We start from the raw sequence: 57671 nt of genomic DNA on the forward strand, positions 1-57671 counted from the left end.
ATTTGAACCCACGAGACGGTTCGACACCGCCTACACGATTTCCAATCGTGCTCCTTCGGCCGCTCGGACATCCATCCCTATATTTGAAGTGGATCAAAGTGACCCGCTTTGTTTGCCTTCCAGAATTCATATGTTACCATGCGTTTGTTATAAACGCAAGAACTTTTTTAAAGAAACTTAAAAAGTTCACTGTGACATAACTTTTCTGCTAGGCACAATAGCCATTGTAGCGTGTGGAACATGTACTGTCAACGAAAACTATTGAAAATCTCAACGCTTTTTTCTCAGTCCCTATCCATTGATGTGAAATACGTATTTATCATTACCTGCAAGAAGCAATGTTACTCACGAAATGTCGCGTTTCTTGTCCATAAGGATTTACAAGATATCTCTTCACTATAAGGGGAAAGTCAGATGGTATAATTTTACTGAGAAAATCCTAGCGGTGATACTACATATTCCATGATTCCCAAATAGAAAGGATGAGACAATGATGACCTTGATCCGCCAAGCTACTCTTCAAGACATCCCGGTTGTCTGCAAGATTGATGCAGTGGTGCTCGGTTCAACCAGCCGTTCAACTGAACTACAACTCGCAATCGAGCAAGGGCAATGTTATGTCGCGTTATTCGATCTGGACATCATCGGTTTTGCTATCATCAATCAATCATTTTTTAAGAATAGCTTTATCCACCTACTCATTGTTCACCCTCACTATCAAAAAAGAGGCATCGGTGAGGATATGATGCGCTATCTGGAAACCATCTCTCCAACAGAGAAGCTGTTCACTTCCACTAATCTTTCCAACAAGAGAATGCAGCGTCTCTGTCAAAAGCTCGGATACGCTCACTGCGGAACACTGACTCATCTAGATCCAGCTGATCCTGAAGTGTTTTTCTGCAAGATTATCTGAAGCCCCTATTAAAAAAACAGCCACAGTGGCTGTTTTTTTGTGTCTTCCGCTTTCCTTATGATTGATTGCGCTCATAGATCAAACGAAGACCTTTTAGCGTGAGATTCTGATCCACGATATGAATACAAGAGGTTTCATTCGCAAAGAGAGAGGCCATCCCTCCTGTAGCTACTACTGTAGGTCGCGTACCGTATTCCTCCATGATTCTTCGTACGATGCCCTCGACCTGACCGACAAACCCGTAAAATATGCCTGACTGCATGGCTGCTATCGTATTGCGGCCGACTACGCTGGCAGGCTTTGCTATCTCGATCCGAGGCAGCTTGGCTGCACGAGTAAAGAGTGCCTCCGTCGATATCCCGATACCTGGGGCAATCGCACCGCCCCAATACTGCGCCCGCTCGTCCACATAGCAAAAGGTGGTCGCCGTACCGAAATCGACCACGATCAGCGGCGTACCATAATGATGAATCGCAGCAACAGCGTTCACGATTCGATCCGAGCCTACCTCTCGCGGATACTCGTATTTGATGTTCAGTCCGGTTTTGATACCTGGTCCGACGATGAGTGCTTTTTGTTGCATGTACTTCCCACACATGCGTTCAATCGTGAGGTTCAGAGGCGGTACGACAGACGAGATAATGACGCCTCTCACCTGTTCAAAGCCGAGCCCAACACTGCCAAACAAGCTTTTCACGAGCATGCCGTACTCGTCCTCTGTTTTGTTACGATCCGTGGCCACTCTCCAATGGTGTTGGAGCTCGTCACCCTCATACAAGCCCAAAACAATATTGGAGTTGCCTATGTCGATCACCAATAACATCGAGGTCGCTCCTTATCGCTTCCGCGTATTCAGATCGAGGCTAATATCAAACGCTTTGACAGAATGAGTCAGAGCCCCTACCGAAATGATATCTACGCCCGTTTTAGCTATGTCACCAATCGTCTCCAGACTGACACCACCAGATGCCTCTACAATGGCCCGTCCATCAATAAACTGCACGGCTTCCACCATTTGATCGAGTGACATGTTGTCGAGCATGATCGTATCTGCACCTGCTGCCAATGCTTCCTGAACCTGTTCGAACGTTTCGGCCTCTACCTCCACTGTCATTGTATGAGGAATGACCGCGCGTGCCGCAGCGACAGCCTGGGCTATACCGCCTGCTCCTTTTATATGATTGTCCTTGATCATCACGGCATCATACAGGGCAAAACGGTGATTGTAGCCTCCCCCGACACGAACTGCGTACTTTTCCAAAGCCCGCAGTCCTGGGGTAGTCTTCCGCGTGTCGACAACCCGCGCCTTCGTCCCTGCGACGGCCGCAGCATATTCACTCGTTTTCGTAGCAATCCCAGACAGACGTTGCATCAAATTAAGAGCGAGGCGCTCACCGCTCAAGATCGAACGAACCGAGCCGCTGACTTCGGCAATCTGTTGCCCGACCTCCACTCGTGCCCCTTCTTCTACCTTTGCCACAAAAACGAGCGTAGAATCAACCGTAGCAAATACTTGCTCCGCAATCGGCAAGCCAGCCACGATTCCCGCTTCCTTCGCATATAGAATGCCGATCCCCTGCTCCGATTGGGGAATCGTGCTCATCGTCGTCACGTCACCAAAGCCTACGTCTTCCTGTAGCCATTCCTCTATTTTTCGCTGAAGCTCCCGTTTATTCCACATCATGCTTCTCACACTCCTCTTGGACACCGTCTTCTATGGACTGGATCAAATGCTTGCGCCACACCAAGTCGTCTTTATTCGGAAAATCAGTACGATAATGCCCACCCCTGCTTTCTTCCCGCAAAAGTGCCGCTCTCGTTGTCAGGACGGCAGCATTCAGCAGATTGAAGAATTCAAACGTTTCCACGCTCTCAGGCTCGTACTGATAGTATTGCTCCATTCGCGCAAGCTCCGCTAATGCTTTTGTTAATCCTTTTTCGTCGCGCTTCACACTAACATGCCGCAGCATGAGCTTTTGCATTTTCAATCGTTGTTCACGTGTATTGAACGTTTGGGGCCGTTTATGCTTGGATACAACCTGGAGGGGATGAATACCCGGCAAATCAGCCAGCTGCTTGATCCGCTCTGCTATCCGGTGACCGAATACTACCGCTTCCGACAACGAGTTGCTGGCCAGTCGATTCGCTCCATGTACCCCTGTGCACGATGCCTCTCCACATGCAAAAAGCCGCTTCGTCGAGGTCTCTCCGTTCAAATCAGTCTGGACCCCGCCCATAATGTAATGGCAGGCAGGTGCTACTGGAATCCAGTCTGTCACCATATTGAGCCCGTATTGTAAGCAAAAATTGTAAATCGTCGGAAAACGACGCTTAATAAGCTCCTCCGATTCGTGGGTGATGTCGAGATAGACGAACGTAGACTTCGTCTGTTCCATCTCGGAGACAATCGCCCGGGCGACAATATCTCGCGGCGCCAGCTCTTTTTGCGGGTGGTACTTGTCCATGAAGCGGTCACCATTGCTGTTACGCAAAATGGCACCCTCCCCACGAACCGCTTCCGATATCAAAAAGCGCGGGGCTCCCGGATAGTAAAGCGCAGTCGGATGAAACTGGATAAATTCCACATCTTTAATGCGAGCACCCGCCCGATACGCGATGCCGATCCCATCTGCCGTAGCGATTTGCGGATTGGTCGTATAGCGATAGAGTTGACCCGCTCCTCCTGTAGCCAGCACCGTTGCTTTGGCTTCCAGGAAAAGCAGCTCGCCATCCGGCTTCCGCACGAGGACACCCATGCATTCGCCATCCTGTGTGATGACATCTACAGCAAAATGATATTCCAGGACCTGAATGTTAGGCTGCTCCATCACACGCTTGGACAAAGCGCGGACGATCTCCGCCCCAGTAGCATCTCCGTTCGCATGCAAAATGCGCCGTTTGCTGTGCGCACCTTCCTGCGTCAGCTCGTACCGCCCTTGTTCATCGCGGTCAAATTCCGTTCCATATGCAATCAGTTCATGCAAGCGATCAGGGCCTTCATGTACCAGGACTTCCACAGCGTTATACGAGCAAAGGCCTGCTCCAGCTATTAGCGTATCCTGTCGGTGAAGGGCAGGGGAATCTGATTTGGCTGTTACGGCAGCGATTCCTCCTTGGGCCCAGCGTGTGTTACTATCATCGAGTCCCTTTTTGCTGATCAACACCACCTCCGCATACTCACTCGTTTGCAACGCCGTATACAAGCCAGCAATTCCTGCACCAATAACAGCTACATCTGCCCTCATCCGAGGCAAGGCATGCAAATCAAAGTCCACAATATAACGGGGAATCATGACCGTGTCCCTTCTCTCTTGTAACTGATGATTTTCCACCCATTATAGCAAATACACGCTTGAAGGAGATGCAAAAAAAGAGCGCCCGCAAAAGCGAACACTCCCCTCTATCCGATTAATTCGAATGCGTTACACATTCCTTACATGTGCCATATACCTCAAACTTATGCCCTGTCACTTGGAACTCTTCCGGTACTACGGAAATGATATTCATCGGACATCCGGGCAAAGAAGAAGTCTTTCCACATTCCGTACAGATTACATGGTGATGATGGTGCCCATCTGTCGAACAGGCCAACCGGAATCTGCCTTCCCCGTCCAGCTCTGTCTCTTCCAGAATCCCCAGCTCAACAAAAGTGGAAATGTTGCGATAGACCGTATCAAAGCTGAGTGTCGGATACTGCTCCTTGATTCGCTCCATAATATCTTTGGCAGACAGGTATCGCTTCTCGGCCGCGCAGATTCGAATCATCTCCTCCCGCTTGCCGGTATACTTGAAACCGTGTTCCTTCAATATTTGCAGCGCTTCTTCTACTTTCATCGACAAACACTCCTTCCTTTTGTCATGACCGGATGACCCTTACCGGAGGGCAACACGCAGCTTCTTTATACCCAATACTACCAGCATAATCAGTACAGCCATCAATACAATTGTACCACCAGAAGCCCAATCAAGGAGATAGGCAAAATATAAACCGCTCAACACAGAGATTTCAGCGAACACAATCGAGAAGAAAATCGTTTGGCGAAAGCTTTTCGCAATTTGCAAACTAGCTGCCACCGGAAGTGTGATCAGCGCCGAAATCAGCAGGACACCGACAATCCGCATGGAAGCCGCAATCGTAAGAGCTACGAGCACCATGAACCACAAATTGATCGAACGCCGCGCTACTCCAGAGACGCGAGCGAATTCTTCATCGAAGGAGACTGCGAACAGCTCTTTGTAAATCAACAGGACAGTCCCCAGAACAACGACTGCCACGCCAATCAGCGCATACAAGTCTTCGATGGATACCGTGACGATTTTTCCGAACAAATAGGAATACAAATCGGCATTAAAACCGTCTGCGATACTGATCAGCACCGTAAATAACCCAAGTCCCGCAGACAAAATAATCGGTATCGCCAAATCCTGATATGCTTTGTACACCTTACGCAAACGCTCGATGAACAACGAACCGATTACCGCAAACAACATCCCGAAAAACAGCGGATTGACTGCGGAGAAGAAGGCGACCTTTTTGGAAATGAGCATCCCGGCAGCTACACCTGACAGTGTAACATGTGACAAGCCATCTGCCATCATCGACAAACGACGAACAATAAGAAACGTGCCCAAAATAGGGCAGATCAGACCAATTAAAATCCCTGAAAACAGGGTATACCGCAAAAAGTCATACTGCCACCAATCAGCAAGCATGTGCATACTCCTTCTTTCTTACCTATTTACAAAACTTAGTGATGATGAGACAGCAGTCTGACCGAATCACCGTACATACTTTGCAAGATTTTTTCCTGATTATGCTCAAATTCGTGCGCCGTTCCGTGGAAGTGAATCTTCTTCTGCACACAAGCCACCTTGGTCACCCATTGCGACATGACTCCCACATCGTGACTGACGATCATCATCGTCAATCCGTTCTCTTCCTTCAGCGAACGAAGCAAGCTGTAAAATTGATCGATCGATTCCTGATCGACCCCGACTGTTGGTTCATCGAGGATCAACAGCTCTGGTTCAGCTACGAGGGCTCGCGCTATGAATACGCGCTGTAATTGACCACCTGACAGGTTGCCGATTCGTTGATCCAGCTTCTCTAACAAGCCGACACGCTCGACAGCCGCACGAACACTCTCATGATGCTGTTTGGTCAGTCTGCGAAACAGGCCTACTTTGCCGACCAATCCAGATGACACGACTTCTCTAACTGTCGCCGGAAATCCACCCGCTCCATGCGCGACCTGCTGTGCAACGTATCCGATGCGGTTCCATTCACGGAACTTGGATAGTGGTTGCCCGAATAGCTCGACTGTCCCTTTGTTTGGCGTCAGCAGACCTAAAATGAGCTTCATCAGTGTTGATTTCCCTGACCCGTTCGGACCAACGATACCCACAAAGTCTCCTCGTTCCAGTGTGAATTCAACCTCATCGAGAACCTGTTTCTCTTCATATTGAAAGGAGACGCCTGTGAGCTTAATGACGGGCACCTCTTGTGTATGTGGTTCCATGAAATATCCATCCCTTAAATCGGATTTGTTCTTATTTGCTCCCCTTCATCGTACTACGATTTTGCCCGAACGACAAGCATCCTACCAACGAAAAAATGTCGCCTTCGTTAGCGACATCTTTTCGAGAGAAAGCTTATTGCAATGCAGTCTTTAGTGTATTCATGTTGTCGCGCATGATGGACAAGTAATCACGGCCTGCTTTCACATCTTCTTCTGTTAGACCTTCAAGTGGATTGAGCGTCGCTGTCTTCACGCCGGCTTCCTTCGCAATGACTTCCGCTACCTTCGGGGAAACCAACGTCTCGAAGAACACATAAGAAATGTTGTGTTCTTTCACATGCTCCACCAAGCTTTTCAGCTCAGCTGTGGATGGCTCATCAGAAGGATCGACTCCCGAGATCGATACTTGCTCCAACCCGTAGCGTTTTGCCATATAGCTGAATGCGCTATGAGAAACCATGAATTCTTTCTTCGGTGCTTGCGTAACCATATCTTTGAACTCTTTATCCAGCTGCTCCAAGTCTGTCGCTAGTTGTGTGTAATTTTTTTCGTAATCGGCAGCGTGTGCTTGATCCTTTTGCACGAGCGTATTTTTGACTTTTTCTGCTTGTGCCTTCAGCTGCATCGGATCGAGCCATACATGGGGGTCCAGATCCCCGTGATCATGCCCTGCTTCTTCTGTGTGCCCTTCTCCTTCATGCTCATGATCGACTGCACTGATCAAATCGAGACCTTCCGTCGCATTGACGACCGTTGTCTTGTTTTTGTCGAGGTTGGTTACTGCCTTCTCTACCCACAGCTCCAAGCCGCTGCCGTTATAAGCAAAGATATCCGCTCCGGACAGAGCAACCATGTCTTTTGCGGTTGGCTCATAGTCATGAGGCTCTACGCCAGCAGGAACCAAATTCGTTACCTCTATATGTTCACCGCCGATTCGCTTCGCTACATATTCCAATGGATAAATAGTAGTATATACTTTTGGCTTCGCGGACGCGTCACTGCCAGTTTGCGGAGTGCCAGCCGTTTCGTTGGCTGCCCCACATCCCACCAGTCCTACTGCCGTCATGATGCTTATAGCAGCCATCAGGGCTCTTTTCATCTATGTTTCCTCCTACTCCAATTCAAAATCATTCCGATTTACGTTCTCGTCGTTTTTCATTATAAGGATAGGCGCCCAAAAAGTAAATAGGATTTATTCCGATTTAATCGTCATAAGTGTACATCTTCTTTCATAGCTTCACAATTTCTCCATCTCATTATGATAAAATAACTCGCAGGAGGTATGTCCAAGATGAAACGTAAATCATGGTTAGCCATTACTTTTATCACCGCAGCTCTGCTTACTGCTGGCTGTGGCTCTACTGATCAAGCTGAGCAGGAGCAAAGCAATCACACGCAGCACGCACCTAATGGTGATTTGCAGGAATTGACTGCTTCCGCTGATCAGCTACCGAAATTTTTAGACAACCAAGACCCTGTCATTATCGGATCCTACAAAGTTGCTGCGGCAAATCGTGAGCTGCTCAAATCCATTCCTTGCTATTGTGGTTGCGGTGAAAGTGCTGGACACGGGCACAATGGCAACTGCTTCATCAAAGAAGAAAAGTCTGATGGCTCCATTGTCTGGGATGACCACGGCACTCGCTGCGGCGTATGCATGGAAATCGCCGTTATTTCTGGCAAGATGAAAGAAGAAGGCAAATCTACAAAAGAAATTCGTGACTACATAGACCAAACCTATGGCCAAGGCTACGGAAAACCAACTCCTACCCCAATGCCTTCCTAAACATCTATAACAAGACTTCCCGATGAGGAAGTCTTTCTTTTTTCCCTTTTATGGAATACAATGATACATAGATATTCGAGGTATCGAAATCCGAGGTATAAAGGAGGTAACCATGGCAGTTAACAAAGAGCTGATGAAAGGCAGTACGGTCATTCTCATCCTTACCCTGCTGGAGCAAAAAGCGATGTACGGCTACGAAATGATCAAAACGATGGAGACAAGCTCGAATGGTGTGCTGTCTCTCAAAGAAGGCACCCTCTATCCCATTCTTCATACCCTTGAGTCTAAAGGAAAGGTCGAGGCGTTTTGGAGTGAAGGTGAAGGAGAGCGGAAACGTAAATATTATCAAATCACCCGCGAAGGCAAGAAGCATCTCAAAGAGAAAAAACAGGAGTGGGAATCTTTTCGTACGGCAGTCGATTCCGTGCTAGGAGGACAGCCTACATGAGCGAAAACAAGCGAATTGCGCATTACATAAAAGAGGTTTGCAGCCAGATTAAGAACAAAGAGGTTCATCCAGCGATTACGCTAGAGCTGGAGAATCATTTCGATGAAAAAATCGAGGATTATCGCGAGGCTGGATATGGGGAAGACGAAGCGACTCGGATTGCCATTGCACAAATGGGTGATCCCGTCGATGTAGGGCGGCATCTGCATCAGGCGCATAAGCCGCGGATGGAGTGGGGGATTGTTTCTATCGTCGTGACTCTACTTGGCATCGGGCTGCTTACGTTATATTCACTTTATGTAGCACAAGATCGACGTATTTATTTCGAAAAGCAGCTTATCGGAATTTTCATCGGGACAGTCGCTCTCGTGGGAATACTCTTTTGGGATTACAGTAAATTAAAGCGTTACAGTCGGTTGTTGTATTTCAGTACGTTGATTTTACTAGTATATACACTGCTTGAAGGAATACCTATAAACAGCATCAACTATTTAGATATTGGGCGTTTTCCACTCCATTTTATTGCCATCAGCCCATTCCTGTTCATCGTAGCTCTTGCAGGGATATTCACAGAGTGGAGGGAGAACAGCCGCTTTACACTCGTAAAAGCGATTGCGTACTTCTTCCCCCCTTTCCTGCTTCTCGTGTTAGGCAAATACGAGTTCGCCGTTTTCTTGTATGTCATTGGCTACATCGTACTCGTAATTGCCGCTAAGCCTACAAGGCGTGTTGTCTTGAGCTTCATCGCACTAGTACTCTCGGGTGTCGGAAGTATGTATTACTTCTTCGGGAAGCCATACCAGCTAGAGCGTCTGCTCGCATACCTGAACCCATTCAGCGATCCCGGCGGAAGAGGATATCTAATCATTCAAGCATGGAAAACTCTCGAATCAGCAAGTTTATGGGGACATGGCTTTGGTACCTCTTTCGATACACTTCCCGCTCTTGAGTCCGACTATATTTTTGCCTATATCGTATACAGCTTTGGACTATTAGCAGGGCTAGCCTTTTTCACGCTAGGCTTTGTGTTGATGACTCGTTTGCTCCGTGCCATAAGACGAGTAAAAGACCGCTACGGTTCCATGCTGTTATCCGGCATGGCAGTACTCTTCTTTACTCCGTTTTTCTGGGGTATATTCATGATCCTGGGTCTGGTTCCCCATGCGGCAGTTACCATTCCATTCGTAAGTTATGGAATGGCCGAACAAATTTTGCAGATGGCCTTGATGGGACTCGTCCTGAACATTTACCGACGAAAAGACATTCAGCCCTTAACCAAAGCCTCCTAATAGAAAAAGGGAGTAAAGCCCATAAGCTCTACTCCCTTTTGCATTTTATCAGACTGCCCTTTAAGCAGGCGCTACGGCCAGCATGCGCTCCAAGGAAGCACGTGCCGCGTCAGCAACATCCTCCGGCACAAAAATCTCCGGCTTCATATTCTCCAAGGCCTCGACGCACTTCTTCAGGTTGTTCACCTTCATGTTCGGGCAAACCAGATACTTGGAAGCGAAAATGAACGTTTTGTCCGGGCTGTCCTTCTCCAGCATGTAGCGCGTGCCGTCTTCCGTCCCGATAATAAACTCTTTGTGAGACGATTCACGGCAGTATTTCAAAATTCCGGTCGTGGAACCAACGTAGTCAGCCAGGGATACCACTTCTGGGCGGCACTCCGGATGTACAACCACTACAGCCTCAGGATGCTGCTGCTTCAACGTCATGATGTCCTCTACAGACAATTGATCATGTGTATTACAGTAGCCTTCCCAAATAATCATCTTCTTGTCCGTGAATTGGGATACATAGTGGCCGAGGTTTTTGTCCGGCACCCAAATGATCTCGTCACTGTCGATTGACTCGATCACGCGCTTCGCGTTGGAAGACGTACAGCAGATGTACGTTTCTGCTTTGACATCCGCAGAAGTATTGATGTAAGCCACTACCTTTGCATTTGGATGCTGGGCTTTGAGCTTGCGGAGTCCGTCAACGTTGACCATGTCCGCCATCGGACAGCCAGCCCGTTCATCAGGAATAATGACGGTCTTCTGGGGATTGAGAATTTTTGCACTTTCTCCCATAAAGTGAACCCCACAGAACAGAATCACATCGGCATCCGTTTCCTTCGCTTTTTGCGCCAATCCAAAGGAATCTCCAATGAAATCAGCGACCTCCTGAATCTCGGGACGTTGGTAAAAGTGAGCAAGAATGATGGCATTACGCTCTTTCTTCAACTGCAGCAGTCGTTCACGTAACTCAGCGTTGCGCTGGGCTTTTTTTTCTAACGCTAAAGCGTCCATGGAAAAAATCCCCCTACGGTGGTGTCATAATTTACGGTCATTGTAAGCGTATAACCTCACCTTGTCAACGTGGTACGTCTGAACGAATTTACTCCTCATTGAACAACCATTGCAGTGCTTCCGGGACATATTGCACACCCAAGTCAAACGAGTGGAAGTTGCTCTCATAAATTACCTGTCGAATCGAGTCCTCATGGAAACCATTTTGTAGCAAATATTGATAAACTCTCTTGCTATTCGGTACCATCCATTGCTGACCATTCGTTCGGCCGAAACCCTCGGCGTGGCCCAAATTCATGTAAAGGCGTTGTCCCGTATCATGGATACTGAGCTGCTCGATCCAATCCACGATCCCCGGGAACCAGAATGAGCCGGAAAAGCTGCCCACTCGCCCAAAAACATCGGGATAGCGTAGCCCTGAGTAGACGGAAATGAGTCCCCCAAAGGAAAAGCCCATGATACCTGTATGCTCTCTCGTCGGTAATGTACGGTATTTGCTGTCGATGTACGGCTTCAACTCATTGGCGAGAAAATCCGCATAAACAGAAGCGTTCCCACCAAACTGTTTACCGGACTCCGGTTCAAAAATATTAGGCGAGATAAACGGCGTATACTCATCATTTCGGTCGAATGATTCTATTCCGACAAACAGTAATCCAGGCAGTTGATTGGCAGCCGTTAACTCTCTGATCTTCTGAAGAACATCACTATCCTTCGGGTCAATCAAATCACCGTCATCCTGCACATACACAACCGCGTAACGCTCTTCGCTTTCATAATAGCCCTCAGGCAAATAAATCGTTAGCTTGCGATTTTGAAACAGCTCCACGATTGGTAGCATCGACCCTACCCCCTCCTTTCTTGAAAGCCTTAGTTAGTGGACATATATTCGAGAACTTTGTTTGTCGTATACTTGATTGCCAACGGTCCTTTAGTGCTGATTGATACATCCAACGGAAACACTTGCTTTTCTTTTACGGCTTTTAACGATTGCCAGACCTTGCTTTGATTTAACTCCGCCATCGTTGTATCCATTCTGTCCGCATGATCTACCACGAAAATATAATCTGGATTAAGCACCGTGACACCCTCCAGTGAAATCACATCGCCCTCCAGCTTGTATTGCCCCGGAGAATTCAGACCCAAGCCTGTTTCTTGGTCGTACGCATACGAAACGTCATTGTCATCCAGTACATAAAAGGTGCTTCCGTCACCTGTCGCACGTAAAAACGTAACCGATTTGTCTTTATGCTTGGCCAATTTCTCTCTGGCTTCACCCATTAGCGTCTGCAAATTCGTAATATAGTCTTCGGCCAATGGCTCTTTTCCGATCAGCTTGGCGTATTCGCGAAGCGTCTCCGTCCAGTTCCGATCTTCCGTATTGTTAATCATTGCGACTGGAGAAATGCTACTTAAATCCGCATATACTTCGTTGTGTGTCCCTGAGAATGCGACAATCAAATCTGGATTCAGGTCTGCCATCATTTCCAGATTCGGCGTCCTCACTTCTCCGATATCCTTAACCGATGCGGTACTCGCGTATGGCTTCAGCGTTTCAAAAGTAGTCAGCATGCGATCAGCCAGCGTAGAAGCAATCGGTGGTGTTTCCAACGCAAATAAGTATTCCATCATCCCGAAATGAGTCACGACGATGCGCTTCGGTTCTTTGGGAATCACCACTTCTTTTCCGAGTGCATCTACATACGTTCGCGGCCATTGTTGCTTCGTCTGCTGTGAAGCAGCCTCTGTCGCCGAAGAAGTCTCAACGGGTGTAGCATGCTGTGTTCCACAACTTCCCGTGGTTGTACCTGAACATGCACTAAGTAACAAAGCAAGCCCCAGCACGAGCTTGTACATTTTTCCTTTCACGTCTATTCCCCTATCCTTTTGAGAATGATTTTCAACAACAATCAGATTGTATGTTTCATTCGATAGGGAGACAAGGTCTGATCTTAGCCTTTTCATAGGATATTCTGAGCCTGCACCGATGCGCAGTAGCTGTTCCTTAAATTGCCCTGGGGTCACTCCCGTATGCTTTTTGAAGACTCTGATGAAATAGGAGAAGTCCGTATACCCGACACCTTCCGCCACTTCCTGAAGAGTGGCATCCGTACGAACCAACAAGTCCTTTGCCTTTTCGAGTCTCACACCAATCAAATAATCGATCGGACTATGCCCCGTCTGACGCTTGAACTGCTTCGACAAGTAAGGAATGCTGTAATTCAACGTCTGAGCGATTGCCGCAAGCGTGATTGGCTCCGCAAAGTGGTTATGAATGTATTGCTTCGCAAGGAAAACAAGATCATGTTGGCTGGTCACTTCTTCTTGCTCATCCATCTGATCAAGCAGCTCGCAAACAAACAGATGAAACCATCCTTTTGCCCGCAATTGTCTCAAAGCATCCTCATCCCCGTTGTCCCAAACAGCCCGCAACTGATCCAGCTTGTCCAGCAGTGTGACAGGCTGCTGCGGCACAAAAGAATAGGGAGACAAAAACCAGTTGCGAGATTCAAGAAGATTCGTGATTTCCTGACGGCCTGGCAGCGAAATCATTGCTTTATAGAAAATGAGGTAGGACTCCCATTCGTTATCCGTAACGCTTAGGTTGAGAGTCGATCCTTTGCCCCCGTGAATCACATGAAATGTATGGACCGGGTACATCACATCATTGAGCTGCACAACTGCTCGACCTCGAACCGTAAACAAAAATACGCTGGCCGGGAGCTGATAAGCCGTTATTTTTTCTCCTGGCTGCACGATCTGATGGCGTACATCCATGACTTTCACGGAGGCATGATTCCACAAAATCATAAGCTCTTTGCGCATCATCGTTGCAATCACTCCCCACCTGCCAGTATTGATATCATTATTATAATTGATAATAATTCTCACTAACAACGAAAAAAAAAGCAAAAACCGGCCTATACCGGCGCAGCTTCTGCTTTTTCATTCTCTTACTCACCTTTTTCTCCGAGAACGCGATCTCGAATAAATCTGGCGACGCCTTCCTCATTGTGGTGAGGGGCGATATATTTAGCCACCTGCTTAATTTCGTCAGAAGCGTTTTCCATCGCGACGGAATAACCGGCACCTGTCAGTGCTTCACGATCGTTTTCTGCATCACCAAATGCCATTACATTCTCTGGGGAGATTCCCCATTTCTCACAAAAGTATTGAAGCCCTTCCCATTTGGAAACACCATGTGGAATCACCTCGACATTCTGCTTACCGGAAGAAGTAATCGTCACTTGCTCACTCCAAGGCTTCAGTTGCTCTATTACCCACTCCAGACGCTCCGGGTCCTGATGCCAGATGAAAAACTTGACGATTTCCACTTCCCCAGACTCCACCTTCTCCAGCACCTCTGCCAATGGCTCTACACGAGCAAGCCTATAGTAAGGGAATTTCAAGATCGAGAACCCTTCCACAGACGTGTCCTCACTCATGGTCGCTTCCAATCGTTCACGGTCTTCCTTGATCATCCAGCGATTGCTGTTGGTATCATGAAGCTCATAATAAATCGTTTCTTGCCTCAGTGCATGGATTGCACCGATTACCATCTCAACAGGCAGGAGCCATCGGCGGACGAGTGTGCCGTCTCCCTCGAAAACAACGCCCCCATTACTGCATACATAGCCATCAAAAGGAAAGGAATCGATCGGAATTTGAGCGGAGCCATACATCCTGCCCGTAGACAAAACGAGTTTGCAGCCTTGCTGTTGCAATTGGCGAAGTGCTTCTTTCGTTCCTTCTGTCATCTTTGATTCGTGATTCAGTAAGGTTCCATCCATGTCAAATGCAGCCATGCCTGGTGTAAGCAACATATCCTATCCCTCTCATTCTATTTGGATTTGCCATGAGTCAACATAGTGGAGGAGAAGAAAAAGCACAGTTCTCTCGACTCTGACACGCCAGCATGGGGGATTGACTGTCCGTCTCCACTTCCAAAAGGGGACCGTCGAGCCAAAGCCACCCTACGGGCGGGAGTTTCTCAAGGAAGAAGTGTTCGACAAGCGTGGTCCCCTTTTGGAAGTTCCGACTGGGTAGGCGTTGTCAAGGTCTACGAGCCCTGTGCTTTTTCTTCTCACAAGCTTTATCGGTTCATCGATACTTTTAAAAAGGTAACCTAATACTTTTCGATATTACAAAAAAGGGCACCTGAGGCGCCCCTTATTGTTTCGGTTCTTCGTTTGTTTCTTCTTGCTTTGGTTCTTCTTTTACTTCTTCCAGCTTCGGTTGAATGTTCACGACCACATCTTTGTTTGCATCTGGATCGTTATCCATTTTACCTGTTTCGATCAATTGCTTGATCTGCTCAGCATCGAGAGTCTCTACACGGAGCAGCGTGTTCGCAATCAGATCGAGCTGATCACGGTGCTTCGTCAGCAATTCTGTACATTTTGCGTAGCACTCGTTGATAATATTTTGCATTTCTTGATCGATCTCATACGCAATCTGATCGGAGTAGTTACGCTCATTGCCATAGTCACGGCCCAGGAATACCTGACCTTGACTCTTACCGAATTGCATAGGTCCGAGCTTACTCATACCGTATTCGGTAATCATGCTGCGAGCGATCGCTGTCGCGCGTTGGAAGTCATTATGTGCCCCGGTACTAATATCTCCAAGCACCAATTCCTCCGCGACACGTCCACCCAACAGACCAACGATTTTGTCGAGCAAGTCTGTTTTGGTAGCAAAGAAACGGTCTTCTTTCGGCAGCATCACTGTGTATCCGCCAGCTTGGCCGCGCGGAATGATTGTTACCTTATGTACCATCTCTGCATTTCTCAGGTGGTATCCGATGATTGTATGACCAGCTTCGTGGAAGGCTACCAGACGTCTTTCGTCTTCGCTCACTACGCGAGACTTCTTCGCTGGACCCGCAATTACGCGGTCAATCGCTTCATCCACTTCCGTCATGGTAATTTGCTTTTTGTTTCTGCGTGCAGTCAAGAGAGCCGCTTCGTTCAGCAAGTTCTCCAAATCTGCGCCCGTGAAGCCCGATGTACCACGAGCAATCACGTCCAGCTTCACGTCTTCACCAATCGGCTTGTTACGGGCATGAACCTTGAGCACCGCTTCACGGCCTTTGATATCAGGACGATCTACTGTAATTTGACGGTCAAAACGTCCCGGACGCAAGAGAGCCGGGTCGAGAATGTCAGGTCGGTTCGTCGCTGCGATCATGATGATCCCTTCGTTTCCACCAAAACCGTCCATCTCTACGAGCAACTGGTTGAGAGTTTGCTCGCGCTCGTCGTGGCCGCCGCCGAGTCCAGCTCCGCGTTGACGACCCACAGCATCAATCTCGTCAATAAAGATAATGCAAGGAGCATTTTTCTTCGCATTTTCAAACAGGTCACGTACGCGGGATGCACCCACCCCAACGAACATTTCCACGAAGTCAGAACCGGAGATACTGAAGAACGGTACACCAGCTTCGCCTGCAACAGCGCGAGCGAGCAAGGTTTTACCTGTACCCGGAGGTCCTACGAGCAGTACCCCTTTTGGAATACGAGCGCCAACCGCATTGAATTTACGGTTGTCTTTCAGGAAATCAACGACTTCCTCCAGCTCCGCCTTTTCTTCGTCTGCTCCTGCTACATCGTCAAAGGTAACGCGTTTCTTCTCTTCGTTGTAAAGCTTCGCGCGGCTTTTACCGAAGTTCATTACTCGGCTTCCGCCACCTTGCGCGTTGTTCAGAAGAAAGAAAAACAGGATGAAGATGATGACAAAAGGAATGATAGAAGTCAAGAACGTGAGCCAAATGCTGTTGCCCTCCGCAGGATTGAACGCTACATTATCCACCTTTTGTGCATCGATTTTCTCTTCGACTAGCTTAACAACATCTGAGTCATACAAAGGAACATTGGTAAAAAATTTGTTGCTTTCCTGTCCCGGAATAGCTTTTGCCAACGTACCCTCGACCCTGTAAGTACCATTCTCTGGTCGAAGCGCCAACTCTTTGACGTTGTCAGCTTTTAGCTGTACCCGGAATTCCTGATATGTAAGTTTCCCAACCTTATCAGTACCGGAGAGGATGAAATTCACGATCCCGACCGTGACAAGAAAAATCAGTAGGTAGAACCCGGTATTACGAAAAAAGCGATTCATTCCTTACCTCCTCTCACGAACAGACACTTTTCACATTTTATCATAGAAAGCACGGTCTCCACAACAAACCTACTTCGTGTAGACCTCAGGCTTCAATACACCGATATAAGGCAGGTTACGGTAGTGCTCGGCATAGTCCAAGCCGTATCCCACAACGAATTCGTCTGGAACATCGTAACCCTTATAGTCTGGTGAAATATCCACCTTGCGACGCTCTGGTTTGTTCAAGAGAGTCACCACTTTTACAGAAGCAGCTTCCCGATGGCGCAACAGCTCTACCAAGCGGCTCAGCGTCAGCCCACTGTCCATGATGTCTTCTACAACCAGCACGTGTCTGTTTTGCACAGATGTATCGAGATCCTTCAAGATTTTCACCATGCCAGAGGACTCTGTCCCGCTTCCATAGCTGGAAACAGCCATGAAATCCATTTCGCACGGAATATCCATGTGACGGATCAGATCAGCCATGAAAACGACTGCGCCTTTCAGCACGCAGATGACCAACGGATTTTTATCCTTGTATTCTGCAGCCAGCGTCTTGCCCAATTCTTGAACTTTACCCGCGATATCCTCTTCTGATAGCAAAATCTTCTCGATGTCTTGATTCATGAAAAAACCTCCCGCCAATCTTCTCCAAACTCTACCCGCACGTGTAGAAAACGCCTGGTCTGTCCATTAATAGGCGCTACGGCGGAACGGCGCACGCCTGGTACCAAAATCACCTCATCGCCCGCCGTCAAAAGCGGAAGCTTGTCACGCCAAGCTCGCGGAAATTTGGCATCAATCAATAAATCCTTCAGCTTCTTTCCATCTGCTGAGCCAAATAGGGTGATACGGTCTCCTGGTTTTCGGTTACGCAAATACAGCGATCCTGGCAATCGATCAGCATCAAAGACCGCTTCATTCGCCGGGAGTCGCTCCCAATCCATGGGACCTTCCAGGTAAGTAATATGTACCGTGGCCTTGCTCTCGTCGATCCAGGTCACACCAGGAACGGCGAGCTCGTAACAATACGTATGTATGCGATCCTGTGCCTTCCTACGACGAAATGCGATTCGCTCGTACACCCGGTCGACTACCAGGTCATTCGGCAAATGCAATTCCGCAGAAGGGCGACTTCCCCCTAGCATGTGCAAAACGGTCTCCACATGTTGCGAAGACCATTCGGTATGTTTTGAGAGATAACTTAATATTAGAGTAATCATTCTCCTTTGTAAAGCAACGTCACAAGTTTGAAACTTGTCATTGTCGATTAAAAATGCTTCTGGTTTTTTCTCAATGGTTACCTCATTCAACTGCTCCCGTGCCAGCCTCATTAAAAGCGCTTCGTCCTGACGGATTGCATCGGCAGTAGCCAAGATATGCTCCCGATACTTGTCATTCACTTTTTCCAATAAGGGCATGACATCCAGACGCAGCAGATTGCGCGTATACTTGCGCGATTGGTTGCTGCTATCCTCACGGGGGACGAGTTGATGTTCCCGACAGTAGCCTTCCAGTTCTTGACGCGTTTTATGCAAGAGCGGACGCACGAGCTCAATCGGGCAATCCGCAAGCATTCTTCGCTTCGGCATCCCTGTCAGTCCTTGCAACCTGCTGCCGCGCACAAAACGAAAAAGGATCGTTTCCACCTGATCGTCAGCATGATGGGCCAATGCCAGCTTGGTCGCTCCTTGTGCCATACCTACCTCTCGATACAGCCGATAGCGAATGTCACGACTTGCTTCTTGCCCGCCCAGTCCCGTTTTTTCCATATAAGCGGGAACGTCATACTCAAATAGATGGAAAGCCACGCCGAGTTCACGACTCAGCTCTTCTGCATAGAGCGCGTCCTGCCTTGCTTCTTCCCCGCGGAAGCCGTGGTTCAGATGGATAGCATGCAGCTTCCAATGATACTGGTATTGTTTATTGAGAGAAGCCAATATATGCAACAGGGCGGTAGAATCGTTGCCGCCGGAAATTCCGACGACAATGGTCTCACCTGGAAGCAACAGCCCCTCGGACTCAATCTCGTTGCGCACGCTTGCCAGCATAGCGGGCTCCTTTCCAAATCGTCAGGACCGAAATTCCAAAAATAAGTCCAGAAGCAATCGCGCCTGCCACCATCAATGTCTTGGTCGCCTGAGTAATTCCTCCGACATAATCATTATTCACGAAGGCAAGCATAGCTTTGTAGGCCAACGATCCCGGTACCAGTGGAATGATGCCCGCAACGCTAAAATTCGTAGAGGGAACTCGCAGTATAATAGATAAGAGCTGACTGAGCAAGGAGACAGCAGCTGCCGAAACAAACGTCGACAACAATACATCTGCACCGTAATTTGGAAGAATCGAGTAGACGAGAAAACCGACCATTCCGGCGAAACCACCCGCCACAATTGTTCGAACCGGCACATTGAACAGCACACACCACGCCACTGAGGAGGCGAAGCTAAGCGCCAATCCTTGTAAAAACATCGTACTCACCTCGTAAACGAAAGAATAATGGCTGTGGCTACCGCTACGGAGACAGCTGTCAGCATGGCTTCTACTCCGCGTGAAACACCTGCAACCAAATCACCAGCCATCAAATCCCGAAGCGAGTTGGTGATGGCGATCCCCGGAAACAACGGAAGCATCGCACCAATAATGATGATGCTTAAATGCAGCTGCGGAAAGACCGTCACGCTCAATAATGCGAAAAGCCCACCTAGTAAAGCGGCGGAGAACTCCGTAAAAAACTTCATCCGGACAAACTGTTCTAAATATTCCTGGCTGAGGTTGACAATCAACCCTGCCATCGCGGAAGGAAGCAGACTGCTCCAATCTCCTCCTGCAAGCATAGAAAAGGAGCCGCTGGCCGTAGCGGCTGCTAGATGCTGCAGCCATTTCGGATAGATCTGCTTTTTCTGATCGATCTCACGCAGCGTCCGATAGGCTTGCTCCAAATTAATTTTCCCACCAACGAACTGTCGGGAAACATCGTTCACAAGCGTAATTTTATTGAGGTTGGTCGTACGTTTGGGGGTACGAACCATTCTTGTATGATCCAGACCACTGCAACGAAAGGACAGGATGATACTCGTAGGCGTAGCGGAGCTATTGACGTCATCCATCCCCGCAGCCTTCGCAATCAATGCCATTGTCTCTTCCGTCCGGTAGGTCTCTCCACCGTTTTTCAAAATAATCGAGCCTGCCAACAAGCAAGTATCCATCACCAAATCTGAGGACACGAACCGTCACATCCTTCACATAAACCATGCGTAATACAAAGTGCCAGCCAACAGAAGTAACGAGGCGACAAACAGGCCACTAATGCCCGTTCCTGTGCTTCCTTTTGCCCGTGCTTGCTTTTTCGGCTTTTGTGCTTTGGCAACCATGCTATCTCGCAAGACTGCCAACAGCTGTGCCCGCATTTCTTTCGCGGTCGCAAACTTACCGTGAAACGCCTTCAATAAAGGCTCCCGATAAGGGTATAGGCTGTCACTTTTTCGTATTATATCACAGAGCAATACCGTGTGACGTGGGTCACCAAGGCTGTTTTTCCACGCCTGGGCTCCAACCGTTAGACGCACCATCATCACGGCTGTGGAGAACAGGTCATAGCTTACCTCAGCCCGTCTATCACCTGCATGCCAAAAGGCTCGATCGTACTCTTCTGTAAACTGCCGAACGGCGTTTCCCAGCTTGGTCACTCCACCGAAATCGATCAAGCGTACCTGCTTGTCTCCTTTGGTAACCATCACATTTTGCGGTTTCAAATCACCGAAAATATAGCCATGCTGGTGCAACACATCGAGGCGCGCCAGTAATTGAACCATCATCACGGCCACCCAGTCCGTCCCCTCTTGTTGGATATATTCATCCAATTGCACGCCTTGAAGATACTCCATGGCATAAAACGTACAAGCCTTCCCGTTTACAACGAGATCGTCCACGTCGCACAGGAGCGGTCCCACTCTGGAATCCCGCCCCTGCTGTGTGCTTTTCAACACATTCACTTCCATTAAAATGTCTATGCCTTCCACACCGACCTTAACCGCGCGCTGTACGCCATCTTGGGATACCAAATAGACTGTCCCGTTTGCACCACGCCCCAACTCCCGCAAAACGTGGTACGATTTTCGGTTCCATTTGCCAGTAAAGTGCTTGGGCAGATCGGGTGTGGCCGCTTTAAAAGACATGGTCACGCAGCATTCCGTTCGAGTCATCCTCTTCATCCAGGTCGGTATAACGCTCTTGTAAGGAGCGCGGGAGCTTATCCTGCTCAAACAGAGCGATGGCCTCTACGATGGCAGGTCCAGTAGGGGTGATGCCACTCATCGCCAAATCACTCGTAATTTGATGTGCCTGTGCGACCTTCTCTGTCCACGGAATGCGAATATCGAGATGCTTTTGTTTCCCCGGAAATGAACCGACAGCCATTCTGCTCTGCCCGCTTCGTGAATGTAAGCTGATACTAAAATCGTGAATAGCTTGCTGAACCGCCGACAGCTTCGGTTTCATACTTCCTGAGGTATCTACCAGCATCACGACGTTCAAGCTGCTTTTTTCACCCAGCTCGTCCACCATACCGGCAACCTGCACTCTTTTATCAGGGGCCAGCTCCTCTATTCCGGAATCGCCCAAAATCTCTTTTAATTCTTTATTGACCACCTGATGAATCGTGCGTGTCATCGCTTTTCGCGTCAGCATTTGAACAGTTTGTGCGAGCTGCTGCGGGTACACAATGTCACAGAGTCCGCCACCAGCTTCTGCAATATCCCGGATTTCCTTCTCCCCTTTTTCGCCTAGCTCACTCTTGTCGATCACGCCTATCACATTGACCGTAATCCCTTGCTCCCGAGCCAGAGCCGCAGCCGCAACGGGGCTCATCCCCGAGTTGGAGCAGCCGTCTGTCACTACCAGTATTTGACGAAGTGTCGCTTCTTTCACAATAATCTCCCCATTCGATCTGTTTTGTCAGTCCCAGCTCCGTGTAGCGACCGTTCAATCACTTCACTTCGCAGGGTATTTTTAGCAACAGTATCGACGGGTATTGACGAAAACATACTCCTAACTCACAATCCGTGGACGCTCGAGCTTCTCCATCCCATGCACCGCGATGGCAGCCCACTGTGGTACAAATCGATCAATTCGCGCCACCAACACGGTCATGTCATCAACAATGTGTCCGGAATGCTGGCGAATGACTTTTTCCAACAGTAGATCAGCGACCTCCTGTGGATCATTCGTCTCCAGTTCGCTGATGATTCGCTTCATCCACGCTTGCCTATTCTCAATATGGCGCGGCGCCTCATAGATGCCATCGGACATCATTACGAGCAAATCACCCGGCTTGAGCATACGAGATACGACATCCACCTCGATTTCTTCCAAAATCCCCACAGGCAGGTTGTTGGCGGTAATCGTGATGACATCCTTATTCCTTTTGACAAAGCTCGGTGTGGAGCCGATTTTCACAAAACGGGTATGGGCTGTTTGCAAATCGATCAAAGCCAGGTCCACAGTGGCGAACATTTCTTCCTTGGACCGCAGGGCAAGAACAGAATTCACGGTTTTGATCGATATTTTCTCGTCCATACCGGAACGAAGAAGCTGCTGGAGCATATCGAGGGCGGACTGACTCTCTATGGATGCCCGTTCTCCATTTCCCATTCCATCGCTGATCGCCAGCGCCATTTTTCCATTTCCCAAATCCATCGTGCGGAAGCTGTCACCAGATAGCAGCTTGCCGTCTTTGGCAGCACCTGCGACACCGATATCAATCTCGAACGTTTTCGCGGAAGCCAGGCACATCGTGCATGAACCGTCTTTTTGCGCTTCACAATGCCGCTCGCGAACCACGATGTTTTCTCCCAAAATCTCCGTGAGCATGGGAGCCACGATCTTGGCGCATTCATCTCGTCCATAGCAAGTCGGCTGACTGATTTCGATATCGACCTTCCCTTCCTCCAAGCTGTGTATTTCTACGCGGCGTACAGACAGGCCCAGGCCCTCCAATGCTTGGGAGACCTGCTTTTCCTGAAAGCTCAGCTCCATGCCCTCCCGCTGTATTTCCCGGGCAAAATCACTCATGACACGAGAGACTCCCGATAGCTGATCGGCTACGAGCATCCGGCTTTCCTTGACCTGCTTTTTCAGCTGGTCAAACGATTGCTGGCGGTCATATTCCTGCTCCATCACCGTCATGACCTTTTCGGTTTTGACACACTTGCGCTCCCAATCGCGCGGAGGAGTAACACCGGACAAGGTACCGTTTTCGTACACCTTATCCATCAAAAAGCGCATTCCCTCATACGTAGCTTGCGTATCTTTATCCCAGCATTGTTCTTTTTTCCAGCACTTCTGGCAGGTGAACTCAGATACACGGCTGAGAAACGCATCTGCCTGTTCTTCGATTTCTTCAGGATCGGCAGTCTGTGCAAAGCTATTGGAGAGTTGGGTAAACAGGTCGGAGAATTGCTGAATTTTGCCCGCTGTTACGTCGCGGACCCGGCGCATGTATTCTTGATGGGATTGATGATTCTCGGGAGTTCCAGGTATGAATCTGGCTACTTTTTTCCAAAGCGCAGCTGGAGTAAGAATGAAGAGCACAATCGCTATAGAGGTTTCGATCAAGGAGTAGTAGAGCATCTCTTCTGCTCCACCATAAATGGCGAGAATAGCCGTGCCAATTAACAAGCCCGCGGACACGCCCACTTTGCCGCCTTCCTTCAGCAAGCCTGCTAGAAGACCGGAAAAAGCGAGCAGATTGATCTGTAAAAGAGCACTCACATTAGCCAGACTGAGGATGAGACCAGTGACCACACCTACTGCCGCACCGATCGTGCCACCGCCGACAAAAGCAAAGACGAGCAACAAATAGCGCGAAAGTATGTGCTCCATCGAAATGCCTTCGACCATCCAATCCACAGTACCCGTCATCAGGGAAGCCAGCAAAATGACTAATGAGACAATCTCTTCATTTTTCAGAGGCTCATAAGGCTTCGCCAAATGAATGATCGATAAGGACTGAATGAAGATCAGCGTCAGTACAAAACCAAGAACCGCCTCAACTGCCACCATCACCAGCTCGTAGGTCGTTACTTGATTGGTCAGAACCGCATACAACAGACGACTGATGAAAATCGTACCTACGACCAGCAAGGGCGTCCGTGAAAAATCTTTCTTGCGCATTCGATTCATCAATTTGCAAGCAAACAAGGCAATCACCAGACTCAGTGCCGTTTCCAGCCCGATAGGCACCGACTGGGTGAAGGCACCGATAATCAGTGCTAGAAACGTGACAAACAAACAATCACGACGAATATAAAACATTACAATGAAATACGGTATAGCAAATGGAGTTAGCTCTTCCACGATGAGAGCCCGTCCCAGCAAGAAACCCATGAGGATGGGGAGGACATTCCATTTCTCTACAGCATCTGCGACTTTTTCTCCCCAGGTCTGTGCCGTGGTACCCATTCGATCAGACACTTGCCGCGTCCAAGCTTGACCGGCTTGTGTTACATTTTTGTTTGCAATCATTTCGCTCCACCCCGTTCTTGGTCAATGTGTTTCTCCATTATACGGAGGGGGCATTGTAAAATTTGTCAAAAATCCTAAGAATATTCACAGAATCGTGCGACAAATTCAGTAACGCGAACGGACAAAAAAAACCGACGTTATGGCGGATAACGTCGGCTGACAGGTGATTCGCGCTTTGCGAAACGGGCTTAGGATACTGTATTCGTCAAGACTTCGAAATGACCTTCCTGTTTTTACTGTCAAAATGCGCTTTTCACAAAGAAAGAAAAGTCATAATTTTCCGAACTAAAATGACCGACCGCGGCCGTTCGTTTACGATCGATTTTTTGATAGAAAGCCCAATCTTGCCTTCACAGAGACTGAGGACTTTCACCTTTACCGTGTCCCCGATTTTTATTTTCCTTCAAGCATGCTTCCGACCTCGATCTCCATTACGTGGAAAGCCTCCCTCTCGTTGAAGATCAGCATGTGTACTTAATCCGGAATGATGTAAATGCTCTCGCCCTGTTTGGTAAATAAAATACGTTTTCGAACCAGCTCGGCCAAGTACTCCTGATCGTTAAGCCGGCTTGCCTCATACGTAAGATCCTCTTGTTTTTGCTGCAAGATCACTGATTCTTGTTTCAGTGCTTCCAGCTCTACTTCTTTCTTGGACAACTCACCACTTTGCAAAAATAAGGTATAGCTAGTCCAGACGAAAAAACAAAGGATCACAAAGAAAAAGAGACGCATTCTCCTTCTTTGCCCTTTTCGGTTGATGGAAGAGGTTCTTGTTTCTTTCATCTGTACGCCACCTCGATTCTACTCCCGCTTTCTCTTTGAGTGAAACCAATTCTTCCAATTGGTCCAAATTCCTGTTGTTTTTCCGTACATTTTTTTCCCCAAATGTTGACCCCAACTGGCAAAAGGAGAGGTGACAAAACGTGTCACTTTCCACAAAAAGCCGAGGATCGCGAGCAACACGGAATACAAAAATGTCAGTATCATAATGATCACTCGGAAAAGAAAAAGCACAGGACGTACAAGCAGGGTGTCTATAATGTTCACAACCGTACGGTAAAACCACTGACAGAATTTTATCATGCGATGCAGGAAAAGGATATACTTCTTACTACCTAATAAGAAGTACAACCATGCCCCAAATATCATTCCGAAAAAAATCGGAAACCGAATAATCCCGTCGTTCACTTTCACCAAAATCCAAAAGACAGCGCCCATACTGCCAACCCAAAAAAGGATGTCAAAGAAGAAGACCAACCAGAGTGGCAGCCTGGCCTTGCCCTTAAATACATGGTACGTATCGAATCCCATACCCATAAGGGCACCACACGTCGACATGGCCAATACCGTCTGCAACTGGATGACGATGTTCACTTGAATAACTTGCCGAAGAATCCTCTCGACCGATCCCCGGCCTGCCCTTGCTCCAGATAGGCCATTTCGTGAACAAGGCCCTCGATCGCTACTTCTCCGGTTTCCAGACTCAAATTTTTCATATGCAGGTTTTGGCCTCGTATGGTTAAAAAGCCGCCGTCCGTCTCCAAGAGGAATTCTTCACTGTCGAAGCTTTCGACGTTTTTTACTCCTGAAATCGCTAAACTGCGTCGATTAATCATCACGACTTCGTGACGTGGCCGTCTCGTGTGATCGTTCATGATTACTCCCTCCTCGCATACCCTTCTTGTACTATCGTATGGGGAGGGATGTCCTGTTAGAACAAAAACCCCGCACTCACGCGGGGTTTTTACTTGATTTCGCTTATTTATAAACGGTGTAGTTTCCGTTCACAAAGATGATTTTGTAACCGGTACGCTCCGTGATGGCTTTAAGAGGCAGGGCAGGAACGTTGTTTTTCAACTGAACCGCTACAGGTAGCGTTACATTTTTTCCATTGATCGTCGCTACGTTGGAACCGACCTTGAATTGCATGACCGTATTTCCGCTCACAACTTTTGCAGTCGTTTTGGTGTAGCTGACCGATAACCCGAGGGCATCACGGAAAAACGTAGTTGGCATCAGCGTGTTGCCATTTACGATATACGGTGCAGCTGCAAGCTTGGTTGTTTTGCCAGCCTTCGTAAAGGAAGCGACGTTCTGCTTGAAGCTCACGCCATTCAGAGCCACGATGGTTGCTGGACGAGCGAAGAGCAAGCCTCTCTCCTCGGAATTGTAGACACCAATGCTGTACACACCTGGCGTAGCCGGATTCACAATTCCTGCAGTCTCGGCGATATTGATCTGAGCTGCTGTTTTTGCCGGGATGTCCTGGGAAGGAATAATGATCACATTTTGTCCGCGTACACCAACAAAACTAGCGGCAACACCGTTCACCGTTACTGTATTCGCTGGCAAGTAGGCTGGAACACGGAAGCCGACAGGGAGTACGACCTCGATGAAGCCCTGATTGCGAACAATTGGAGCACCCATGGCTTTGATGCCGATTGAAAGACCCGCAGGAGTAGATGCAGTCGCCCTCGTCAGCCCAAGCGTCGCCAGCGTATTATCCACCGCGACTGGTGGAGTCACTCCAGTGATTTGGAAATCCTTCGACTTATAGGTCTTGTTGTCGACCTTAGCCGTCACGGTATACGTTCCCGCTGTTTTCGGAGCGGTCAGGTAGCCTTCAAACGCGAATTTGATACTCGCGCGGTTCGTACTATTGAATCCATAAGGCGTACGGAAATAAACCTTATTTCCCAACGCGCTTACATTCGTCACCTGTGAACCATTGATGGTGACACTATTGCTGGTGAGAATTGGTGGAACTGTTACCCCACTAGGGAATTCGACCTCAATTTCTGCGTTCGATCCCAGCTTGGAGGAAAGATCCATATCAAACGTATAGCTCGTACGTGCTCCCGCTGAACTGTCCGACAAAGAGACGGTGAACGGCGTACTGCTTGTGTTTGTAATCTCTACATCTTTTGACTTGTATTCCTTGCTGTCATATTCGATTTCATACGAATAGTACTTGTCTGCTTTGGATGGGTTTACAATTCCCGCTGAGGAATCAAACTCCAGCTTTATGTAGCTATCGCCGTCTGCACCACTCGGAACCTCAATCCGAATCGAGTCGTTGTCGACAATTGAGACGTAATCTGCCTTGTACCCATTTACCTTCACATCAGACTTGCTGATGCTCTTTGGCAGCATGTCTTTGGAAGGGAAATTGACATAAATGTACTTGCCCTCTTTCAGCTTGCTCTTCGAGGAGAGATTAAATTTTCCGAGCGTTAAGGAGATTCCGTCCTCGGCATTTTTACTGCTATGGGAGGCCTCGAAGTCCCCCTTACTGCTGCTACTGCTGCTGCTCGAAGATTTGCCGATGCTGATTTTTTGACCCTTGTAGCTGTTTTCCTCACTCGTTTTTACTTCGATCTCGTAGCTGCCCTTGTCTTCCGGGTTGGTGATATTATCAATAGTCAGAGTGAGAACTGTGCCTTTTTTGATTCTTTCATCAACTTCAATCTCAACTACATTTTTGCTGACGGATACGCTGTCGATGGAAATCTCATCATCATCGTCATCTTCAAGCGTGACGTCTGATGTCTTCATTTTTTTATCCACGGAATACTCCGAAGGGAATCTAACGTAGATACTGTCACCCGCTGTTAATTCCTTATTGATTTCAAACTCAATCGTATATTCCGTTTCTTCATCTACATCTGTATCGTCTGCCGAAACATCCTCCATAGAGAGAGCATAAGCCGCTTTTGGCTCGAGCATCAGTGGACTTGCCAACACCGCAGTGGCCAGCAGTACTGAGATCCCTTTATTTACGCTTTTGTTCAACGGTAACGCCTCCTTCTCTACAATTCCTTTCTATGATAGGAAAAGTTCGGCAGGAAAGGGTTACAGAGTGGTAACGAATGATTACTGCCTCATGCAAAAGAAGCTGCCCGATGACACAGGCAGCTTCTCCCTTGTACCTATTACTGGTTCGACAGGCTCTCTAAAATGGCATCGCCTCTCTCGCCAATTTTCACGATGGCGTACTTGGCATTGCGCTCCACTTCAAGTCCGGTTCCTTCTGGGACAAAATAGCTCTCGATGCCGTACTCCACCCGTCTGTAACCGATTGTGTTTCCATTAATAATCACATCTGATGACTGAGGCTCGTAAGTACGGTTCCATTGACCATCGAGCTCATGAAAGCCACTGTAGCTGTACACGCCATTTGCTTGTTGACGGAGTACGACGCGAATCTTATCCCCTGAGTCCATCTCTTGTTGATCCAGCGTGGATATGGTGTAATCAAGTCTTACGTAATCACCTTGCAGCAGCGAACGAGGATCGAGTGGGGCAAGCTCCAGCTTCACCGTTTTTCCTCTGGCAAGGATCGTCTCACTGCTCCATACTTGATAGCCAATTAAAGCAAACTGCAGCAAAATGACAGGAACCAGCACAAGCGCTTTTCTCGCAACGATTGTCGGTTCCGTTGCCGGCCACTCGATTTTCGAGCGACGATCCCACCAAAGGGTAACGATGAAAAACAACAGGCTGAGCAGAAGCAGGCTCAGTGACTTATGCAGCAAGCCCCATAGCATGTCGTAGTACTTCATGATGAGAAAAGCAAACCAGAAACCGAGCACGATTCCGAATCTCACCTTATTTTGCTGATGAATTGTCCGGTACAGCAAATACGTGCTGAATATGAAAAATGCGAGATTCACTACCACATTCATGGTGACCGATTGAAAATGTTCCTCTGTCAGGATCAAGAGCGAGAGGAAGGCGTACACCAACGAACTGTTTTGCAAAACTACTGGCAGTCGCTTCACGTAATGCATCGCCAACTGTGTAGCAAATATGATCAGCAGCACAAGCTCATAGGAAGCTATGTACTCATCCAGCTTCACAGCCAGGACGACTAAAAAGGTCAGCTGCGTTAAAAGCCGTGCCGGTATGGCAGAGACAGCTTTCCACACGTATAGCAGTGCCAACAGGAAAACGATCCAATACGCTCCTTCTAAAAAGAGAATAGAACCAACACTGAGCATATACCCCATTGTGAGCAGCGTATATCGCACCGTTGAATTCATTCTCTTCATAAACACTACGGGGCCAATAAAGCCAATTAATGAAAGGAAAAACAGAACATCGATAACCGTTTCCTCTTGTATGATCAAAAAAAGCAGCCCTGTTAACGAAATGGCTCCAATCGATGCAGCAATGGTCGTGACGAGAACCGTAAAGGCCTCTTGAAAAAATGGAAGCCATTTGCTTTTTTTATCCCCGGTTTCCTTGCGAAGCCAATTAATTCCCGCTACAGCCCCCCAAACAATGAGTACGGTCAGCAGCAGCATCAAAACAAAGAAGCCCTCAGAAAAATACATCACCATGTACGAAATGAATTTGACGAGCACAAAAAGCGCGAGTAGCGAAGCGGTAACGATCAGAAACCCGCGACTCGGCACCCATTTTAAAAAGATGACAAACAGAACGCCCCCCGTCAAAATATACAAAAGCTCCGGAAGCGGACCGTATACTTCAGTGAAGGATGACCCGAAAAGACTGACGGAAAAGGTCAGAAAAGCCAAATAGTAAATCGGTTTGGAGTTCAATTTCCCCGTAGAGGTTAGCCAAAACAAGATGATATTTCCCAAAGCAATCAACCAAAACATCATGAACCACCATACATCCTCACGCACTACATGAATGACGGACGGATCGAGAAAGAAGTAAATCGCCAAATGAGCAAGGACATAGCTACTAACATAGAACGGCTGATAGCGCGTCAAAATCGCGAACAGCAGATTCGGAATGAGCCATACCACGAACAGCATGTAGCTGTCTGCATGGGAGTTGTATATTTGTCCCAACAAAGCCACACTGATGCCAAAAGCCAATCCTCCAGCCACAAGAAGCCAGTTGCTAAGAAACGAATGTCGTTTGATGAGGCGCAATCCATAGGATAACAAATAAAAAAGAACGATAATCGCTACACTGACGCCGATCTTTTGCTCTCTGCCCATGAGCGGCCAATTCGAGGCAAAAAAGTACAGTACGGATGAAAGCAGCAGCGAAATGGACAAGAAGTAACCCGTGCGAACTCCGTTTTGTTGCATGCAGCCCACATCCTTTCGGAAATGCTTTCACGTACTCTCATTATATCCGTTGACTGGAAAAAATGGATGAAAAAAGACCGCCATCGCGGCAGTCTCTGTTCGCATACACTACCCTTTGAGGTAGGCGTCTTCTTCTTTTTCATCACGTGGTACTGGAACTTCGCCAATGACGGTATACAGCGAAGCCGCTTCTTCCTTGCGCGGGTTTTCCTTGATGTCCTCTACTTTGACCGACACGATTTTTTGTCCGAAACGAATCGCCAGCTTGTCCCCGATTTTCACGTTGCTGGACGCCTTTGCAGGGCGATCGTTAATTTCCACGCGCTGTTTGTCGCACACTTCTTTTGCGAGCGTGCGTCGCTTGATCAGTCGAGACACTTTCAAATATTTATCGAGTCTCATGTTTAGCTTCCTCCCACCATTTGTCCATCTCTTGCAGGTCTGTCTGCTCGAAGGTACGACCTGCCTCGTGCAGCTTGCCTTCAATATAGGAAAAACGCTTCTTGAACTTGTTGTTCGTCAATGCGAGGGCTTCCTCCGGATCGAGCCCCAGGAAGCGTGCCAGATTGACCACCGCAAATAGCAAATCACCCAGCTCGCCAGCACGTTCTTCCTCAGATGCTTCTTGCAGCTCGCGGTACTCCTCGTCTACCTTTTTGTACACGTCCGCTATATCATCCCAGTCAAAACCGACTTGGGCTGCTTTCTTCTGCAGCTTGTACGCATACATCAGTGCTGGCAAATCACGCGGTATTCCCGCTAACTGAGATTCAACCGCTACATCAATGCCTTTTGCCGCTTTTTCCTGTGCTTTGATTTCCTGCCAGTTCGCCAGCGCTTCCTCGGAATCATTCGCGCTCTTCTCCCCGAATACATGCGGATGGCGGCGAACCAGCTTCTCATTCAACGTAGCAACAACGTCATCTACCGAAAAGTATCCGTCCTCGGCTGCCATCTGTGAATGCAGCATGATTTGCATCAACAAATCACCCAGCTCTTCACACATCGCATCTGGATCATCGTCGTCGATTGTCTCCAAAACCTCGTACGTCTCTTCAATCAAGTTTTTGCGAATGCTTTGATGTGTTTGCTCACGATCCCACGGGCATCCATCCGGACTGCGCAAAATAGCGACGATCTCCTTTAGGTAGGAGAATTGTCGGTACGATACCTTCTCGTCCTTCGTCGGTGGTACATACACCAGAGACAAATTCCCGAAATGATCGAGTCGGTCCAACTCATACAACGGCACGGTCTCAATAATTTCTTGTCCCGCTACCCCTACTGCTGTCGCTACCGTCACCTCGTAATCGTCCGGCAGCACTTCCATCAAGGTCAGCTTCACATCCGAGGCAACGAATGCATCATACACTTGCGCAATAATCGTATGCAGCCCCGGTGATACTTGATGAGCTGCGAGTGCCGTACCATCCAGCAACGAGAATCCCTCGATCGGGTCGATATGTAGGCGGGCAAACAAAGGATCGATAAAGCTCTGTCCACCGCCAATTTCGATATCCACGCCACGGTTTGGTCCCTCTGCAAGCAACAGCTGCACGGTACGCTCCGCCACCAAAGGATGACCAGGTACGGCATAGACGAGACTGCCGGCTTCCTTTACTCGTGTAAAAAGTCGCTCCACAATATCCGTGTACACATCCGAAAACGTTTCGTACTGCTCATACACTTCGTCAAAGGACTCAATCGCGATGCCTTCCGCTACCAGCTCTGCCACGACAGGATGCTCCTTCGTGCGTAAATAAAGCTGTTTGGCAGCTTTGAGTGTACGATAGATGCCATAAGGTAGCTGGTCCAAATCGCCGGCACCAAGACCTACTACAGTAATGGTATTATTCTTCATTTCCACTCATCACGCCTCCTTTTTATTCATTCTTGAACTCTCCGCTGGGAGGAGCTTATATTTCGTTAACAACGAAGCAATTTGCTTTCCTTTTGGTAAAAATTGAATATCGTTTCTCGTGAGCCCACCCGTTTTCAATAACGCCAAGAGATAAACCAATGCTCCCGACCCCACAGCGATCAATCCTACAAGTGTATGGAACAAGCGATTCGACAGGCCTGCATTTCCGAGCACAGTATTTGCCAGCCACTCGACAAGCAGCACAACAATCGACATGACCACGACGGACAAGAACGGCTTTTTCACTGTTTGGCGCATACCGATGTGTGCACCCGTGTATTTGATTACAGCAAGAACGTTCAATCCCATGGCGACCAAATAAGCTAAAACGGTGGCCACCGCCGCGCCGGAGATACCCCAGAACGGAACGAGCGCCAGATTGAGGATGAGCTTCACCAATACACCGATAAACAGGTTGCGAGCAGGTCGCATTACACGTCCCAAACCTTGCAAAATCCCCGCGCTGGCAATACTCACCGTGGCGAAAATAATCGTGAAGGACTGTACGGCAAGTGCCTCGGTACCATTGCTGTCTCCGTAGAGCATGACGTTGATCGGCTCTGCCAACAGAGCAAGTCCAAAGGAGGCAGGCAATCCCAACAAGAAGGTCAGACGAATCGCTACTTCAGAACGATGAGCGATGAGCTGATGCTGTCGTTGGGCAACGGCTTCACTAATCGCAGGCACCAATGCAAGAGACAAAGAGGTAGCAAAGAACGTACCAAACTGAATCAGTGGCTGTCCGCGGTCAAACGCACCCTTCGCGAGCTTGGCCAAATCTTCCGGAGTCCCGCTCCATTGCAGCATATTGACGACGGTCATCGAATCCACAAGCGGGACAAGCGGCAGAACCAATGCGCCCATACAAATCGGAACGGCGTAGGTCAAGAGATGACGCAATATCTGACGATTGGTCCACGAATGCGCTGTTGATTGCTGAACTTGATTGATTGCCAGCTGCCCCATCTTCTTGTCACTTCTCCAATACCAGAGCAAGACGAGAATGGCAGCAATCGCACCTGGAAACGCAGCAAAAACGGCACCTGTACCAGCTAAATACGGGTCCTGATACATATTCATCGCCCAGAATGCAGCGACCAGAATAAAGATCACGCGAATGAACTGCTCAGCAACCTGCGAGACGCCAGTCGGCATCATATTTTGATGCCCTTGAAAATAACCACGCAAGATCGCTACCATCGGCACCAGCGGCAGTGACCAAGCTACCGCTCGAAGTGGGGTAATCAAATGCTCATCCCCCATCATTCGGGCAATCATAGGTGCCCCTCCATATAACAGTAAGAAGAAAAAGAGCCCGAGAACAACCAGCGATATACTGGCTACTCGAAACGCCCTGCGTGCCCCGAGTGCATCCCCGACAGCGATGCGCTCTGAGACGATCTTGGAGATGGCGATGGGAAAGCCCGCCGTCGCCAGAATTAACAACGTGGTGTACAGCGGGTATACTTGCATATATACGTACAAGCCGATATCTCCGGCAATGTTTTGGTATGGGATGCGGTATACAGCGCCTAAAAGCTTGGAGACAAGACCGGCAATTCCAAGTATCGCCGCGCCTTTCACAAATTGAACGGAAGCCTTTTCTTGAGCCATGTGCGTGAAATTTCTCCTCTCCAACCTAAAACTTTGTTCATTATACCACAAGCCATTAGGCACAAGAAAAACAGCCCCGGGGTACGAGGCTGTTTTGGGTTATTCTATGCTATTGCTCCATCTGCTTGGCCAGGAAACCTGCCGCTGTTTCCGACATTTTGATCTCCAAATCACTCATCTTGGTGGACTCGTTTTTGTTGAGGAGGATCACTGACCCGATCGGATCGCCTCCTGCAACAATCGGTGCGATGACGAACGAGCCTAACGTCTCGTTCATATCACGACAAATTTCATAAGAACCTGCGTTTTTCTCCAGTCGGGTCTTTCTCTCCTCCAGGCACTTCTCGACAATACTGCCAATCGCCTTCTCCAAGTATTCCTTTTTGGAGGCGCCTGCTACAGCAATGACACTATCCCTGTCTGAAATCAGTACGGTATGATTCATACTTTCGTACAATGAGTCGGCGTATTCTTTTGCAAAATCACCCAATTCTCCAATCGGTGAATACTTTTTGAGAATGACTTCTCCGTCACGATCCACAAAAATCTCAAGCGGGTCGCCCTCACGAATGCGCAGTGTACGACGAATCTCCTTAGGAATCACGACCCGACCGAGGTCGTCAATTCGACGAACGATACCAGTTGCTTTCATGTCTTGTTGCCTCGCTTTCCCGTAAGAAGTGGGTAGTGAATAGATGGTGATTGGTTAGTTGTATTTTTTCCTCAAATTCTAATTTTAACTATGGGTGATGGCATCAATTTTTACCAGTTGTTTCAGTTACTCTCCCCCGGGTGGTAGCGAGTGATAATAGTATTTGCCCATGTTTCAAGAATATGCGAGAAAACGAAAAAACAGGGAAACGAATTCCCTGTTTTTCTTCGGACCTCTTATTTCTTCGGCGCAGCTTCGTTTTTGGATTGCGGGATGTTGAATTTGATAATGAGCTTGTCCAGCTCGTTTTTGCCGAAAGCTTCATAGCCTTTTTCCAGAGACACAGCTCGGAGTTGCTCTTTCATCTCATCAAAGGTCTTTTCTTTGCGATTCTCGACCTTAATAATATGGTAACCAAAATCAGTTTTTACTGGAGGGCCTACTTCACCGACTTTTTGAGTCAGCGCTGCCTCTTTAAATTCTGGTACCCATTGGGTTACATCTGCGTCAGCGTACAAGCCGCCAGATTCCTTGCTGCCTGGGTCATCTGTAAACTCAGTTGCCAGCTTCGCGAAGTCTTCACCTTTTTTCAGACGGGATACCAAATCGTTTGAAATCTTCAATGCTTCTTCTGGCTTGCGCTTCTCTGTAGAGATCAGGATGTGACGAACAGAAGCTGTGGTACGGGAAGCTTTGTCCATCTCATCATAGACTTGCTTCAGCGTAGTATCGTCAATACTCTTTTGCAGCACGTTGATGGATTGGTTGATCAAGTCCATCTGACCGACAATCATGTCCTTCGTTACGCCTTGGCCTTCCATGAGCTTGTTGAACGCGGCTTCATCCTTGCCCAAAAAGCCCATGTACTGCGTTTTGATTTTCTCAAATGTTTTCTCAGCGAGTTCTTTGGACTCTTTTTTCATAGTAGCGTCCGAACGGCTAGCCAGGATCTTCGTAGCTGTATACTCACGCGCGAATGCCTTCAATGCGTTGTTGTCAGCCATTTCAATCATCATACCTTGTTGCGGATTCATGAAGTTGATGACACGCAGGAACTCTTCGAACTCTTTTCCTGATGTCGTACCTCCCTGATATTCAACAATAGCTGCCTTCGGATCTACTGTATACGGCAGTGTTAGCTTAGGGAATTGTGCCAAAGGATCGTTAGCAGCAGCCTGGTTGCCGCCATCTGTCTGATTTGCTGGAGTTTTTGAATCTGGTTTCGCTTCTTCTGCTTTTCCGCCACATCCAGTCATGAGTGCCACGACCAGAACAGCAGAAGATAGAATCGCTACAGAACGTTTCATAAAATAAGGTTCTCCCTTCCCGGGTAAGCTCTCTTGTCATTTAAGATACAGGGCTCTCCGTACCGGTGTCTCTTCGCACCTGGTGAAATTGACGTAGCAGCTTTTCAACCAACTGCACGCCCTCATCTTCTCTTAACCCCTTTACTTTAACAGCAATCGTGATCTGTTGTCCACCCGACAGCCCAACCCGCTTGCTCCAGTTACTGGTAAGCGCAAACAGGGCTCCACCATCGATGTTGTTGTTCTGACTAGGGTGCAGGAACAATTTGATCTCATCTGGATTTTTTTGGCTAATTTCGGTGATGTGGTGCTTCAAGGCATAGACACGCATTCGGGAAATGGTCAAAAGATTATCAACTGGCTTCGGAACCGGTCCAAAACGGTCGAGCAGCTCATCGGCCAAGTCGTCCACGTCCTCCAACGTAGACACTGCGACAAATTTTTTGTACATCTCGATTTTTTGTCGGCTGTCCGTAATGTACATGGACGGAATATAGGCATCCAGCTGAAGATTGATCTCCACAGGTGTGACGACTTCGTGTTTGACTTCGCCCTTCAGCTCATCAATGGCCTCTTTCAGCATCTGGCTGTACAAGTCGAACCCGACCGTATTAATAAAGCCATGCTGCTCTGCGCCCAGCAAATTACCGGCACCACGAATGGACAAGTCGCGCATCGCGATCTTGAAACCAGAGCCGAGCTCGGTAAATTCCTTGATGGCTTGCAGACGTTTTTCCGCTACTTCTGTCAGCACCTTGTCCCGTTGGTACGTAAAGTAAGCGTAAGCAATTCGATTGGAACGTCCTACACGTCCACGCAGCTGATACAGCTGGGACAGACCCATTTTGTCGGCGTTGTAAATAATCAGTGTATTGACGTTCGGGATGTCTACCCCGGTCTCAATAATCGTCGTGCTGACCAATACGTCAAAATTCCCTTCCAAAAAGTCGAGAATGACGCCCTCCAGCTCGCTCTCGTTCATCTGACCATGCGCCACTGCGATGCGCGCATCAGGAACCAGCATGGAAATCTGCTCTGCCATCTGTTCGATTCCTTGTACTTGGTTGTACAGGAAAAATACTTGCCCATCACGAGCCATCTCGCGCTCGATCGCTTCCCGAACCAAAGCAGGGCTGTAGTCCATCACATAAGTCTGTACAGGGAAACGATTTTCGGGCGGCGTTTCGATAACAGACAAATCACGTACACCAAGCATCGACATGTGCAAGGTACGTGGAATCGGCGTAGCGGTGAGTGTCATGACGTCCACATTTGTTTTAATTTGCTTCAGCTTTTCCTTGTGGCTCACCCCGAAGCGCTGCTCCTCGTCTACGATTAACAGGCCGAGCTCGCGGAAGGTCAGGTCTTTGGAAAGCAGGCGGTGCGTACCAATGACGACATCGACTGTGCCTTCCTTCAGTCCTTTTAGCGTAGCATTCTGCTCTTTGCGAGAACGGAATCGGCTCAATACCTCAACACGAATCGGATATTCCGCAAAACGCTCACGGAACGTCTCGTAGTGCTGCTGAGCCAGAATCGTAGTGGGAACCAATACAGCTACCTGTTTGCCGTCCATGACAGCCTTGAAGGCAGCCCGAATCGCAACCTCTGTCTTACCGTAGCCCACATCCCCACAAACGAGGCGATCCATCGGACGTTTGCGCTCCATGTCCGATTTGACTTCGGCAATGGCACGAAGCTGGTCTTGTGTTTCCTGATACGGGAACATTGCTTCGAATTCACGCTGCTCCGTCGTATCGACAGAGAATGAATGACCGACTGCTGCTTCGCGCGCTGCATACAGCTTGATCAAATCTTCGGCGATATCCTTTACAGACGACTGGACTTTATTTTTGACCCGCTTCCACTCGCTGCCGCCCAAGCTGTAAATCTTCGGCTGAGCTTCTTCGCTCGCCACATACTTCTGCACATGGTCGATTTGATCAATCGGAACAAACAGACTGTCCCCTGCTGCATATTGAATATGAAGGTAATCTTTATGAATTCCGAGAATTTCCTTGGTTTCAATTCCAAGGTATTTTCCAATCCCGTGATTTACGTGCACGACGAAATCACCAGGCTTGAGCTCCAGGTAGTTTTTGATACGCTCAGCGTTGTTCATCGTCTGCTGAACTTTGCGCGCCTTGCGCTGTTTCGCGGTAAATACTTCACCTTCCGTAATGACAACCAGCTTGTTTAGCGGAAGCTCAAAGCCTGTCTGGAGGTTTCCTAATATGATCGTAGGTCGCCCCGGAGGTACTGTCTCCACTGCTTCTGTTAAAACATCCGCTTCCATTTCATAGTCATGCAGGACACGCTCCAGTCGCTTCGCACGCTCCAAATCGGCTGCAACAAAGACGATCTGATCCTGGGACTTCTTCCAACGCGCCAGCTCTGTTTTCAGCACGTTCATCTGTCCGTGGAAGTTTTGCATGGTACGACAGGTTAGATTCACGATGTTTTGTGGCTGGGTCTTCGGTGATTGTCGCAAAAACAACGAGAGGTAGACAATTTGGCGTTTTTTCGTCGACACGATTTCGTCATACGTACGCGACAGGCTAAGATTGGCCATATACTCGCCCTGGATGATCCGCCCTGTGAGCCACTCCCCTTCCTCTTTTTGCAGTTGCGCTGCCGTATCGAGCACACGGGAAGGCTCATCTATGATCAACAAAGTCTCAGCTGGCATATAGGACAATAATGTATCCCCGGTCGGGTAAATGACGGAGATGTACGAATAAAGCTGGGAAAAACGCTGTCCTTGCTTCATTCTCTCTGCATCAGAGCCGATTCGCTCCATGACTTTTTCCTTGGCAGCCCCATCCTTCAATTTGGCGATGGTTTCACCAAGCTTTTGTTCTAAACGAATAGCTGATTCCTGCAGCAACGGAGTCGATGCGATCATTTCCTTTGCCGGACCGAGAATGTAGGTCTGAACGGATTCCAACGACCGTTGCGAGAGCATGTCAAACGTACGAATCGAGTCGATCTCCACATCAAATAGCTCAATCCGCACCGGCCACTCCGAATCAATCGGATACAAGTCGATAATTCCGCCACGAACACTCAATTCGCCTTTGCGCTCAACCATGTCCACTCGCTCATAGCCAAGCTCAATACAGCGAAGCAAAAAGGCCTCGATATCGAGCTCATCACCGACGGAGAGCTGGATTTGTGCTTCCTTCCATACATGCGGGGGAACGACCAAGCGACGCAAGCCAGCAAAAGGCGCAACCAAAAAACCCGTAAAGCCTTGGGCCAGACGGTTGAATACATGAATGCGCTGCGCCAGCATCTCTGGACTGGCAATAGCAAGCTCAGAACCAATCAGTTCATTTCCGGGATAAAGCAACACTTGATCAGAGGGAACCAACTCGATCAAATCTTCGTATACTTTTTGAGCCTGGTACATGTTATGCGTCACTACACAGACCGGACGATCTGACATTTGTTGTAGTGTCGCCATCAATACTTGGCGGGCGGAACCAGCTAACCCGGAGACAAGCTGCTCATGTAGCCCTTTCTCCAAACCAGCCACGATAGTCCCGACGTTCGTGTCCTGTTTCATCGGGTTAATGATGACTTGCATTCACTAATCCCCTCTCTAATTCTTCTATCATCCGCAGGTTAGCCATGCGAAAAGAAGCCTTAGCTCCCCAAGCTAAGGCCTTGTCAGTGCAAGCCTTCCTAATGAGTATCCACTTATTGAAGTGGACTTCCGACTAGCGAAAGCTCTGGATGCTGAATCAGCGCTTCACGGCAGTAGTCGCACGTGATGCTGACGACCGTATCTCCACTTTGTTCTCTCGATATTATAAGAGCACGTTCCTCCGGGGTCAAGGAATCAAACCCGAGCTGCGCTTCTGTTACTTGCGATTCGTCAAATTCTGCAATCTTCATGCCGCAGCAACGACATGTGTAGCGTATGCTCATGTACATACCACCCCCATACTGTTCTATCGCTTAGTATGGACGATCGGGTGGGAAATCATACTACTTCTTCAAGGTGTTGTAATGGTTCATCACCTTTAAAAACGACTCTCTTGTCCACATCGCACAAGCATCGGCAGCCAGGCTCACCGCTTCTTGAATGTCGGCTCTTTCCGCTACTGGAAACGTATTCAAAACATAGTCACTGACGCTGCGCCCCGGTTCAGGACGACTGATCCCAACCTTAATTCGTTTGAATTCCTGTGTGCCCAAATGCTGAATCATCGACTTGATGCCGTTGTGCCCTCCAGCGCTGCCCTTTTCACGCAGTCGAAGATGTCCTGTCGGCAAATCAAGATCATCGTAAATGACGACGAGATCATCGGGAATCAGCTTGTAGAACTTGAGGACCTCCGCTACCGATTCACCAGAGAGATTCATGTATGTCTGAGGCTTCACGAGCAGTACCTTCTCCCCTTCGATCCGGCCTTCGCCAACGAGTGCACGAAACTTGTTTTGCGTAACAGGAATTCCCCATTTGTCGCTAATCTTATCTATGGCCATAAAGCCAGCATTATGTCTGGTGTCTTCATATTTTTTGCCGGGATTACCCAATCCAATTATGACTTTCACGTTTATTCCCTCCTAGCTCTCTCCCCATTGTACTCGAATGGTCACGTGAACAAAAGTAAAAGGGCCCAGATGAAATCACCTCGACCCTTCTTTTCCATGCCCTTGTTTTATTCGTTAGCCGTTCCTGCTTTTTCGGCGACTGCTTCTGCTTCTTGCTCCGCATCTATCGATTCTTCGGACTTGGCCTTCACCGGCAGAACACTGATCAGCACTTCCGTAGATTCAAGCCCCAGATCTACTCCGGGCGGGACATTCAGATCGGAAACCAGTACAACATCCCCGATATTCAGTCCGTCGACATCCACCAGGAACGATTCCGGTATGTTGCCTGGCAAGCAAGTCACTTCCACACTGTGGCGGATAAGGGTCGCCACACCCAGCTCCGGGTCTCCCGTCATGAGGACAGGCACGGTCGTGTGTATTTTTTCATTCATATTGATCTTCTTAAAATCGGCATGCAAAATGTTCCCCTGCAAAGGATGCCGTTGCAGCTCATAGACCATGACATCGTGCGTATCCCCGTCTACACTCAACCGGAACGGCTTATTCGTTGACTGGTGACGCAGGGCAGCATCCAGCTCTCTTCCTTTGATCTGAATGGTCCTGTTGCCCACATCGCTGCCATACATAATACCGGGCACCCAGCCTTCCCTGCGAAGTAACTTTACTGCATTGCCTGTCTTTTGTTCGCGTGACTGTGCCTGTAATTGTTCCACAAAAAAAACCTCCTTAGGACCGCTAGTAAAAGTTTCCTCACTAGCTTGTCCATCGGAGGTTTAGTTCAATCCCCTCATGTTGGGGATTGGTGGATTAATCGAACAACTTGCTCACAGACAGCTCTTCGTGAACACGGATGATTGCTTCACCAATGATTGGTGCTACAGAGAGAACCGTAATCTTATCGATAATTTGTTCTTCTGTCAGCGGGATCGAGTTGGTTACAATCAGTTCCTTGATCTTCGAGTTAGCAATACGCTCGATAGCAGGACCAGACAGAACTGGGTGCGTGCAGCATGCATATACTTCACGTGCGCCTGCTTCTACAAGTGCACTAGCAGCCAGTGTGATTGTTCCAGCCGTATCGATAATATCATCGATGATGATCGCAGTTTTGCCTTCGATGTTACCTACGATGTTCATTACTTCGGCTACGTTTGGTTCTGGGCGACGTTTGTCAATAATGGCAATAGGCGCTTCCAAACGTTCTGCCAATTTACGAGCACGAGTCACTCCACCGTGATCTGGAGATACCACTACGATATCCTTCAGACCTTTTTCAGAGAAGTGTTTACCCAGGATAGGCACACCCAGCAAATGATCAACCGGGATGTCGAAGAAGCCCTGGATTTGTGTTGCGTGCAGATCCATCGTAATCACACGTTGTGCACCTGCAGTCTCGATCAGGTTAGCAACCAGCTTGGCCGTGATTGGATCACGTGCACGTGCTTTACGATCTTGACGAGCGTAACCGTAGTAAGGAATTACCACGTTAATACTCTTAGCCGAAGCGCGTTTCAATGCATCGACCATGACCAAAAGCTCCATCAGATGCTCATTAACGGGAGCAGATGTTGGCTGAATGACAAATACGTCACAACCGCGAACGCTTTCATTGAGTTTGAGTTGGCATTCGCCATCACTAAAGCGCACTACTTGTGCGTTTCCGAGTGGTACACCAATGTGTTCGGCGATTTCTTTTGCCAGTTCCGGGTTTGCGTTGCACGTAAATACCTTCAGTTTTGGGTCGCGGTAGTTAGCCATGATCTTCTCAAGAACCTCCCGTTATGATTGCTTTTTGCCCTTGCGAGGCAGTTTGTTCGCGTAATCGATTTTATTAACTTGACGCTCACGTGCGATCGCAAGCGCATTATCTGGCACATCCTGGTTAATGGTCGAGCCTGCAGCTACATAAGCATTTTCTCCAACAGTGACTGGTGCAACCAGATTGCTATTGCAACCGATAAAGGCACCATCTTTTACCGTCGTTTTATGCTTCACGGCACCATCGTAGTTGACAGTAATCGTACCACAGCCAACATTGACTCCGTCTCCGATTTCCGCATCCCCTACATAGCTGAGATGAGGAACCTTCGTACCGTCACCAATTTTCGCATTTTTCAATTCTACGAAATCACCAATTTTCGCAGAGCGTCCAATCTGTGTTCCCGGACGAACATAAGCAAATGGTCCAATCGTGGATTCGCTTTCCACGCTCGAATCAACCATCACCGAATAGGAAACAGTCACCCCACTAGCTACGTCCACATTCGTCAGATCCGCTTGAGGTCCGATCACGCAATCAGCTCCGACCGTTGTTTTTCCACGCAGGAAAGAACCTGGCTGAATCACGGTATCTGCCTCAATCTTCACATCGGCTTCGATGTACGTAGAAGTTGGGTCGATGATTGTCACACCATTTCTCATGTGACCCGTCATGATGCGTTTTTTCATGTAGGCTTCTGCTTCCGATAGCTGCACACGATCGTTCACACCCATCGTTTCCTCAGGGTCAACGGCTTCGTATCCAACTACCTTTTCACCCGCATCACGCAAAATACCGACAACGTCTGTTACATAGTATTCGCCTTGTGCGTTGTCATTTTTCACTTCCGCCAAGGCTTTCCATAATTTTCGGTTGTCATAGCAGTATATGCCCGTGTTAATTTCTCTGATCGCCCGTTCCGCTTCCGTAGCGTCCTTATGTTCCACGATTCGCAATACTTCGCCCGCCTCATTGCGCACGATACGCCCGTAACCTGTTGCGTCAGGTAACACGGCGGTTAATACGGTTGCAGCCGCTTGCTGCTCTTCGTGATAGGTCAGCAAGGCGGACAACGTAGTCGCCGACAAGAGGGGAACGTCACCATATAAAAGAAACGTAGTTCCTTCTTTATCTTGTAAAAACGGCGCTGCCTGCGTAACGGCATGTGCCGTCCCCAACTGTTCTTCTTGCAGTGCATAAGTGACGTCCTCGCCTAGCTTGGCGCGGACAGAGTCAGCACCATGACCTACGACGACAACGATATCCTGAACCTGCATGGAAGCCATCGTATCGACAACATGCTGAACCATCGGCTTTCCGCACACAGGGTGCAGGACTTTGTACAGCTTCGATTTCATCCGTGTACCCTGACCAGCAGCCAGAACCACGGCATGGATCTTAGACATGTCAACCCTCCATCGTAGAAGTTCCACAATGACTATATCCTAAATGATATGTGAATTTCAAGACAATCGATGCAGGATTATCACGATTCCTTGCATTGCCAGTAGTTAGACACAAGGCAGACAACATTTAATTTTCTGATAAAAATATGATATCGTTGGGCGAAAGGGGTTATTTGAAGGAGGTAGGATTAGATGAGCGCAGAGATATACTTGCTGACCGGATATTTAGGTAGCGGAAAAACCACCCTTTTGCAAAAATGGCTAACTCATTTGCGCATCCACGACCAGAAAGTAGTCGTCTTGATGAATGAAATGGGGGAGGAAGATATTGACGGGGAACAATTGCAAGGCTTCGGCTTTCCTGTCAAAAAAATGCTCGATGGCTGCATATGCTGCTCGATCAAAGGCGAGCTGACTGAAGGCTTAAAAGATATCATGAACTCCATAGCGCCGGATCGAATCCTCATAGAGACAACTGGCGTGGCCGATCCGCTTGACGTCATCGACACAATCACCCATCCAGAGCTGTATGATCGACTGGAGTTAAAAGGAACCATCAGTGTTGTCGACGCCTCTCGATTCCTCGACCTCAATTCGCGGTTTTCCTCGACAGCATCGTTGGTCAAAACGATACGAAACCAGGTACGTTACGCAGACCTGCTTCTATTGAACAAAACGGATTTGACCAGTCCAGATGTCGTAGAGCGAGTCAAACAAAGGCTCCATGAAATCAACCCGACTGCACCCATTCATTCTACTGTCCAAGCAGAAATAGAAATCTCCAGGCTTTTGTCCATTAAACGAACCGCACATCAGCAGTCGTTAGACGATGAGCCGAGCCGCCCCATTGCCGTACAGAAGAGTATCGGCCGCATGTCAACGTTGGACAGGCTCAAACAATCCATTGGCCTGAAAACAAGCCAGCCCTCTCTCTACAATAGTATCGAAACGTTTTCTTATATGTTCACTGGACCAGTAGACGCGAAGAAGTTCGAGGACTTTCTATACGATCTCCCCAAAAACGTCTACCGTGCAAAAGGCTACGTCCAGTTTCATGGAAAGCCTGAATTGATATCGTTTCAACATACCGATAACCAGGTACTTCTCTTCCCTTTTGAAAACTTCGGACCCAAAATGGTAGCTGTCTTTATTGGAGAAGGAATGGACCAAGAAATAATTTTGACTGATCTAAAAAAATGTTACGGCTAAACGGACGCCGAAGCACCCTGCCGCAAGTAGTGACAGGGTGCTTTGTATAAGGATTTTAATTATGCACCAGCTTCGATAGTGCTCTCTTCTTCTTGACCAACGCGGTCGTATTCTGTCAGAACTGCTGCCTGGATTTTTTCACGGGTAGTCGAAGAAATCGGATGTGCGATATCACGGAATTCTCCATCCGGTGTACGCTTGCTCGGCATAGCTACAAACATACCATTGTTTCCGTCAATGACACGGATATCATGAACCACGAATTCATGGTCGATTGTAATGGATGCAATCGCTTTCATCCTACCATCCGTATTCACTCGGCGCAGTCTTACGTCTGTTACTTCCATCTAGTTCACTCCCTTTATCTATGTAACGCGTTTAGGAGTATTTCCACCCGCTGGGTAAATATTCCTGCTTATCTTTATGCAATTTTTGAAAAAATATATAAATATGTTTATATGTCATATTTTGTAAGTCACTACTTTGGACATAAAAAACAGCCCAACGCGCGTAGCGTCAGGCTTTTTTCCATTTTTTTCTATTCGATGTATGCAACGATTTCGATCTCGACTTTTACGTCGCGTGGCAGACGCGCCACTTCCACAGTGGAACGTGCTGGCTTGTGATCACCGAAATAGTGACCGTACACTTCATTCAGTTGGCCAAAATCATTCATATCCTTGATGAATACAGTCGCCTTCACCACGTTGGTCAGGCTGCCACCGGCTTCTGCCAGTACCGCTTGGATGTTGGAAAAAACCTGATGGGTCTGCTCTACTACGTCACCTTCTACCAAAGTGCCGTCTGCACGCAGAGGAATTTGACCGGATGCAAAAAGAAATGGACCTACCTTTGCAGCTTGGCTGTAGGGACCAATAGCGGCAGGAGCCTTATCAGTCGAAACAAAAGAGATTGCCATCAAAATCTACTCCCCTCTATTTTCAAAAAAACTGCCTAGCTCTATTTCGATTTGCTTGCCCTTGAAGTCTACATCCTGCAGTTTTGCAAGCGATACGTACTCATCTACCAAACGCTCAGAAACATCCGCTGTCGTTTCTACCAGTACTCCGCATCCTACAACGGTTGCGCGGAATTCTTGCAGCAGATCAATCATGCCCCGCAGCGTCCCGCCAGCTTTCATAAAGTCGTCCACAATGAGGACACGAGACTGCTCGGCCAATCCGCGACGAGCAAGTGACATGGTTTGAATCCGCTTACTGGAGCCTGATACATAGTTGATGCTCACTACTGAACCTTCCGTCACCTTGTTGTCACGACGCACAATTACAACAGGCACATTCAAAAACATAGCCGTCGCATACGCAAGTGGAATCCCCTTTGTTTCCACCGTCATAACGACATCTACATTTTTGTCCGCATAAGCGGTTGCAAAGAGCTTCCCGATCTTCGCCATGGTTTGTGGGTTTCCGAGAATGTCGGACATGTACAAATATCCACCTGGCAAAAGTCTCTCTGGATTAGCGAGTTGACCGATCAGTTCGCGCATGAAGTGAAGGGCCTCTTCCGTTTTAACCTGTGGAATATACTTCACTCCGCCTGCCGCTCCCGCCACCGTTTTCAACAAGCCTACCCCTTGAACTTCAAAAGCTTCCTTGATGATAGACAAGTCTTCACTGATGGATGATTTCGCTGCGCCGTATTGTTCCGCGAACAGAGTGAGAGGAGTCAGCGTATGGGGATGGGCAAGCAAGTGCTGCGTCATGTCAACCAGACGTGCACTTCTGCGCAATTTCTTCATGGCTCTTCCTCCAAAACCGAATATTATGCTGTTAATGTATCATTTCCATACGGGTTTATGCAAGTATTTCCCCATCTTGGGCGCCTAACATTCGGACAACAAACACATCTTTGACAAAACCTCGCAAAGCGTTGTAGATCCGATGTACTTTCGCTTCCTTTTGTACAAGAGCAAAAACAGTAGGGCCACTGCCTGACATCAGCACACCATCTGCTCCCGAAGCGATCATGAGCTCCTTGATTTGCCTTACTTGTGGATGAAGGGAGAGCGTAACGTTCTCCAACACATTTCCAAGAGATTGGCACATTAACGAAAAGTCTTGTGTTGCTATGGCTTGAAGCATTTGTTTGGTATCGGGATGATTATCAATTTGTGCCACACGCAGATTTCCGTATACATCCGGAGTGGATACGCCAATTGGTGGCTTGGCCAGAATGACCCAACACGGTGCAGGTACTCCCAGATGCGCAATCTGTTCGCCACGCCCCGTCGCCAGTGCCGTTCCTCCGTACACGCAAAATGGCACATCCGAGCCAATTTCTGCTCCGATTTTAGCCAGCTCATCCTTCGTCAGACCGAGATTCCACAATTGGTTCAAGCCGCGCAGTGTTGCTGCTGCATCACTACTGCCACCTGCCAGTCCAGCCGCAACCGGAATTTGTTTGTCGATATACAAGTGTACGCCTTGGCGCACTTGAAATTTTTCTTTCATGAGCGTTGCCGCTTTATATGCGTGGTTACGGATATCATCCGGTACGAAGCTGGCAGAGCAGTCCAGCGTAATCTCACCATCTTCGCGTAGAGTCATGTCCACACGATCTGCCAAGTCTACGGTTGTCATCACCATTTCTACTTCGTGATAACCGTCCGGCCGTTTGGCAAGCACGTCGAGAGTCAAATTGATTTTGGCCGGAGCTTTGACCGAGATACGCACGTAGTTCACCTCTGCCTACTTTCTAAATTTCCTAGTCTCTTATTGTAGCATAGCCAAACTCTCCCATGCCACTTGATCAATTAAAAAGAATAGGATCGAGATCATTGTGGTTATTTAGAAAATTCAGCTCTCTTGGTGGCGAAAAGCCGGGATTCCCCGGCCCCGTCAACGAGTATTTATGTGGTGAGAAACGTGCGTACGATGAAACCCTAACGTAATAACGTTACAATCGCTTGGCGGCTAACGCTTCCTCAGCGAGCTGAACAGCACGCTTAACCATGTTGCCCGCGTCACGGGTCGTGATGCCTCCCCAACCCTCGGCTTTTACCGTATCGTAAAACCCAAGCTCCTTGGCCAGCTCCATCTTGAACTTCTCTGACATCATCCCTCGTCTGCGACCCATAGCACCCTCCTTCTCGTTGACAGGCTTAGTGTGCTCCACGCAGAGTTTATTTATCGCATCAACCAAATGTTCAGAGCTTTTCGATACAAAAAACAAAACAGTAGAACCCAAAAGGGCTCTACTGTTGTACAAATGTAATGCGGATGTGCTCGTTTTCCTTACACACCGTCAACTCTACTGTTTCCGTCAAGATGTCAGCATAGCTGTAAGATACCCGCTCAAAGAGTTGATCGTCATCCAGCTTTACTACAAACACAGATGGGTAAGTTTCTTCGAGGATGCCACTTCGTTCGACGGTTTTTCGGCGACCACCATTAGCCTTCAGCAGGATGCGCTCACCAATGTGTCCGTCTAAACTGCGTTTAATGTCAAGTAACGCGTTTCTTGCCATTGTTCCATCCACCTCGCTTACATCTATTATAACAGCTCACTTATATTTTGTCAAAGAAATAAAAAATTATAGCAACCCTGCAGATATTTTGTCAACGGGGTTTTTTTCATAAAAAATGTAGATATTTGTCAAAACATATGCATAAGGGGCGGAAACATACAAAAACCCCCATTTCTGGACTAAATCGCCCAAAAACAAGGGTTTTTATTTCGCTATTGAGTAATCAGTCCGCGGCGCAAGCTTTCGTTAGCTAGGCGGGCGAATTCGTCCAAACTGAGTGTTTCACCGCGGCGTGTTGGCTCGATTCCGATGTCTGTGAGCATCTGTATTACTTCATCTTTTTGGGTTTTCAGGAACAGTCCGTTCATTAAGTTGTTCAGCAAAGTTTTTCGGCGCTGTGCAAACGAGTTGCGTACCACTCGGAAGAACACATCCTGATTGTCTACCTCGACAGGAGGACGATCTCTGACCTTCAGGCGAATAACGGCCGAATCCACATTCGGACGAGGGATAAACACGCTTGCAGGCACAATCATTGCTACTTCTGTTTCTGCATAAAATTGTGCGGCCACTGATAGAGAACCATAATCTTTCGTTCCCGGTTTGGCTGCAATTCTCTCTGCCACTTCTTTTTGAATCATCACCACGATGTTTTCTAGTGGCAATCTCTCTTCCAACAGCTTCATCAGGATTGGCGTCGTCACATAGTATGGCAAATTCGCCACTACGCTCAGCTTTTCCACTCCTGCCATCTTCTCTTCTATTAATGCCTTTAGGTTAAGCTCCAGTACATCTCCATGAACGACCTCGATGTTTTCATAGGGAGACAGCGTGTCTTGCAAAATGGGCAACAGGCGTTGGTCGATTTCGATCGCCATCACTTTTTTTGCAGCTCGTCCCAGTTGCTCCGTCAGCGCACCAATACCGGGCCCAATTTCAATCGCTCCCTTTTCCTTGGTAAGGTCTGCCTCCGAAACAATGTTATGTAAAATATTGGTGTCTATCAGGAAGTTCTGGCCCAGACTCTTCTTAAAAGAAAAGCCGTACTTCTCCAATACTTCTTTCGTGCGCGTAGGTGTGGCAATATCCTTGCCCGCTATTTGGGTCATCGCTTACTCCCTCTCTTTGTTGATGGCCGTAATGGCCGCTTCGAATTCTGCTCGACTGATCTGGAATGCATTGAGCCGCTGCAGCATTTGCTTGGCATTGGCGTACCCGATCCCCAATGCTTCTCCCAGCTTGATTCTCCGTTCTTTGGCATCTACTCCGGACGTAAGGCCATTTGCCAGCAAATCGTCTGAGGTAATCTCCCCTGCCGTCTCCGCCATTTCGGTACGCACTTCCGAGAGTGCACGAATAATCACGTCAGGCGTTGCGTTTTCTACGCCGATGTCGCCCTTTTTGGTGCCGTCCTCTTGCGTAATAAACGCGTGCTTGCAGCCAGGGACCGATTTGCTGATAATTTTGCGGATGCGCTCCCCTTGATAATCAGGGTCTGTAAAAATAATAACACCGCGTTTTTGTTGTGCCAGCCTGATTTTTTCAATCGTTCTTTTATGAATGGCAGAACCGCCAGTTTCAATCGTATCCGCATTTACCGCCCGTTTGATTGCTGCGGTATCGTCTCTTCCTTCCACCACGATGACTTCCTTGATCTTCATCATGTGCTCCCACTTTCGTACAAAGTCGGTACGGTACTAGTGTTCCAAAAAAAACCGTACCCAAAGCCAAAAATACATGTAACATTTGGTAAATCAGGATCGTCTAACTAATAAACAGCTTATCACAATAACCATGGAGGAAACAGAAGAACAGGAGCAATCGCTCCTGTCCTAAGGCTTCTGTGGTCCTATGATATATACAGTTTTATTACGCTTGCGACCGAATTTCCTCGCCTCGGAATCCGTGCTTACGAATACGTCGATCTTGCCACCTTTCATGGCACCACCCGTATCTTCAGCTCGACGATACCCAACACCTTCAATGTACACCCACCATCCATAAGGAATGACTTTAGGATCTACAGCGATTGTGTGACCTGCCTTGGCTTTTACCCCTGTCGCTGTGCGACCATAGCCCGGTGAGCTTGGGTGTTTGCCACCTCCCGCAGGAGTATAGGCGGTCAGGGTAACCCCGTTCAGTACTTTTTTCGGCCTAAACACTTTTCCACCACGCGAGACCGGACCCGATGCAGAAGCAACCAGGACCCGATCTGGTTGACCCTTTTTCTGCATCGTTGGGACTGCGGTACCCACGGCTACGATATTATCTTTCTTGGGTACAAGTACATCTCTTTTCACCAGTTCACGGGAGGCTTCTTTTCCGTCTTCCATGACTAGCTTATAATGTGCAATTGCCTTACCTTCTTGCCCGCTCTGTAATACGCGGGTATTGCCTTTTGTCAGCGCTGGATCATTTTTGCGTATTTCTTGAAAGGCGACTCGCTCATCGACTTTTACCATTTTCTCAACAACCCGCTTTACGCTGATCGAAGAGTCCTTGGTAAGTGTAGCGGTCAAAGCCGGTTCTACCCGGTCCTTCTCACCTAGCACGATGCCGCCGTCCTTCAACGCACCAGCAACATCACGACTACGTGTCTCTATCGTTTTTTTCTGCCCGTCAACCTGGATTGGTATCGACCAGGTCGTATATAAAGTAATGAGTGTTCCGTCTGTTAGCTTCGTCTCAGGTGTTGGTTGAAGGGAATCCTTTTCCGTTACCGTAATGTTTCGCTCGGTTAAGAACTGCTCAACGGTCCTTGCTTTTGTTGCGACCGTCTTGCTTTCTCCGTCCAACGAAAAAGTGACCTGTTTTGGCTGAGTAGCCTGGGCAGAGAAATAGCCAATCATGGGAACGAGCACAAGAGCAAGGCAGCCGAAAAAGACTAGCCCACGATCCTTATACCTTTCCCATATCGCGCGTAACTCCATTTCCCACACTCCTTTTCCTAGAAAAGCACGAGGCTCTTCTTGTCTAGCCAGGTAAGGGTCGATGTAATTGCACTAATATTCTGGAAGTGGCCGGTACTTCACAAGGTCGGCTTTGATTGTATTTCACTTTCCCGGCTTTGTCAAATTTACCCTCCCTTTTGGCTGAAGCGATAATGTTATCAGACTAGCAAAATATGCGTGGCGAATGGTAGCAGAAACCTGTCGAGGAGCCATGTCGGATGGACAATAATCGTTCGACACATTGTTCATCGTATGCGTCGACAAAATGGAGTAGAACCAGGTTCTATAACACAAAAAAACGGGAAATCACGTGATCAATCGTGATTTCCCGTTTTTATTAGTCATTCAAGCGAAACAAACGTCTTGCATTGTCTGCAGTGATTTTTGCCATTTCTTCATAAGACAGACCATGAATGTTCGCCATTTCTTCACAGACGTAGCGCACATAGCCGCTCTCATTTCGCTTTCCACGGAAAGGATGAGGAGTGAGATATGGGCAATCCGTCTCTATTAACAGCTTGTCTAGCGGTACCTTGGCTGCTACTTCTTTTGGCTGCTTGGCATTCTTGAACGTGAGCGGACCACCGAACGAAATATAAAAATTCATGTCCAGTGCCTGCTTCGCTGTTTCCCAGCTGCCCGAGAAGCAGTGCATGATACCACCAACATCTGCTGCCTTCTCTTCCTTCAGGATCGTGAGCACATCTTGATGAGCATCGCGATTGTGGATGATGATCGGCATATCGAGCTTGCGGGCCAGGCGAATCTGCTTACGGAATACCTCTGCCTGCACATCGCGAGGCGACGTATCCCAATAGTAGTCCAAGCCCATTTCACCCAATCCCACCACTTTCGGATCACGACTGAGCTCTTCAATCCATTCCAGATGTTCGTCTGTCATATCCTTGGCGTCTTGCGGATGCCATCCGATGACGGCGTAAATAAAGTCATACGCATGAGCCAAATCCATGCAGGTCGGAATCGTTTCAGCGTTAAATCCGATGTTCACAATTGTGCTGACGCCATTTTCCTGCGCACGAGCGATGACGTCTGCACGATCCTCATCAAATTCCTTCGCATTTAGATGCGCATGGGTTTCGAATAACAAGATGGGTCCTTCCTTTCCTTGCCCTCGTTACTTCACAATTGCTCCATTTGGCATGCTTGGATCGACAGTCGCAAGTGTCAACTGATCTCCGGAAGAAGCTGCCAAAATCATACCTTGAGACAGCTCGCCACGCAGCTTCACAGGCTTCAGGTTAGCTACGAGGATCACTTTTTTGCCGACCATGTCTTCTGGGGAGTAGTATTTCGCGATACCAGAAACAACCTGGCGCTTCTCGTAGCCGAGATCCAATTGCAGAACCAACAGCTTATCAGCATTTGGGTGCTTTGCACATTCCACTACCTGTGCAACGCGCAGCTCTACTTTTCCAAAATCGTCAATGCTGATTTCTTCTTTCGCATCAGCAGGTTTTTCTGTCGCTGCTTCTGGTTGGTTGGTGTTCGTTTCGCTCACAGGTGCTTCCCCTTTCAAAGCTGCTTGCTTCTTCTTGTTTTCCTCTGCTTGACGACGCGCTTCCGCTGTCGAATCATCGATGAAAGCCAGTTCAGCTTGAACATCCAGACGCGGGAAGAGCAGCTCCTTGCGGCTGACGGTGCTTCCAGCAGGCAGTCCACCCCATACAGCGGCAGATTCCCAGCTCGTTGCTTCTTCATTGCCCAGGATACCCAGCTGATCCCAGATTTTCGCTGGTGCTTTGGTCATGAACGGTTGAATCAGAACGGAGCTGATGCGGATGCTTTCAACCAAATTGTACATAACTGTCGCCAGACGACCTTTGGTTTCTTCGGATTTCGCCAAGTTCCAAGGCATGGTTTCGTCGATGTATTTGTTAGTACGTCCCACCAGCTCCCAGATGTGAGCCAGTGCATTTGAGAAGCGCATTTCTTCCATATGCTCTTCCACCAGCGCCTTCGTTTTCATCGCCAGACCGATCAAGCTGTCGTCCGGCTCTCCTGCATCTTGTGGAGCTGGAACAATCCCATCGAAATACTTCTCAATCATCGTAGCTGTACGGCTCAGCAGGTTTCCGATGTCATTCGCCAGGTCGTAGTTCAGGCGTTGTACGAACGATTCTGGCGTGAAGATGCCATCTTGGCCGAAGTTGATCTCGCGCAGCAGGAAGTAGCGAACGCCATCAGAGCCGTAACGGTCGATTAACACCTTCGGATCGATCACGTTCCCTTTGGATTTGGACATTTTTCCGTCCGGCATCAAGAGCCAGCCATGACCAAAGATTTGTTTTGGCAGCGGAACATCCAGCGCCATCAGCAAAATCGGCCAGTAGATCGTATGGAAGCGCAAAATGTCTTTTCCGACCATGTGAACATTAGCTGGCCAGAAGTTACGGTATTTGCTGTCGTCCTCGGACAAATAACCAAGGGCAGAAATATAGTTCGTCAACGCATCGATCCATACGTAAATCACATGCTCTGGATCGCTCGGAACCTTGATTCCCCAGTCAAACGTACTGCGGGACACGGACAGATCCTGAAGACCTGGCTTCAGGAAGTTGTTGACCATCTCATTGCGACGGCTCTCTGGCTGGATAAACTCAGGATTTGCTTCAATGTGCGCAAGCAATCTGTCCTGATACTTGGACATGCGGAAGAAGTAGTTTTTCTCCTTCACTTTCTTTACTTCGCGTCCGCAGTCTGGGCAAATATATCCATTATCGGTTTTACATTGGGTCTCTGTCCAAAATGCCTCGTCAGGTACACAGTAGAAGCCTTCGTACTCGCCCAAATAAATATCACCTTGATCAAGCAGACGCTGGAACACTTTTTGTACAACGTCTTTATGACGTGGCTCTGTAGTACGGATGAAATCATCATAAGAGATGTCCAGCTTTTGCCACAGGTCCTTTACCCAATCGACAATCGGGTCGATGAATTCGAGCGGTTGCTTGCCATCTTCGGCTGCACGCTCCTGGAGTTTTTGACCATGCTCGTCAGTTCCGGTCAGGTAATACACATCATAGCCGCGCAAACGCTTGTATCGCGCCAAGGCATCACACGCAATTGTGGTGTATGCGTTACCAATGTGGAGCTTGTTGCTTGGGTAGTAAATCGGTGTCGTAATGTAATAAGTAGGTTTCATTGCAACTATTCCCCTCCTGTTTACGTTTATTAAATAAGGAAAAGCCCACCCCAAAAAAATTGGGGCGAGCTCTATCTCGCGGTACCACCCAAATGTTCCGTCCCCTCACGGAAAACGGACTTGGTGAGTCAAAGCATGACTCTACCCGTAACGTGGGCTTACGTCGCAAACTACTGAGTACGGCCAATTCCGTCACTGTTCATCTGCAAGACTCAGGGTCCATGTTCAGCTTGCTCGCTTATACCGGTTCTCAGCTACCCCGGCTCTCTGCAATAAGGAGGATCGGCTTACTCTTCCCATCATGGTCGTTTGCTATCATTTGCTGCATTTATCCTCTATTGTACACGACCAACCTGTTTTGTAAACATCTCAGGCCACCCCATTTTCAGCGGATAAATCTTTTCGTTAGGGATGCAGGAATTTCAAAATAAAAGAAGAAAAGAAAGAACTTGGGGTTTTTGTCGAATTAACACGTAGCCATTCGACATGAATCGACTTATTCGACATCCAGTTCTTCCAGTAAATTTTATCCATAAAAATTTCCATATCGCTTCCATTCTTTTATGAAACACCGATATAACAGCATTTTCATTTTCAAAAAACACTTTGCTTTTCAAAGATTTGTCAAAATCATGTTGACACCTTTGGGAATGGCTGGTATGATAATCCCAACAGAAAATGTCGAATATTGACGATAAATGATGGCGTTTAACAATAGCATCGACATATACAGATTTTGGGAGGAGATTTTACTATGATGAAATCAACAGGAATTGTTCGTAAAGTAGATGAATTGGGTCGTGTCGTTATTCCAATCGAATTGCGCCGCACACTGGGTATCGCTGAAAAAGATGCTTTGGAAATTTACGTAGATGGTGAGCGCATCATCCTGAAAAAGTATGAGCCTGCTTGTATCTTCTGCGGTAATGCTGATAAAGTATCTCATTTTAAAGGTAAAATTGTGTGCCAAGATTGCCTGACTGAAATGCCTATTAAACGCTAACATCATTTGATTACATATGCATGCCTTCGTGAGGGACAAGCCTTGCGAAGGCTATTTTATTTTTCTCCAACAAGGCCCGAAAGAAAAACAGCCTTGGGGCATACAAATCGGACGCAACATCGAAAAGACGAAAAGAAAAAGCCGACCGTATTGGCCAGCTCTTACTCTCTTTGTGTCCTGCTATTCACGATGGTATTCGTTATAAACATCTCGTTTGGATACGTTGCGATCATCCGCAGCTTGCTTGATGGCTTCCTTTTTCCCCATGCCTTGGGCGCAGTAATGATCCACATGCTCCACAACACTCAGTGATTGCCACCATGAATCGTCAACTTCCGCTTCCAGTGGTCCAGTGTTCCCTTCGACAATGACACAAAACTCACCGCGTACTTCGCCACTACGCAACCATTCCAACAGCTCATCCAACGTCCCGCGCACAAATTCCTCGTAACGCTTGGTCAACTCCCTAGCCAAGACAGCTCGCCGATTTCCCCAAGCTTCCCGCATAGCAGAAAGCGTCTTTTCTACCCGATGGGGCGCTTCATAAAAAATCAGCGTCTCTGGATAGCGCTTCAGTCGCTCCAGCTCTTCGCGTCTTTCTTTGTTTTCGCGTCCCATAAAACCGCAAAATACGAAGCGATCAGTAGGCAGACCGGATGCGATCAAGGCTGTCAGTGCTGCATTCGCACCCGGGACAGGGATGACAGGGAATCCTGCTGCCGTCGCATCACGTACCAGCTCAGCCCCTGGATCAGAAATAGCGGGCAAGCCAGCATCACTCACCAAGGCAATTTTCTTCCCCTCGGCCAGCCACTGCAAAAGCCCATTTCCACTTGCTTCCTTATTATGCTCATGGTAGCTGACCGTTCGCTTTTCAATTTGAAAATGATTCAGCAGCTTTCGCGTCTGGCATGTATCCTCACACGCAATGACATCGACTGCACGCAACGTGTCCAGACAACGCACCGTTATATCGTCGAGATTGCCGATGGGTGTAGCGACCAAATAAAGGACTCCTGCTTCCTCTGACGCAAAACTGCGCTGTACGTTCATTCACAGGCCCCTCCAATCAATTCTTCTTTTTGCTTGCGCGACAATCGTTTGATACTCTCCTCCCGCTTCAAGCCCCAGGAGCGATCTGCTCCCTCTTCCCAGTAGAGCAGCTCTACTGGACCGCGGCCTCTGGTATACTTGGCGCCTTTTCCTTCATTATGAGTAGCCAAGCGACGTACCAGTTCTGTCGTATAACCGGTGTAGAGCGTCCCATCCGCACAAGACAGGATGTAGACATAGTGGCTCTTACTCGAGGGAATCTCGTCTGCCGTAATAGATTTCCTGTAGTTCTTCACAGTATTGCTCACCATTTTCATAAACAATCAGCGGCGGCTGAATTCTCAGCTCCGGCTTTCCACCCCTCATTCCCTCGATCAGAACCATATTCGGCTCTGCTTCCCTGCGCGGATAAACCAATCGCATCCGCTTCGGCTCAATGCCGTATTGGCGCATAAGAGAAACAATGTCGATTAAACGTGTCGATCGATGCACGAGCGCCAGCTTTCCACCGTTTTTCAGCAGCTGACTCCCCACTCGAATGACATCCTCCAGAGACAGCATGATCTCATGGCGGGCAATCGCAAAGTGCTCGCTTATGTTTTTCTCCCCGCTCGTCGCAGGCATGTACGGCGGATTGCACGTGATTAGATCGAACTTCCCGTGCCCGAACAAAGACACCGCATCCTTCACATCCCCGCGATGCATCGTAATCCGTTCGTCCAAGCTATTCAATGTCACATTGCGGCTCGCCATACTGAACAGCCGCTCTTGAATTTCGATTCCATCAAAACTGGCCTCCGGCGTACGCGTGGTCATAATGAGCGGAATCGCTCCATTGCCCGTGCACATATCCAAGACTTTTCCACGCTTTGGCACCGAAGCGAACCTCGCCAATAGAACAGCGTCCATGGAGAAGCAAAACACTT

Annotated in this window: 55 protein-coding genes and 1 other annotated feature (1 of these 56 running past the window's edge); of the genes, 6 read left to right on the forward strand and 49 right to left on the reverse strand. The window is 48.3% G+C overall.

What is annotated here, in order from left to right; all coding sequences use genetic code 11:
• The first annotated feature begins 490 nt into the window (after nt 1–490).
• Nucleotides 491–913: a GNAT family N-acetyltransferase gene (locus tag AB1L17_RS20405; protein WP_412847062.1), complete on the forward strand. Its 423-nt coding sequence runs from the start codon at nt 491–493 to the stop codon at nt 911–913.
• Between the two features lie 55 nt (nt 914–968).
• Here AB1L17_RS20405 and AB1L17_RS20410 read toward each other — a convergent pair whose 3' ends face one another.
• The 7 genes from AB1L17_RS20410 to AB1L17_RS20440 all read right to left on the reverse strand — a co-directional run bounded on the left by AB1L17_RS20410 (nt 969) and on the right by AB1L17_RS20440 (nt 7531).
• A complete protein-coding gene (locus AB1L17_RS20410; protein ID WP_412847061.1) occupies nt 969–1736 on the reverse strand; it encodes a type III pantothenate kinase in 768 nt (255 codons plus the stop codon).
• 12 nt (nt 1737–1748) lie between these two features.
• Nucleotides 1749–2597, reverse strand: coding sequence for a carboxylating nicotinate-nucleotide diphosphorylase (gene nadC / locus AB1L17_RS20415; RefSeq protein WP_412847060.1), 849 nt, complete (start codon nt 2595–2597; stop codon nt 1749–1751).
• On the reverse strand, nt 2584–4206 hold the full coding sequence (gene nadB, locus AB1L17_RS20420; protein WP_412847059.1) for an L-aspartate oxidase: 1623 nt from the start codon (nt 4204–4206) through the stop codon (nt 2584–2586). Before nadB ends, nadC begins: the two co-directional genes overlap by 14 nt.
• Before the next feature lie 115 nt (nt 4207–4321).
• Entirely contained in the window at nt 4322–4747 is a 426-nt protein-coding gene (locus AB1L17_RS20425) for a Fur family transcriptional regulator (protein WP_412847058.1), read from the reverse strand.
• Between the two features lie 39 nt (nt 4748–4786).
• Nucleotides 4787–5626, reverse strand: coding sequence for a metal ABC transporter permease (locus tag AB1L17_RS20430; RefSeq protein ID WP_412847057.1), 840 nt, complete (start codon nt 5624–5626; stop codon nt 4787–4789).
• A gap of 35 nt (nt 5627–5661) precedes the next feature.
• Complete coding sequence (locus AB1L17_RS20435; RefSeq protein ID WP_412847056.1) at nt 5662–6432, reverse strand: metal ABC transporter ATP-binding protein; 771 nt, start codon at nt 6430–6432, stop codon at nt 5662–5664.
• 133 nt (nt 6433–6565) lie between these two features.
• Nucleotides 6566–7531: a metal ABC transporter substrate-binding protein gene (locus AB1L17_RS20440; RefSeq protein WP_412847055.1), complete on the reverse strand. Its 966-nt coding sequence runs from the start codon at nt 7529–7531 to the stop codon at nt 6566–6568.
• A 192-nt stretch (nt 7532–7723) separates the two neighbouring features.
• Here AB1L17_RS20440 and AB1L17_RS20445 point away from each other — a divergent pair, with 192 nt between their 5' ends.
• The 3 genes from AB1L17_RS20445 to AB1L17_RS20455 all read left to right on the forward strand — a co-directional run bounded on the left by AB1L17_RS20445 (nt 7724) and on the right by AB1L17_RS20455 (nt 9955).
• Nucleotides 7724–8218, forward strand: coding sequence for a PCYCGC domain-containing protein (locus AB1L17_RS20445; RefSeq protein ID WP_412847054.1), 495 nt, complete (start codon nt 7724–7726; stop codon nt 8216–8218).
• Nucleotides 8219–8330: 112 nt separating this feature from the next.
• Entirely contained in the window at nt 8331–8666 is a 336-nt protein-coding gene (locus tag AB1L17_RS20450) for a PadR family transcriptional regulator (RefSeq protein WP_412847053.1), read from the forward strand.
• On the forward strand, nt 8663–9955 hold the full coding sequence (locus AB1L17_RS20455; protein ID WP_412847052.1) for an FtsW/RodA/SpoVE family cell cycle protein: 1293 nt from the start codon (nt 8663–8665) through the stop codon (nt 9953–9955). Before AB1L17_RS20450 ends, AB1L17_RS20455 begins: the two co-directional genes overlap by 4 nt.
• A 60-nt stretch (nt 9956–10015) precedes the next feature.
• On the opposite strand, the gene nadA is transcribed toward AB1L17_RS20455, so the two are convergent.
• The 28 genes from nadA to glmU form a co-directional block, all read right to left on the reverse strand.
• Complete coding sequence (gene nadA, locus AB1L17_RS20460; protein WP_012683896.1) at nt 10016–10960, reverse strand: quinolinate synthase NadA; 945 nt, start codon at nt 10958–10960, stop codon at nt 10016–10018.
• An 88-nt stretch (nt 10961–11048) separates the two neighbouring features.
• Nucleotides 11049–11801 carry an alpha/beta hydrolase gene (locus AB1L17_RS20465; protein WP_412847051.1) on the reverse strand — a complete coding sequence of 251 codons (753 nt, stop codon included), beginning with the start codon at nt 11799–11801 and terminating at the stop codon, nt 11049–11051.
• Nucleotides 11802–11830: 29 nt separating this feature from the next.
• On the reverse strand, nt 11831–13789 hold the full coding sequence (locus tag AB1L17_RS20470) for an AraC family transcriptional regulator (RefSeq protein WP_412847050.1): 1959 nt from the start codon (nt 13787–13789) through the stop codon (nt 11831–11833).
• 125 nt (nt 13790–13914) lie between these two features.
• Nucleotides 13915–14784 (reverse strand): HAD family hydrolase, encoded by an 870-nt coding sequence (locus AB1L17_RS20475; RefSeq protein WP_412847049.1) that lies wholly within the window; start codon nt 14782–14784, stop codon nt 13915–13917.
• A 346-nt stretch (nt 14785–15130) separates the two neighbouring features.
• Nucleotides 15131–17077, reverse strand: a complete 1947-nt coding sequence (gene ftsH, locus AB1L17_RS20480) for an ATP-dependent zinc metalloprotease FtsH (protein ID WP_412847048.1) — start codon at nt 17075–17077, stop codon at nt 15131–15133.
• A 69-nt stretch (nt 17078–17146) separates the two neighbouring features.
• The gene (hpt, locus tag AB1L17_RS20485; protein ID WP_390305758.1) at nt 17147–17686 is read right to left on the reverse strand and encodes a hypoxanthine phosphoribosyltransferase; all 540 of its coding nucleotides are present in this window, start codon (nt 17684–17686) and stop codon (nt 17147–17149) included.
• Nucleotides 17683–19110, reverse strand: coding sequence for a tRNA lysidine(34) synthetase TilS (gene tilS / locus AB1L17_RS20490; RefSeq protein ID WP_412847047.1), 1428 nt, complete (start codon nt 19108–19110; stop codon nt 17683–17685). The genes hpt and tilS overlap by 4 nt, the downstream gene beginning before the upstream one ends.
• The gene (locus AB1L17_RS20495) at nt 19082–19534 is read right to left on the reverse strand and encodes a threonine/serine exporter family protein (protein WP_412847046.1); all 453 of its coding nucleotides are present in this window, start codon (nt 19532–19534) and stop codon (nt 19082–19084) included. Before AB1L17_RS20495 ends, tilS begins: the two co-directional genes overlap by 29 nt.
• Nucleotides 19535–19539: 5 nt before the next feature.
• A complete protein-coding gene (locus AB1L17_RS20500) occupies nt 19540–20289 on the reverse strand; it encodes a threonine/serine exporter family protein (RefSeq protein ID WP_412847045.1) in 750 nt (249 codons plus the stop codon).
• Between the two features lie 15 nt (nt 20290–20304).
• Nucleotides 20305–21276, reverse strand: coding sequence for a serine/threonine protein kinase PrkT (locus tag AB1L17_RS20505; RefSeq protein WP_412847044.1), 972 nt, complete (start codon nt 21274–21276; stop codon nt 20305–20307).
• Nucleotides 21230–21991 carry a vWA domain-containing protein gene (locus AB1L17_RS20510; protein ID WP_412847043.1) on the reverse strand — a complete coding sequence of 254 codons (762 nt, stop codon included), beginning with the start codon at nt 21989–21991 and terminating at the stop codon, nt 21230–21232. Before AB1L17_RS20510 ends, AB1L17_RS20505 begins: the two co-directional genes overlap by 47 nt.
• Before the next feature lie 120 nt (nt 21992–22111).
• A complete protein-coding gene (gene spoIIE, locus AB1L17_RS20515) occupies nt 22112–24586 on the reverse strand; it encodes a stage II sporulation protein E (protein ID WP_412847042.1) in 2475 nt (824 codons plus the stop codon).
• A 474-nt stretch (nt 24587–25060) separates the two neighbouring features.
• Nucleotides 25061–25369 (reverse strand): FtsB family cell division protein, encoded by a 309-nt coding sequence (locus tag AB1L17_RS20520; RefSeq protein WP_412847041.1) that lies wholly within the window; start codon nt 25367–25369, stop codon nt 25061–25063.
• Nucleotides 25370–25387: 18 nt separating this feature from the next.
• Entirely contained in the window at nt 25388–25960 is a 573-nt protein-coding gene (gene yabQ, locus AB1L17_RS20525; protein WP_412847040.1) for a spore cortex biosynthesis protein YabQ, read from the reverse strand.
• Nucleotides 25957–26241 (reverse strand): sporulation protein YabP, encoded by a 285-nt coding sequence (yabP, locus tag AB1L17_RS20530; protein ID WP_007726414.1) that lies wholly within the window; start codon nt 26239–26241, stop codon nt 25957–25959. The genes yabQ and yabP overlap by 4 nt, the downstream gene beginning before the upstream one ends.
• A 103-nt stretch (nt 26242–26344) precedes the next feature.
• Entirely contained in the window at nt 26345–28378 is a 2034-nt protein-coding gene (locus tag AB1L17_RS20535; protein WP_412847038.1) for a copper amine oxidase N-terminal domain-containing protein, read from the reverse strand.
• A gap of 140 nt (nt 28379–28518) precedes the next feature.
• Nucleotides 28519–30654, reverse strand: coding sequence for a GDYXXLXY domain-containing protein (locus tag AB1L17_RS20540; protein WP_412847037.1), 2136 nt, complete (start codon nt 30652–30654; stop codon nt 28519–28521).
• 108 nt (nt 30655–30762) lie between these two features.
• Entirely contained in the window at nt 30763–31056 is a 294-nt protein-coding gene (locus AB1L17_RS20545) for an RNA-binding S4 domain-containing protein (RefSeq protein WP_012683879.1), read from the reverse strand.
• The gene (yabN, locus tag AB1L17_RS20550) at nt 31043–32515 is read right to left on the reverse strand and encodes a bifunctional methyltransferase/pyrophosphohydrolase YabN (RefSeq protein ID WP_412847067.1); all 1473 of its coding nucleotides are present in this window, start codon (nt 32513–32515) and stop codon (nt 31043–31045) included. The genes AB1L17_RS20545 and yabN overlap by 14 nt, the downstream gene beginning before the upstream one ends.
• Nucleotides 32516–32524: 9 nt before the next feature.
• Nucleotides 32525–34189 carry a putative polysaccharide biosynthesis protein gene (locus AB1L17_RS20555; protein WP_412847036.1) on the reverse strand — a complete coding sequence of 555 codons (1665 nt, stop codon included), beginning with the start codon at nt 34187–34189 and terminating at the stop codon, nt 32525–32527.
• A gap of 109 nt (nt 34190–34298) precedes the next feature.
• Nucleotides 34299–34841 carry a stage V sporulation protein T gene (gene spoVT / locus AB1L17_RS20560; RefSeq protein ID WP_412847035.1) on the reverse strand — a complete coding sequence of 181 codons (543 nt, stop codon included), beginning with the start codon at nt 34839–34841 and terminating at the stop codon, nt 34299–34301.
• Between the two features lie 236 nt (nt 34842–35077).
• A complete protein-coding gene (locus AB1L17_RS20565; RefSeq protein ID WP_412847034.1) occupies nt 35078–36148 on the reverse strand; it encodes a peptidylprolyl isomerase in 1071 nt (356 codons plus the stop codon).
• 40 nt (nt 36149–36188) lie between these two features.
• On the reverse strand, nt 36189–39737 hold the full coding sequence (gene mfd, locus AB1L17_RS20570) for a transcription-repair coupling factor (protein ID WP_412847033.1): 3549 nt from the start codon (nt 39735–39737) through the stop codon (nt 36189–36191).
• Nucleotides 39738–39850: 113 nt separating this feature from the next.
• Nucleotides 39851–40081, reverse strand: coding sequence for an anti-sigma-F factor Fin (locus AB1L17_RS20575; protein ID WP_412847032.1), 231 nt, complete (start codon nt 40079–40081; stop codon nt 39851–39853).
• 60 nt (nt 40082–40141) lie between these two features.
• Complete coding sequence (pth, locus tag AB1L17_RS20580) at nt 40142–40711, reverse strand: aminoacyl-tRNA hydrolase (RefSeq protein WP_412847031.1); 570 nt, start codon at nt 40709–40711, stop codon at nt 40142–40144.
• 107 nt (nt 40712–40818) lie between these two features.
• Entirely contained in the window at nt 40819–41427 is a 609-nt protein-coding gene (locus AB1L17_RS20585; RefSeq protein WP_412847030.1) for a 50S ribosomal protein L25, read from the reverse strand.
• 94 nt (nt 41428–41521) lie between these two features.
• Complete coding sequence (locus AB1L17_RS20590; RefSeq protein ID WP_007726399.1) at nt 41522–42472, reverse strand: ribose-phosphate diphosphokinase; 951 nt, start codon at nt 42470–42472, stop codon at nt 41522–41524.
• 21 nt (nt 42473–42493) lie between these two features.
• Complete coding sequence (gene glmU / locus AB1L17_RS20595; RefSeq protein ID WP_412847029.1) at nt 42494–43879, reverse strand: bifunctional UDP-N-acetylglucosamine diphosphorylase/glucosamine-1-phosphate N-acetyltransferase GlmU; 1386 nt, start codon at nt 43877–43879, stop codon at nt 42494–42496.
• A 192-nt stretch (nt 43880–44071) separates the two neighbouring features.
• Between glmU and AB1L17_RS20600 the strand changes: the two genes are divergently transcribed.
• Nucleotides 44072–45088 (forward strand): CobW family GTP-binding protein, encoded by a 1017-nt coding sequence (locus AB1L17_RS20600; protein WP_412847028.1) that lies wholly within the window; start codon nt 44072–44074, stop codon nt 45086–45088.
• A 59-nt stretch (nt 45089–45147) separates the two neighbouring features.
• Here the strand turns inward: AB1L17_RS20600 and spoVG are convergent, their stop codons facing one another.
• From spoVG to metG, 11 genes are all read right to left on the reverse strand, one after another.
• On the reverse strand, nt 45148–45435 hold the full coding sequence (gene spoVG / locus AB1L17_RS20605; RefSeq protein ID WP_007719936.1) for a septation regulator SpoVG: 288 nt from the start codon (nt 45433–45435) through the stop codon (nt 45148–45150).
• Between the two features lie 191 nt (nt 45436–45626).
• Entirely contained in the window at nt 45627–46007 is a 381-nt protein-coding gene (locus AB1L17_RS20610; protein WP_412847027.1) for a RidA family protein, read from the reverse strand.
• A 6-nt stretch (nt 46008–46013) separates the two neighbouring features.
• Nucleotides 46014–46847 (reverse strand): pur operon repressor, encoded by an 834-nt coding sequence (purR, locus tag AB1L17_RS20615; RefSeq protein WP_007719934.1) that lies wholly within the window; start codon nt 46845–46847, stop codon nt 46014–46016.
• A 55-nt stretch (nt 46848–46902) separates the two neighbouring features.
• Nucleotides 46903–47781, reverse strand: coding sequence for a 4-(cytidine 5'-diphospho)-2-C-methyl-D-erythritol kinase (ispE, locus tag AB1L17_RS20620; RefSeq protein WP_412847066.1), 879 nt, complete (start codon nt 47779–47781; stop codon nt 46903–46905).
• 223 nt (nt 47782–48004) lie between these two features.
• Entirely contained in the window at nt 48005–48184 is a 180-nt protein-coding gene (locus AB1L17_RS20625; RefSeq protein ID WP_412847026.1) for a small, acid-soluble spore protein, alpha/beta type, read from the reverse strand.
• A gap of 118 nt (nt 48185–48302) precedes the next feature.
• Nucleotides 48303–48575, reverse strand: a complete 273-nt coding sequence (gene veg, locus AB1L17_RS20630) for a biofilm formation stimulator Veg (protein WP_412847025.1) — start codon at nt 48573–48575, stop codon at nt 48303–48305.
• A gap of 212 nt (nt 48576–48787) precedes the next feature.
• Entirely contained in the window at nt 48788–49684 is an 897-nt protein-coding gene (gene rsmA / locus AB1L17_RS20635) for a 16S rRNA (adenine(1518)-N(6)/adenine(1519)-N(6))-dimethyltransferase RsmA (RefSeq protein ID WP_412847024.1), read from the reverse strand.
• Nucleotides 49685–49687: 3 nt separating this feature from the next.
• Nucleotides 49688–50236 (reverse strand): ribonuclease M5, encoded by a 549-nt coding sequence (gene rnmV, locus AB1L17_RS20640; protein ID WP_047074537.1) that lies wholly within the window; start codon nt 50234–50236, stop codon nt 49688–49690.
• 171 nt (nt 50237–50407) lie between these two features.
• Nucleotides 50408–51505 carry a resuscitation-promoting factor gene (locus tag AB1L17_RS20645; protein WP_412847023.1) on the reverse strand — a complete coding sequence of 366 codons (1098 nt, stop codon included), beginning with the start codon at nt 51503–51505 and terminating at the stop codon, nt 50408–50410.
• 358 nt (nt 51506–51863) lie between these two features.
• On the reverse strand, nt 51864–52634 hold the full coding sequence (locus AB1L17_RS20650; RefSeq protein WP_412847022.1) for a TatD family hydrolase: 771 nt from the start codon (nt 52632–52634) through the stop codon (nt 51864–51866).
• Between the two features lie 27 nt (nt 52635–52661).
• Nucleotides 52662–54689, reverse strand: a complete 2028-nt coding sequence (gene metG / locus AB1L17_RS20655; RefSeq protein ID WP_412847021.1) for a methionine--tRNA ligase — start codon at nt 54687–54689, stop codon at nt 52662–52664.
• A gap of 57 nt (nt 54690–54746) precedes the next feature.
• Nucleotides 54747–55001: a binding site (T-box leader), on the reverse strand.
• 442 nt (nt 55002–55443) lie between these two features.
• Between metG and AB1L17_RS20660 the strand changes: the two genes are divergently transcribed.
• Nucleotides 55444–55692, forward strand: coding sequence for an AbrB/MazE/SpoVT family DNA-binding domain-containing protein (locus AB1L17_RS20660; RefSeq protein WP_412847020.1), 249 nt, complete (start codon nt 55444–55446; stop codon nt 55690–55692).
• 180 nt (nt 55693–55872) lie between these two features.
• On the opposite strand, the gene rsmI is transcribed toward AB1L17_RS20660, so the two are convergent.
• The 3 genes in view from rsmI to AB1L17_RS20675 are tightly spaced (each overlapping or abutting the next) and all read right to left on the reverse strand, a layout consistent with a single transcriptional unit that may run on beyond the window.
• Nucleotides 55873–56745 (reverse strand): 16S rRNA (cytidine(1402)-2'-O)-methyltransferase, encoded by an 873-nt coding sequence (gene rsmI / locus AB1L17_RS20665; protein ID WP_412847019.1) that lies wholly within the window; start codon nt 56743–56745, stop codon nt 55873–55875.
• Entirely contained in the window at nt 56742–57041 is a 300-nt protein-coding gene (locus AB1L17_RS20670; protein WP_412847018.1) for a GIY-YIG nuclease family protein, read from the reverse strand. The genes rsmI and AB1L17_RS20670 overlap by 4 nt, the downstream gene beginning before the upstream one ends.
• On the reverse strand, nt 56992–57671 hold the 3' portion of the coding sequence (locus tag AB1L17_RS20675) for a tRNA1(Val) (adenine(37)-N6)-methyltransferase (RefSeq protein ID WP_412847017.1). 88 nt of this gene lie beyond the right edge of the window; the window shows 680 of its 768 coding nt (coding positions 89–768); its start codon lies off the right edge, out of view; its stop codon occupies nt 56992–56994. The genes AB1L17_RS20670 and AB1L17_RS20675 overlap by 50 nt, the downstream gene beginning before the upstream one ends.

Source organism: Brevibacillus jepli, assembly GCF_047229145.1.
Lineage (GTDB): Bacteria > Bacillota > Bacilli > Brevibacillales > Brevibacillaceae > Brevibacillus.

Bases quoted from the DNA above. Each gene is read 5' to 3' on its own strand.
- AB1L17_RS20405 (WP_412847062.1), top strand. From the start codon at position 491: ATGATGACCTTGATCCGCCAAGCTACTCTTCAAGACATCCCGGTTGTC.
- AB1L17_RS20410 (WP_412847061.1), bottom strand. From the start codon at position 1,736: ATGTTATTGGTGATCGACATAGGCAACTCCAATATTGTTTTGGGCTTG.
- nadC (WP_412847060.1), bottom strand. From the start codon at position 2,597: ATGATGTGGAATAAACGGGAGCTTCAGCGAAAAATAGAGGAATGGCTA.
- nadB (WP_412847059.1), bottom strand. From the start codon at position 4,206: ATGATTCCCCGTTATATTGTGGACTTTGATTTGCATGCCTTGCCTCGG.
- AB1L17_RS20425 (WP_412847058.1), bottom strand. From the start codon at position 4,747: ATGAAAGTAGAAGAAGCGCTGCAAATATTGAAGGAACACGGTTTCAAG.
- AB1L17_RS20430 (WP_412847057.1), bottom strand. From the start codon at position 5,626: ATGCTTGCTGATTGGTGGCAGTATGACTTTTTGCGGTATACCCTGTTT.
- AB1L17_RS20435 (WP_412847056.1), bottom strand. From the start codon at position 6,432: ATGGAACCACATACACAAGAGGTGCCCGTCATTAAGCTCACAGGCGTC.
- AB1L17_RS20440 (WP_412847055.1), bottom strand. From the start codon at position 7,531: ATGAAAAGAGCCCTGATGGCTGCTATAAGCATCATGACGGCAGTAGGA.
- AB1L17_RS20445 (WP_412847054.1), top strand. From the start codon at position 7,724: ATGAAACGTAAATCATGGTTAGCCATTACTTTTATCACCGCAGCTCTG.
- AB1L17_RS20450 (WP_412847053.1), top strand. From the start codon at position 8,331: ATGGCAGTTAACAAAGAGCTGATGAAAGGCAGTACGGTCATTCTCATC.
- AB1L17_RS20455 (WP_412847052.1), top strand. From the start codon at position 8,663: ATGAGCGAAAACAAGCGAATTGCGCATTACATAAAAGAGGTTTGCAGC.
- nadA (WP_012683896.1), bottom strand. From the start codon at position 10,960: ATGGACGCTTTAGCGTTAGAAAAAAAAGCCCAGCGCAACGCTGAGTTA.
- AB1L17_RS20465 (WP_412847051.1), bottom strand. From the start codon at position 11,801: ATGCTACCAATCGTGGAGCTGTTTCAAAATCGCAAGCTAACGATTTAT.
- AB1L17_RS20470 (WP_412847050.1), bottom strand. From the start codon at position 13,789: ATGATGCGCAAAGAGCTTATGATTTTGTGGAATCATGCCTCCGTGAAA.
- AB1L17_RS20475 (WP_412847049.1), bottom strand. From the start codon at position 14,784: ATGTTGCTTACACCAGGCATGGCTGCATTTGACATGGATGGAACCTTA.
- ftsH (WP_412847048.1), bottom strand. From the start codon at position 17,077: ATGAATCGCTTTTTTCGTAATACCGGGTTCTACCTACTGATTTTTCTT.
- hpt (WP_390305758.1), bottom strand. From the start codon at position 17,686: ATGAATCAAGACATCGAGAAGATTTTGCTATCAGAAGAGGATATCGCG.
- tilS (WP_412847047.1), bottom strand. From the start codon at position 19,110: ATGCTGGCAAGCGTGCGCAACGAGATTGAGTCCGAGGGGCTGTTGCTT.
- AB1L17_RS20495 (WP_412847046.1), bottom strand. From the start codon at position 19,534: ATGTTTTTACAAGGATTGGCGCTTAGCTTCGCCTCCTCAGTGGCGTGG.
- AB1L17_RS20505 (WP_412847044.1), bottom strand. From the start codon at position 21,276: ATGAAGAGGATGACTCGAACGGAATGCTGCGTGACCATGTCTTTTAAA.
- spoIIE (WP_412847042.1), bottom strand. From the start codon at position 24,586: ATGATTGCAAACAAAAATGTAACACAAGCCGGTCAAGCTTGGACGCGG.
- AB1L17_RS20520 (WP_412847041.1), bottom strand. From the start codon at position 25,369: ATGAAAGAAACAAGAACCTCTTCCATCAACCGAAAAGGGCAAAGAAGG.
- yabP (WP_007726414.1), bottom strand. From the start codon at position 26,241: ATGAACGATCACACGAGACGGCCACGTCACGAAGTCGTGATGATTAAT.
- AB1L17_RS20540 (WP_412847037.1), bottom strand. From the start codon at position 30,654: ATGCAACAAAACGGAGTTCGCACGGGTTACTTCTTGTCCATTTCGCTG.
- AB1L17_RS20545 (WP_012683879.1), bottom strand. From the start codon at position 31,056: ATGAGACTCGATAAATATTTGAAAGTGTCTCGACTGATCAAGCGACGC.
- yabN (WP_412847067.1), bottom strand. From the start codon at position 32,515: ATGAAGAATAATACCATTACTGTAGTAGGTCTTGGTGCCGGCGATTTG.
- AB1L17_RS20555 (WP_412847036.1), bottom strand. From the start codon at position 34,189: ATGGCTCAAGAAAAGGCTTCCGTTCAATTTGTGAAAGGCGCGGCGATA.
- spoVT (WP_412847035.1), bottom strand. From the start codon at position 34,841: ATGAAAGCAACTGGTATCGTTCGTCGAATTGACGACCTCGGTCGGGTC.
- AB1L17_RS20565 (WP_412847034.1), bottom strand. From the start codon at position 36,148: ATGAAACGTTCTGTAGCGATTCTATCTTCTGCTGTTCTGGTCGTGGCA.
- mfd (WP_412847033.1), bottom strand. From the start codon at position 39,737: ATGCAAGTCATCATTAACCCGATGAAACAGGACACGAACGTCGGGACT.
- AB1L17_RS20575 (WP_412847032.1), bottom strand. From the start codon at position 40,081: ATGAGCATACGCTACACATGTCGTTGCTGCGGCATGAAGATTGCAGAA.
- AB1L17_RS20590 (WP_007726399.1), bottom strand. From the start codon at position 42,472: ATGGCTAACTACCGCGACCCAAAACTGAAGGTATTTACGTGCAACGCA.
- glmU (WP_412847029.1), bottom strand. From the start codon at position 43,879: ATGTCTAAGATCCATGCCGTGGTTCTGGCTGCTGGTCAGGGTACACGG.
- AB1L17_RS20600 (WP_412847028.1), top strand. From the start codon at position 44,072: ATGAGCGCAGAGATATACTTGCTGACCGGATATTTAGGTAGCGGAAAA.
- spoVG (WP_007719936.1), bottom strand. From the start codon at position 45,435: ATGGAAGTAACAGACGTAAGACTGCGCCGAGTGAATACGGATGGTAGG.
- AB1L17_RS20610 (WP_412847027.1), bottom strand. From the start codon at position 46,007: ATGGCAATCTCTTTTGTTTCGACTGATAAGGCTCCTGCCGCTATTGGT.
- purR (WP_007719934.1), bottom strand. From the start codon at position 46,847: ATGAAGAAATTGCGCAGAAGTGCACGTCTGGTTGACATGACGCAGCAC.
- AB1L17_RS20625 (WP_412847026.1), bottom strand. From the start codon at position 48,184: ATGGGTCGCAGACGAGGGATGATGTCAGAGAAGTTCAAGATGGAGCTG.
- veg (WP_412847025.1), bottom strand. From the start codon at position 48,575: ATGGCAAGAAACGCGTTACTTGACATTAAACGCAGTTTAGACGGACAC.
- rsmA (WP_412847024.1), bottom strand. From the start codon at position 49,684: ATGACCCAAATAGCGGGCAAGGATATTGCCACACCTACGCGCACGAAA.
- rnmV (WP_047074537.1), bottom strand. From the start codon at position 50,236: ATGAAGATCAAGGAAGTCATCGTGGTGGAAGGAAGAGACGATACCGCA.
- AB1L17_RS20645 (WP_412847023.1), bottom strand. From the start codon at position 51,505: ATGGAGTTACGCGCGATATGGGAAAGGTATAAGGATCGTGGGCTAGTC.
- metG (WP_412847021.1), bottom strand. From the start codon at position 54,689: ATGAAACCTACTTATTACATTACGACACCGATTTACTACCCAAGCAAC.
- AB1L17_RS20660 (WP_412847020.1), top strand. From the start codon at position 55,444: ATGATGAAATCAACAGGAATTGTTCGTAAAGTAGATGAATTGGGTCGT.
- rsmI (WP_412847019.1), bottom strand. From the start codon at position 56,745: ATGAACGTACAGCGCAGTTTTGCGTCAGAGGAAGCAGGAGTCCTTTAT.